The sequence below is a fragment of the Paenibacillus albidus genome (assembly GCF_014644435.1).
GTDB classification, from domain to species: Bacteria; Bacillota; Bacilli; order Paenibacillales; family Paenibacillaceae; genus Paenibacillus_AQ; species Paenibacillus_AQ albidus.
The window spans coordinates 1-57,351 of sequence record NZ_BMKR01000012.1 but is presented as its reverse complement, the minus strand read 5'-3'; the positions used below and the strand labels follow the sequence as shown (position 1 = coordinate 57,351).

Sequence of the window (57,351 nt, the reverse complement as noted above, 5' to 3'; positions counted from 1 at the left end):
GAAGATGAGGTGGCGGCCGATTTTTACCGTGCCTTGGGTTTTATGGTCTACAGCCTTGGCGAGAATACCGCAGGCATTGAGATGTTCCGCTGTGTATATGAAGTTGAAGAATTTGAGGATGAGGAATAAAAGCTGTGAATTTCTGCATACAATGGCAGGCTGGGTGATCTTAGAACCCGGCCTGCCTTTTGTATTTGGAGTCGGAACTTAAGAAAAGGAATCGACTTGGAAATGGATTGACTTTTTTTTATGAATAATATAGTTTTACAGTAGAACTGTTCTACACATGAACTATTATTAGGGCAAGGAGGGTCTTAAATTGAATGAAGAAGCCGCGCGCTGGATTAACCGGTATCTCGATGCATACCTGATTGTGACAAGACGGATTAACGCCCAGATCAGGGACAGCATTGCTGCCGGTTTAACCAATGACCAATATCTGATTCTGAGACTGATTAACGGGCAGGAGCTGTGCACGTCCACTTATCTGGCGGAATCCTTCGCCGTGGGCAAAAGCTCCATTACAGCCATCATCAACCGGCTCTCGGAAGCGGGATTTATAGAACGCACACGCGATGAGAGCGACCGGCGGCAAGTCTATCTGTCGATGACGGAGCTTGGCCGGAGTACGTATGAAGCGGCAGAGAAGCAGGTGATGGAGGTTGTTTCTCCTTATTTTTCCCACTTTGACGAAAAGGATATTGAGAAGTTTATTATGATGTTTGAAAGACTGGGCCATTTAATGCAGGAGCCGGGGGGGAGCAAAAATTGAATACGATATTAAAAGCAAGATGGGCGGTTATTGCAGTCTGGATCGCAGCAGCCGTTGTTCTCTTTATGACAGCGCCGGCAATGTCCGACCTGGTGCGCGAGAAGGGGCAAATTTCGGTTCCGGACGGATATACCTCCTCCAGAGCCGCTGAGATTATGAATGAGGTGGCCGAAGCGAAAGGCGGGGAAACCCTGCACCAGGTGGCGCTTGTATTCAACAATCCGCAAGGCCTCGGCACAGAAGGAACCGCAAGCATACAGCAGGGGATCAACAAGCTGGCGGAGAACAAGGAAACGTTACATATTGATTCGATTACGGAACCTTTTTCGCAAAGTGAGCTGGCTGATACGCTGATTGCCAAGGATGGCAAGACGGTTATGGTGGCTTTGATGGTCGAAGGCGGCGAAGAGGCAGTTAAGGCGCTGCCGGAGAAAATGGATGCGCTGCTGAAAGAGGTCAGTGTTGACCATTATTTGACCAGTGAAGGTTTGATTACCGAGGATACGATTGCCAGCTCGGAAGCCGGGTTAAAGAAATCGGAGTATATCACGGTTGTATTTATATTGCTCATCCTATTTGTGGTATTCCGGTCTTTTGTAGCTCCGTTTGTACCGCTGCTTACGGTGGGACTCAGTTATATTGTGGCCCAGTCACTGGTGGCGTTTTTGGTGGACCGCTTCGATTTCCCGTTGTCGACCTTCACCCAGATCTTTATGGTGGCGGTACTGTTCGGGATTGGTACGGATTACTGCATCCTGCTGATCAGCAGGTTCAAGGAAGAATTAATGAGCTCGGAGGATACCAAAAGTGCCATTATAGAGACTTACCGCAAGGCAGGCGGCACTGTATTTTATTCGGGGCTGGCTGTATTTGTGGGTTTCGTGGCGATTGGTTTCTCCCAGTTCGTATTATACCGTTCTGCCGTAGCAGTGGCGGTGGGGATTGCTGTGATGCTGCTTGCCCTGGTCACGGTTGTTCCGTTCTTTATGGCTGTTCTGGGCAAAAGGCTGTTCTGGCCTTCACGCGGCAAGCTGGAGCATAGCGAAAGCCGGATATGGGGGGCTGCAGGCTCCTTTTCTCTAAAAAGACCATGGGCTGCGCTGCTGATCGTGGCGGCAGTAGTTATTCCGTTTCTTGTTACGTATGACGGCAAGCTGTCCTTTAACAGCATGGATGAGATTGGCCCGAACTATGCTTCGGTCAAAGGGTTCAATATCATCTCCGAAAGCTTTGGTCCGGGGGAGTCAATGCCCGGCAAGATCATCATCAAAAATGATGACAAGATGGATACTGCAGAATATATGGGCCTTGCGGAGAAAATCAGCCGCGAGCTTGCGAAGGTTGACGGCGTGAAGTCAGTCCGCAGCTTGTCGCGTCCGGCAGGTGAGGAAATCAATGATTTCCTGATTCCGACCCAGGTGGCCGCTTTATCCGACGGGCTGGAACAATCGAGCGCAGGACTGACGAAGATTCAGGGCGGGTTGTCGGATGCGAGCAAGCAGCTAAGCTCCAACGCGCCGAAGCTGAACGAGGCGGTGTCCGGCAGCGCCAAACTTACCGAAGGAACCGTGAAGCTTAAGGCAGGTGTGACCGCTTTGGGCGAAGGTTTATCCAAGATTGAGCAAGGTATCCGAAGCGGTTCTGCCGGAGCCGGAGAGATTAAAGCGGGTCTCCAGCAAGCTGCTGCCAGTGCCAAGCAATTGGCGGCTGCGAATGCCGGGCTGCTGCAAGGCTACAAGCAAATCGGCAGCGGTTTGACTGCGCTGGATGGCGGACTTGGACAGATTCATCAGCAGCTGCAGGGAGTTGCGGTGGCCTTGAGCGGCCTAAATGCTTCCTTTACGGGGCTTGAAACCAGCCATCCGGATCTGCTGCAGAACGCCGATTATCAGACGATCAAAGGGACGGTTACCCAGACAGGTGCGGGCGCGACGAAGCTGGCCGCCGGTCTGGGCCAGATTACGGAGCAGCTGAAAGGTGCTGCCGCCGGGCTTAACGAAGCCAACAGTGGTTATGCCAAGGCGGTTGCCGGTCAATCGGCGCTGGCCGAAGGGCTCACGAAGCTCGCGGCCGGAATTGGCCAGCTGCAAACCGGTCTGAACCAGGCCGCCGCAGGCCAGGGTCAGATTGTGGATCAAATCCCGTCCCTTAAGGGTGGACTGGATCAATTGCAGGGCGGCCAGCAGCAGCTGGTTGACGGGTTCGGCGAACTGACAGGACAACTGGGTGAATTGACTTCGGGCTTAAGCCAAAGCGCGGAAGGTCTGAAGCAAATCAGCGGAGGTTTAAATTCAGCGCAGGACTACCTGGGCCAGATTCAAGCCGCCAAGGATGACGAGCTGAGCGGATTCCTGGTGCCGGCAGAGGCGCTGGAAGCCGAAGCCATCCAGCAGGTGTTTGACAACTACTTGTCGGATGACCGTAAAGTTATGACACTGGACGTAGTCTTCTCCTATAATCCTTACAGCTCGGAAGCGATCGACAGCATGGATGATCTTCAGGCTGCGGTAGACCGTGCGGTCAAGGATACAAAACTTGAGAATGCGGAAACAGCAATAAGCGGGGTGACCAGCACCTACAGCGATTTGCAGAAAATATCCAACGAAGACTATACACGGACAGTTGTTTTGATGCTGGGCGGCATTTTCATCATTCTGGTCCTGCTGCTCCGCTCCATAATCATGCCGGTGTATCTGATTGTCTCTCTGCTGATTACTTACTTTACAGCTTTGGGTGTGACCGAGGCGATCTTTGGGAACCTGCTGGGATATGCAGGGATTACCTGGACTACACCATTCTTCAGCTTCGTCATGCTGGTGGCGCTTGGTGTGGACTATAGTATCTTCCTGATGGCCCGCTTCAACGAGAACAAAACCTGGGATGTGCGTGAAGCCATTCTCCACGCTATGCGTAATATGGGGACTGTCATTTTGTCTGCTGTAGTTATTCTGGGCGGTACTTTTGCCTCGATGTACCCTTCCGGTGTATTGTCGATGATGCAGATCGCCACAGTTGTTCTGGTGGGGTTGGCGCTGTATGCCTTTATCTTCCTGCCATTTTTCGTGCCGGTGATGGTGCGGATGTTCGGGCGGGCGAACTGGTGGCCTTTCCCGGCCAGTGCGGGTGAAGAAAAGCCGAAAACATTTGATATGTAATGAAGGAATCATAGGCTCTATAGATAGTAATACAACCGTAAGTTCTCTTTTATGAGAGCTTGCGGTTTTTGTATTGTATAGATAACAATTGGAGCAGATATTGAGAAGTTACTGGAATATGTAACCTTTTACGTTCCTCCGGCATCTAATCTGCTGCAAAGAGAGGGGAGATAGGCCGGCATCAGCCGGGCTGGGAGGAAGGAGACGGACATTTGGATTCGCAAGAGCAGGAAACATGGGTAAAGCGGGCTCAAAAGGGGGACAAGGACGCCTTTATACATTTGGTCCAAACCTTGGAAATGCCTCTGTATAATGTGGCTAAATCGATTCTGAAAAAAGATGAGGATTGTGCTAATGCCATGCAGGAATCCGTACTGAGAGCTTACAAAGGACTGACTTCACTGGAGCACACACGTTATTTCAAGACATGGTTGTTTCGTATTCTAATCAATGAATGCAATATAATTCTGCGTAAACGAGCACGGACAGTTGCAATGGCGGAACCTCCGGCCAGTATTGGCGGTGCTGCTGAGGCGGATCACATCGATCTGCGCGATTCGATCGACCACCTGGATGAGACCTCGCGCACGATCGTGATCCTCCATTATTATCAGGATCTGCCGCTTCAGCAGATTGCCGATATTCTCGAAATGTCCGGGAGTGCTGTGAAGACAAGGCTTCACCGGGCCCGAAAGATCCTGTATCAATCCCTTGCAGATCCCGTGGAAAGGAAGCTGTACTTATGAATCAAGTTGAATTTGAGCAGAAACTGGATCGTCTGAAAGAACCGTGGATCGATAAGCTGCCGGAGAGCGTCCGTTGTCGTATGGATCAGACTTACCGGATGCTTGGTGATGTTTCGACGGAGCAGATGCAGGTTCTCAAAAAGCGGAGCTGGCTGCGTCGTGTCATGATAGTGGCGGCTTATGCTGCTGTCGGAGGGATTCTACTTATCGGCTCCGGCTTCATCTCACCCGCGATGGCCTTAACCCTGAAGCAGATCCCCCTGGTGGAGAGTGTATTTAAGCTGGCCGGGGATTTGGGACTCCAGGCAGCCAGTGAACAAGGTGTGACTACAGACGTTAATCAGAGCGTGACTCATCAAGGCTGGACCCTTCGTGTCTCGGAGCTCATGTATGATGGCAGTCGTTTGTCTGTCGTCTTAAGCCGTGAAATGGCCGAGAAGAATAAGCAGTCCTTTATGGATTGGTGGATAAAGGACAGTGTTTCGGAAGAGGGTCTGGTTGCAAATATCGATTTCTACATCAATGGAGAGCAGGTTAATACCGGTTGGGGTGTTGCTTCCGGAGGGGATCAGGCCCCGAATTCGATTATTGTGACCACATTTGAATCGCCCAATTTACAAATACCCGACGAGTTCGAATTGGGTATGGTCGTTTTCATCCCGCAACTAGAGCAGAAATTTGAGTTCCAACTGCCGGTCACTAAAAACACGCTGAACGACGTTGTACTGACACCTGAAGTCAGCAAATCCCATGATCATATCCATCTGAAATTGAATCGAATTGAACTTAGCCGGACTACGACACGTCTGGTGGCCGAGATCAAGGGTGAACAAGGTGAAGACATCCGTGACTTTATGAAGAGAATTCCAGATAAATATAAAACAGCTGGCGATTTCCTCAACATTGAATTTGAGATCATGGATGACCAGGGAAGAACCATGAAGTGGATTGGCGGCAACGGGACAGGAGATGATGAGGTGTTAAGCTATTCCGTCTCTTGGGAGCCTTTTGAGACACTGCCGAAGTCGGTGACGGTTAAAGTGCTAACTCGAGATGCTGAAGGGGAAAAAATATATATTCCTGAGCTGGAAATTACAGTACCTGTAGAATAATTCATTTCATTATATTGAAGCACACCGGAGAAAAGACAGCCGGAAAGAGCAAGGGGGCTGTCCTAAAAGTAGATTTTCCTTACGAATGAGACAGCCTTACTAATTCTAAAGCCAGTGGCTTGCTTCGACGGCTTTGGCAATTTGTCGGGAAGAATAGACACGTTGGGTGTAGACGTAAATAATGACTTTGGTGAGCATTTGAAACAACGGTCCGTTTGCGGAGCGTTCTCACCAAATACTCACGTATATCCTACTCAAAAATAAGGGCTATCCCAAGCAGCCATTTCATGGTTTATGGGACAGCCCCTTTTTGCCTTTAGTGTATGTAATCCGTTTTATCTCATTTTGGCGAAAAAACTGCGCAACGCCCAGCCGCGTTCCTGGCGTTTCTTATATTTGGGGAGAGAACGGTAGATGGCGATGGACTCGGCAAATGCGCGTTTGGCATCCTCTTCTCTGCCGAGGGCCTTGAACATGGAGCCGGCCAGGTAATAGGCCTCACTGGAAGAGGATTGAATCTCCTGGAACTCGCTTACGTACCGAAGGGCTTTGTCCCGGTCTGTGTGACGGAAGGTTTCGGCCAGGCGGAGGTACGGCTGCCCATATTGCGCCTTGCGGTTGATGTCCAGTCCCTGCAGGATTTGGGCTTCACCTTCGGCTGTCTGTCCAAGCTTCAGATTCACTTGCCCCAGTTCAACCCAATATTCAGCCGATTGTTCATAACGGTCTTCAATTTGGTGCAATATCGGCTGGGCTTCTTTATATTTCTTGCGTTCCGATAGCAGTCTGGCCAGTTCGAATTTGGAGGAGACATCATTCGGGTTCAGAGATACAGCGGTCCGTAATTTGGAGATTTGACGCATTCTGCGAAAGGGTTTGGTGATGCTGGGAAAGATTCCCACATAACGCCGGTCCAGAAGATACAATATGGCGAATAGAATGATCAGGGCCACAAAAGGATTGCCGATGATTCTCCACAAGAAAATAAACCCGAAAATTTTAAACATGATTTCCCTCCATCAATAATTTGGTTCACCTATTCCAAGTAAAATTAGCATCGAAAGGCAGGGTAATTATACCATATTCCATTAAAATCGGAAGATACACTTTTGTAGTATTAAGATTGGATACGTTTTCGGAACAACTTTTGTGATGAAAATTGCGTTCTAGTGTAATAGAAACTAAAAATACAATAATATAACAAAGAAGGGAATCAGTGCGCTTGATTCACGTCCGTTCAAAGTGTCCCCATTCTTAAGCCGGTGGCGCTGGTGATTAACGGAAAGGTCATACAGTCCGAACAATCTGCCATTTATACAGAGGGAAGCGTGATGGTTCCGCTGCGGGAGGTGGCCAAGCCCTTGGCTACACGGTGCCTGGGATGGCGTGAATACGATCCTGGGCAAGCAGGGGAAGTCGGTCATGCTTAAAGAGGGACAGTTTATACCGGACGGAGGAAAAGGCAGTATCGCAGTACGTCCGCCTGCTATTAAAGTAAGTTACACTTTGCTGGTTCCCGCAGGTGCTCTAGCTCAGGCACTGGGAATCACGGCGAAATGGGAGGGCAACCTTTACCGGCTCACACTGACTACACAAAAATAACAGTCACTTGATATATTAATTGATATTTTGCGTTACAATGGGTGAATTCATTACAGCAGGACTATATTAACAAAGTCTGGAGTGATAGGATTGGTTTCTTCGATTTGTGTGTTCGCCGGATCAAATCCCGGGCTTCATGCAGAGTATGCGGTAAAAGCACGGGAGCTTGGGCAGCAGATTGCAGCCCACGGCTGCCGTCTGGTCTATGGAGGCTCGCGCAACGGCCTGATGGGCCAGGTAGCGGATGGCGTGCTTGCCAGTGGCAGCGAAGCCGTCGGAGTAATGCCGGTAGATTTATTCAAGGAAGAAATCCGGCATTCCGGCCTGACCAGCCTGATCGAAGTCACAGGCATGCATGAACGCAAAGCGGTCATGAGCGGCATGGCCGACGCGTTTATTGCGCTGCCCGGCGGGGTCGGTACGTTCGAGGAGTTGCTCGAAATTTTATGCTGGGCGCAGATTGGCATTCACCGTAAACCTATCGGCCTGCTCAATGTGCGGGGTTATTTTGACCCGCTTGCAGAGATGATCACGCATAGTGTCGAGGAGGGTTTTGCCGCTCCATCGACTCTGGGCTTGTTGAGAATCGCATCCGAACCAGCGGAATTGCTTGAATGGATGAAGAGCTACAAGGCAAGTGATGATACTTTGGGGCAAACTTCCTTCAACCCTCTAGGGTAATTCCCTGAAAGAAGGAACGTTCCTTCCTGAATCACTTTGGGTCCAAAATTATGGGCTGAGGTGATTTTTTTTCGTTTTTATGAACATAAACTGTTTAAGAATGGAAGGAACGGGTTAAATAAGGGATAAGCAACTACGCGAGCGTGCAAAGTCTTAGAAATGATTACGGAAGGAGGTTTGAACCTTATGAATATGACAGTACATAATCTTATGGCTTTCAATCATCAATATTTTAGACCTCAGCCCGTGGTTAATTCCAAGCAAGACCAGAATGATGAGAAAACGCAAAGCTTTCAGGATATTCTGAATGAGAAGTTGAAAGCGAACAATAAAAGCAGCCAACGATAATCCCTTACGCAAAAGGGAGGCGTCTCAAAAGCGGCTTTTCTATGAATGAAACGGACAGAGCAGTGATTCTCAAGTAACGGGAGAATCGCTGCTCTGTTTTTTTGTCATTCGGCCTCAAGCATTACGCAACAAATCCGTAAAATTGGGTATGGCTGAGATTAATACCGCTCATCTAGAAGCATAATACAAGGAGCTAGCACAGACAGATTATGCCTTGGGAGGAAAAAGGATGAACTCGGGTTCTCGGATATCCAGCAATAATACCCTCAACGATGAGGATTCGGCTGTCTATCTGCATGCTCTTCAAGAGGCACTAGGGTACAGTCAGGATATCATTTTCAAAAAGCTGAGGATTGCCGGGCGTTGGCCCGCAACCCTTGTGTTTATCGAAGGTTTGGTAGACACGCAGCTGCTCTTTCAATCTGTACTGGAATCGTTGATGGCCCCAGCGTTCACCCTCCCGCACACGTTCGAGAATACAGAGGATATTATGCAGTTTCTTATCGAAGAGGTGCTTATTGCGGGGGGAACCCGAATAAGCTGTGACCCGGAATACTGGATCCACGCATTGTTGTCGGGCGAAAGTATACTGCTGCTGGAGGGGAAGGAGCAGGCACTCATCATAATGACCAGCGGAGGGGAAGAACGGGCACTTACCGAGCCCACCTCCCAAACAGTGATCCGCGGTCCGATGGACGGTTTTACAGAGGGGATTAAGACGAATCTTTCGCTGGTGCGCCGGCGGATCAAAGACCGGAATTTGCGGATCGAGTCCTTTGTCATCGGAGAGGTCACTTCAACGGATGTAAGTATTCTTTATATGAAAACACTTGTGCGGCAGGAGGTACTGGAGGAAGTGCGGAGCCGGCTGGAGTCCATTGACATTGACGGTATTCTGGAAAGCGGGTATATCGAGGAATACATCCAGGATACTGCGCTCACACCGTTCCCAACCGTATTCAACACCGACCGGCCGGATGTAGTGGCTGCGGCTTTGTTGGAGGGGCGGGTAGCCATTGTGGTTAGCGGCACTCCTTTTGTGCTGCTGGTTCCGGCCTTGTTCATGCATTTTTTTCAATCGCCGGAGGATTATTATAACCGGTCCGATATCAGTACGCTGCTTAGGATCGTCCGCTTATCCGCACTGTTTATCTCCATGCTGGTACCGGCCTTGTATATTGCACTCACCACCTACCATCAGGAGATGCTGCCGACCGGGATGCTTATCTCGCTCGCTGCGCAAAGGGAAGGCGTACCCTTCCCGGCATTTGTAGAAGCTATATTGATGGAGTTTACGTACGAGATTCTGCGGGAGGCCGGCGTGCGTATTCCCCGTAATGTCGGACAGGCCATCTCGATCGTCGGGACTCTGGTCATTGGACAGGCGGCAGTTGAGGCCGGCATTATTTCGGCAGCCATGGTTATTATTGTGTCGATTACTGCCATCTCCAGTTTTGTTATTCCTGTGGTCAGTATGTCGATTTCTATACGGATTGTGCGTTTTGCCATGATGATTCTGTCGGGAGCGTTTGGTATGGTCGGTATTTTTGTAGGGATTATAATTCTGCTGCTGCATTTGACGAGTCTGCGCTCGTTTGGTATCTCCTATCTGAGCCCCTTCTCGCCTTCACCGGCTGGTGCCTGGAAGGATTCGATCCTGAGGGTACCGTGGCCCTATATGAACAAACGCCCTTTCATTACCCAACCCGGGAACCGGAGACGGCAATCCGTGAAGAAGGGGGAGGGTCAGGTGTGAGACGCTTGAGCGGCTTACTGATCAGAATACTTATTGCTGTACTGCTTGTGATGCCGCTTTCCGGCTGCTGGGACAGACGTGAACTGGATGAACTGGGAATTGCCATGGGTCTGGGAATTGATAAAAAAGGGAAGGAATTTATATTATCAGCCCAGATTGTGGTACCGGGTGAAATCGCGGCTAACCAAAAGGGTTCAGTAGAAGCACCGGTGACTTTATATGAAGTTACCGCTCCCACCTTATTTGAGGCGCTCCGCAAAATGACTGTAATCAGCCCGCGCACCATTTTTCTCGCCCATGTGCAGGTGGCTATCTTCGGAGAGGAGCTGGCCAGAGAAGGCGTGGCCGATGTGCTGGACATTCTGCTCAGAGAATCAAAAATACGCAGAGATTATTATGTGCTGGTATCCAAAGCCAAAGAGGCGAGAGAAGTGCTGCGGATCTTGACCACACTCGACCGTATTCCGGCGAACCAGTTAAGTAACTCCTTGAAGGTATCCTCTGATTCCTACGCCTCAATTGCTGCTATCAAAATTGAGGATCTGGTTAATGGCATCGCAGCTGAAGGCGATGAGGCGGTTCTGACAGGGCTGGTAATTCAGGGGGACGAGCAAGAGGGCGAGGAATTAAACAATGTGAAAAGAATTGATGCGGCAGCCAGGCTGAGGTTAAAGGAATTAAGTGTCTTTAATAAAGACAAGCTGATGGGCTGGCTGGATGAAAAAGAATCCAAGGGCTACAACTATATAAAAAATCGGATTGGTTCCACGGTGGGCTATATTACTACGGATGGTGGAACGGTTGCTTTTGAAACGATTAATTGTTCTACGAAAATTAAAGTTCGGATCATCAATGACAAGCCCGTTTATGATATCCATGTGAAGACCTTATCCAGAATTGCAGAATCGAACAGTGAGATACCGATAACTGATCTGGAGATGATTAAGAAGCTGGAGGACATGGCGGCGGAAAAGATTGTCAAGCTGATGGAATCTGTGATTGAGGTGGAGCAGCATCGGTATAAAGTCGATTTTCTGGGCCTTGGACAGGCACTTCAACAAAAAAATGCCAAGCTGTGGAACAAGCTGAAACCAGAGTGGAACAACAAGCTGCCGGAGCTGGAAATTCATTGCCATGCCGAGGTTGATATCAAAAAAGCCGGAACCACTAATCAGTCTCTCAAAAAAAGCATGGAGGAGACCTGAGATGATTCAGAGCATGATTCTCCTGGTTGCAGCCGGGGTGGCAATGGCTTGGGAATTGCCGCGGATGGTGCGTAAACGGTATTACAGGGACATTATTGTATACTGCATTTTGTCCGCTGCAGCGCTATGGGTTTGTATTCTTTCGGTCAGCCGTGAAGATACGCCCAGTCCACTGGAAATGCTTGTGTTTCTCTATCAGCCGGTAAATCAGTGGATTACATCGTGGTTCTAACCAAAGCCCGTGAGGGGGTGGACAGGTGAATAAAATAAAGCAAAAAATCAGCACCCGGCAAGCGGCGATTCTTATTGTATACACCGTAGTAGGCGATATGATCCTGATTATACCAGGTATCCTGGCGAATTTAGCCAAACAGGATGCCTGGGTTTCGGCTCTGGCCGGAATTCCGGCCGGGATAATCTTGCTTTGGATGTTTTTCTATTTAAGTTGCCTGTTTCCCGGTCTCAGTCTGGTCGGGATTTGCCGGAGAGTATTTGGTAAATGGCTGGGTAATCTTGTGAGTGCATGGTATATGTTCTTTTTTGCATGCTCAACAGCTGTTTATATCAGGGAGATCGGCGATTTTATCACCGTACAAATTTTAAGGGACACCCCGATACGTGCTGTTCATTTGCTGTTTGTGTTTCTTTTGCTGTATGGATTCAGGAAAGGGCTGGAGCCAATAGCCCGGACGGCGGAGCTGCTTTTCTTTCTGTTTATTCTGGGACTCATCAGCATGGTCGTGCTGGGAATACAGAATATCGATTTTGCCAATTTAAAGCCGGTGCTTCAGGAAGGGCTGCTTCCGGTAATTCACGGGTCTTTATTTATGATGTTGTATCCATTCGGCGAATTATGTGTTTTTTTGATGATTTTTCCGTATGTGAGACAACAGTCCCATACCCGCAGAGACCTGCTGCTGGGCGGTCTGCTGGGCGGCTTGCTCGTCGCGTCTTATGTCGTTGACTGTCTGCTGATTCTGGGAGCTTTTTTCACCTCCTATCAGCATTTTCCCTCTTATGTCCTGGCTCAAAAGATTAACATCGGTAATTTCCTGGAGCGGATTGAAGTGGTGCTGGCCATTAACTGGATTTTGGCGGTGTTTTTGAAGGGGACTTTGTACTTTTTCGCCTTTGTTAAAGGGATGGGCGAACTTACAAAAACCCGCAGGCCGAATTCTCTGGCGGTGCCAGCTGCTTTTCTTATCTTTGGGCTTTCCTATATTATCGCTCCCAATATGATGTACTACACGGCGTTTATCCCGAAATTCTACATCTATTGGGACTTTACCAATGGTGTGCTGCTGCCGCTGCTCCTGTTACTTGTTGCCCTGATCCGCACCAAAGTAAAGCCGGAACCTCAGATCTCCTGAAGTTCCGGCTTTGCTGTTATACGGGCGGTTATCGGTCAGGGTCTGACCTCAAAGAACTGGCAGCTGCTGCGGGAGTAATACGTCAAATCACTGACACGGGATTGGATGACTACATCGGAAGCGGTAAAGCGGACAATGGTGGCTCCTTTATTCACCAGGTGGTCATCCTCGAACACACGGACAGGCAGTTTGCGGTCTACGGCTTCCTGAAAATCATTGTCCGTCAGCAAAGGGCGGTTGATGGGCATGAAAGTTACTCTCCTTAAATAATGAAGTGGTTCTACGGGAAATGGAAATAAAACCAGTATACCCGGGGAAGGGGGAGAAATCCAGTTTTCACTTCAGCCCAATTCGTAAGTATTTCCACCTCAAATCGGAAGTTTGCCTCCTCAAAAAAAGAAAGCGCCTACGTTAAACTAAATCTTGTAAAAAGAAACCTTTGAAAGGGGTACAAAGGAATGAAAAAAGCACAACATCTGGCGCTGACGCTGGCTTCGGTTCTGCTGGTGGGATCGCTTGCAGCTTGTGGAGGCGGAAACAACGTCAAGAATACGAACGAAGGCCAGGCGAATACCGGGGGCAACACCGCAACAACCGAACCCGCCAAGACGGAGGGTGGAGGCGATACCGGGGAAAAGATAGAGCTGTCCTTCTGGTCTCTCGGCAACGTCAACTACGAAGAGCTGGCGAACGAGTACACCAAACTGCATCCGAATATCACCATCAAAATGCAGAATACCGGTGACCAGACTGCCCATCACAACAATCTGACCACCGCCTTGTCGGCAGGGTCGGGCGCACCGGATATCTTCCAACTTGAGATCGGTTTCATGGAGCGTTTCATTGGTGCGCAGGATAAATTCTACAATCTGAACGATTACGGCGCGAAGGATATTCAAGCCAATTATCTGGATTGGAAATGGAAGCAGGCTTCTTCAGTGGACGGCAGCTTCCAGCTGGGCTTGCCAACGGACATTGGCCCGACTGTAGTCTACTACCGCACCGATCTGGCTGAAGCAGCCGGGTTGCCTAGTGACCCCGAAGGGTTTGGAGCGGCTATCGATACTTGGGATAAATTCGCTGCTGTAGCGAAGGCATACAAAGAGAAAACCGGCAAATATTTCTCCGACCTGACAGACTTGACCTACAACGCCCTGCGTGACCAATCCGCAGATGAAATCTACTTCAGCAAAGCTGACGGAAGCTTCATCGGCGACAAGAATCCGCAAGTGAAGAAAGCTTATGATTTCACGGTTAAAGGCATCCAGGAAGGCTGGATCAGCAATGTGATGCTGTGGTCTCCGGAGTGGGGCCAAGGCATGAGCGACGGATCTTTTGCCGTCGTAATGGGTCCGGCATGGATGGCGGGCAACCTGAAGAGCAACGCACCTGATTCCTCAGGCAAATGGAAAATTGCCCAGCTTCCCGAAGGTTCAGGCAACTGGGGCGGATCATTCTTCACGCTGCCTAAAGAAGGCAAACACCCGAAAGAAGCTTATGAATTCATCGCTTGGCTCGACAGCAAGGACAGCCAGCTGGCTTCCTTCAAAACCAAAGGTCTGATGCCGTCGATTCCGGCATTGTATGAAGATCCGGCATTCGTTGATTTCAAGGATGATTTCTTTGCCGGCCAACAAACCGCAGTTGAGTTCGGTAAAGCAGCCAACCGCGTAAAACCGGTATACTACGGACCGCTGCATGACCAGACGGATACGTTCTTCAAAAATGCGCTCAAAAACGTGCTGGAGAAAAAAGCAGATCCGGCCAAAGAGTGGGACGAAGCTGTAAAACAAGCAAAAACATTGGCTGAACGCAGCTAAGTTCGCGATTATCGAACTGGCAGGATTCAGGAGGTCCGGGTTCACAGGGAGAAGCACTCTTCTGTGAACCCGGACTTATTCCGAGCAAAATTCAGGTTGTATGATTATCCGGAGGTGTGACATGGCTGAACCCGTACTAACGAGTCCGCATGCCGAGAGCAAACGCCCTTTTTTAACTGAACAAAGACGGAGCCGCATCACAGCTTATACCTTCATTTCTCCTTTCTTTATTCTGTTCTCGATATTTGGACTATATCCGATCTTTTTTACCATCTATTTATCCTTTTTCAAATGGGACGCCCTTGGCCCCATGAAGTTTGTCGGGCTGAAGAACTACGATTTGGTAACCAGCGATCCGACGTTTTGGATCTCCTTCACCAATACGCTGATTATGGGACTTATGGGCACGGTGCCGCAGATTATTTTGGCCCTGCTGCTGGCTGTTCTGCTGCATTCCGGCATGACAAAGTTCAAAAAAACCTTCCGCATTCTTTATTTTATGCCCAATATTACTTCGATTGTTGCCGTTACTCTTGTATTCAGCACCCTGTTCGGCAATAACGGGATGATCAACTGGCTGCTGAACGGGCTTGGACTGGACAGCATGGCTTTTAACTCAGGCTGGTGGGGTGTCAAAATAGCGATCTCCACAATGGTTATGTGGCGCTGGACGGGCTACAATGCCATTATTTTCCTGTCGGGCCTGCAAAGCATCCCGGTGGATTTATACGAAGCGGCGCGGATTGACGGCGCGAACAGAAGACAGCAGCTTACGTTTATTACTTTGCCGCTGCTCAGACCGTTTATTGTATTTGTAACGCTGCTGTCCACGATTGGCGCCCTGCAGCTCTTTACAGAGCCTTACGTATTCCTGGGTCAATCCGGAACCGGCTCGACCCGTCAGGAAGGCATCACAATGGTTACCTACCTTTACAGTGAAGCATTCCGCAACGGATTCTTTGGCACAGCGGCGGCTACGGCAGTTCTGCTGTTCGTCGTTACAATTATTTTCTCGCTGCTGAATATGCTGGTTTCCAGCCGTATGGGCGGAGATACTGGAGGTGGAAAGGCGTGAGCACACTACGTGCATTCAAAAAAAATCCGGATGATCTCGGATTCATCGGCAAAATTGGCTATTATATTGTACTGATCCTTGGAGCGCTCGTTTCCGTCTTTCCATTCTATTGGATGTTTGTCGTTGCAACCAACGACAAGGGAGCTGTATTCCATGTGCCGCCGCTTCTGACGCTTGGGGATCAATTCTTTGACAACTTCAAACGGGTGCTTGAAAAAGCGGACTTCTTCCAGGCCCTCGGCAACTCCCTGTTTGTATCGTCCATGGTGACGATCTCGGTCGTGTTTTTCTGTACCCTGGCCGGTTATGCTTTTGCGAAATATGAATTCCCGTTTAAAAATATTCTTTTTTACTTCGTCATTGCCACTTTGTTCGTGCCGCAGCAGCTCGGTGTGCTGCCAACTTACGTCATCATGGCCAAACTGCACTGGATCGACAGCTTCAAGGCGCTGATTGTACCGGCGATGGTCAATGCGTTCGGTATTTTCTGGATGAGGCAATATATTTCCACTGCCGTACATACAGAGCTGATCGAAGCGGGCCGGATTGACGGCGGCGGACATTTCCGTATTTTCTGGAACATTGCTATCCCGGTCATAACTCCAGCGATGGCCACCCTCGGCATTCTTAATTTTATGACGGTATGGAATGATTTCTTCTGGCCGCTGGTTGTACTGAAGAATAAGGAACACTTCACGATCCAGATTGCCCTGCAGCAGCTGTTCACGACGCGCGACGGACTGGATTATGGCATGATCATGTCAGCCACCTTTACCGCCACGTTGCCGCTGCTGATTGTGTTCCTGCTGTTCAGCCGCTGGGTCATCGCGGGCCTTACATCCGGCGCCATCAAGAGCTGATTCTTTCATTTGGCGTGAAACAAGGGAATAGAGGCTGCCGTGAAGAATAATAAGTAGGCAGAGAGACAGCAGGAGGTAGGGAAAGAGAATGAAGCTCCGCCGTAAAATTTTGTTTGCCATTATTCTTCTTGTCTTTATTCCCGTGATCGTCATGGGCACGGTGACATATGTGAATTTCTCGGGCGCCATGGAGAAGAAATCAAGCAACTTCTACTGGATCTCACTGCTTGAGACGGACCGCAAGCTTAAGTTTGCCCTCAGTGAGATCTCTTCGATCACCAATTCGGCGATTACGCAGCCTGCGATTCAGCAGTCGCTCAAACAGCCGGATTTTGTGCTGACCTATGACCGTAAACAGGAAATCAACAATTTACTGATCAATCACCCCATGATTACTTCGTTCAGTCTATATGGCAAGGACCGGCTGCTGTATCAGTACAATGCACCGCTGTCCTTTGCCGATATGAAAGCGCAGTCCTGGTATGGCGCGATGACAAATGCCGAAGGCCGGCCTGTCTGGTCGGGGCCCGGTGAGAACGGGTCCGAGTCGTCCGGACAACCGGTCCTGATCCAGGCCCGGATCGTCAAGGATTACTATTCACTTGAGGATATCGGCTATTTGGTGGTTTACGTCAGACCGGATCTGCTGGATCAGATTTTTTGGGAAGCGGCCACGCTGAAGAAAGGGGATATTCTGCTGGTGAACAAGCAGGGGAATATCGTCTTCGGCAAATCCGGCGAGCATATCGGCCAGCGCACGGATTTTCCTTTTCTGGAGAGCCATTACAACAAGGAGCAGGACTATTACATCGACTATTATCAAGGGGAAAAATCGCTCATTACCTTCCTGCCCTCACATAATTCCGACTGGTATTTGGCGGCGATTACGCCCATGAATCTGATTTCGTCAGAGTCGGTATCCATCCGCAACATTGCGCTTATTTTGGGTACGGTATCGCTGTTGTCCGCCTTTTTGTTCGACCGTTATTTTGTCCGGAGACTAGTCCGGAGTATTAACAGTGCGGTAAACGGGATGAAACGCGTCAAGCAGGGGATCTTTATGCCAATCACCACTCCCCAGCGTGCAGATGACGAAAGCGATCAGCTGATCGACGGCTTCAACCTGATGAGCGCGCAGATCAATGAGCTGATCGAGCAGGTACAGACGGAGCAGGGGCGTAAAAAGGAAGCGGAAATGCAGGCGCTGATGGCGCAGATTAATCCGCATTTTATTTATAATTCACTGGAGTCCATCAATTCCATGGCTGTGCTGCAGGGCAATAAGGATATCAGCCGGATGGTGATTTCGCTTGGCAAGCTGCTGCGGATCAGCATCAGCCAGAACCAGGAGCTGATTCCGCTGCACATGGAGTTTGAGCATGTTCGTCATTACCTGGATATCCAGAAGTTCCGCTTCGAGGATAAATTCTCCTACGCCATCGAGATTCCGGAGATGCTCAAGACTTATATGACACAGAAGCTGATCGTGCAGCCGATTGTAGAAAACGCTTTATATCATGCCATTGAGCAAATGGAAGCTCCGGGAATCATCACGATTGAAGCCCGGGAAATGGGTCAGGATATCATTATAATTGTAAAAGACAACGGCCCCGGCTTTGATCAGGCTACGCTGTTCAGCCTATGGGATCAGGAGCACAGTAATCAGAAAAAATACAGCGACAGTGGAGTAGGGCTGAAGAATGTGCATGAACGCCTGAATATCCGTTTCGGGAGTCCCTACGGTATCCTTGTCTGCTCATCCCCCGGTTACGGCTCCACCATCCGTATCCGGATACCCAAAATACTGCCATGAGACGAAGATGCGGGATGAAGAAGGAGGCTTATGCCGTGCGTTGGCTAACCAAATGGGGCTGGATTCTGCTGTACATTGCGCTGATGGCCGGTGCGGTACTGTTCATATCAATAGAAGACCGTGAGCCGATTGAAGATAATTCCCCGGAGAAACTTACGCTCACGTTCCGCCACTTCTGGATCAAAGAGCATGACCGTCCGCTGCTGTCTATTTTTGAAGAGGTGGTGGAGGAATACCAGAAGTCGCATCCGAATGTGAAGGTGAACTTTGAGGGGCTGGACCAGACTGTGCACCGTGAACAAAAGCTGAAAAGCGAAATGGTTACCGGTACTCCGCCCGACATGTTTGTCCTGTTCGGAGGCGCAGAAATCGAACCGTACGTACGTTCCAACCGGCTGATTGATCTGACGGATTTCGTGCAGGAGAACGGGCTTGCTTATCAGTTCAAGGACTTGCATCTCTGGACGTTCGACAAGCATATCTATGGATTGCCGATCGAGGGCAACGCGGAGCCGCTGTATTATAACAAGACGATCTTCAGCAAGCTGGGAATTACAGTCCCGGCTACGGTCAAGGAGCTGGATGAAGCGATTCTCAAACTGAAGGCTGCCGGCTATATTCCGTTTGCCCTAGGCAATGAAGACCGCTGGCCGGCCGCTATCTTTGCCCATTATTTGATGGACCGTTATGCCGGACCCGAGCTGATCCAGGAGCTGGTGCTTGGCGGGAAACAGGCGGATTTTGAGAATCCGCTGTATTTGCAGGCCTTTGAGCATCTGGGCAGATGGATCGAAGAGGGAGCATTCAGCCCCGGTTCCAATAATCTGTCGACGGAAAATGCAGTCCGTCTGTTCACCGGCGGCCAAGCTGCGATGTATTTGAACGGAAACTGGGATATCAATCTGTTCTCGGGAGATCATGCTCCGGAAGGGTTTCAGAGCGAGGTCGGGGTTATGCCATTCCCTGCAAGCAAAGAGGGAACTGAGCCTTCCATTGCAGGCGGCTACACGATTGGTATCGGGCTTTCCTCCAGTCTGGAAGGGGCCAGACGGGAAGCGGCGCTGGAGCTGATGAAGGCCTTTTACACCCAAGAGGTTCAGAGCCGCATTGTCTACGAAGGCCTGCGGATTCCCTCCATGCGTATTTCCTTTGACCCGGACACCACAGGTCCTGTATTTGCACAGGTGATGCAGATGATGGAAACGAGCCATCTGAGCTTTGTGCCTTATGACAATCTGCTCTCACCCGAGGTGAAAAAGACATTCCTGAGTGTCATTGAAGAGATGATAGACGGCGGCAAGGAGCCCAAGGAAGCGCTCAGGCAGCTTGGGGCTGCCTCCAAACAATACTGGAATTTGATCCGCAGTTCTGCCGTTCAATAAACGAGGGGGGACGGATATGGTAACGCTGCATGAAAAGTACAAGGTGCTGCTGGTGGATGATGAGCCAATTATTCTGCGCAGTCTGAAGGCGGCGATTCCATGGACTGAGCTTGCGCTGGAAATTGTCGGGGAGGCCAGGAATGGAGAGCAGGCCTTGCGTCTGGTGGAAGAAACGGCTCCGCAGATCATCATCAGCGATATCCGCATGCCGGTTATTGACGGGATTAGTTTGATGAAAGAGGTTCTCTCGCAGAACGCCAAGCGGATTTTTATCTTTATCAGCGGCTACGGGGAATTTGAGTATGCCCGTGAAGCCCTGCGTCAGGGAGCTTTTGATTATTTGCTGAAGCCTATTGATCACGAGGAGCTTACCGCCATGCTGAAGAGGGCCCGTGAGAAGCTGGACCGCCAGAAGGAGAATGACCAGCTGATGCATTCCGTGCAAATGTTGTCCATGCTGGCCAGAGAGCGGATGTTCGCCGAATTCACACTGGGAAATCAGCGGCCCTTGCAGCAACTCAGCTGGCTGGAGAACAGTGAGCTGGAGGGTGAGTATTTCATGGCGGTCGTTCAGCTTGATGATTATGCCGCCTTGACCAAGCAATGGAGCCCGGAAGAGAAGCGGCTGTGGTTATTTGCGGTCCGCAATATTGTGGAAGAGTGGTCCCTGGAGCATGGCGTTCTGACTGTGTTTCCCTTTCATAATGGAGAATGGGTCCTGCTCTTCCCGGGTTCTCTCTATACGAATAAAAAACAACTGGGCGAAGATTTGGTCAGCGGAATCCGCAGGTACTCCAAACTCTCCTGCTCCGTCGGCCTCAGCCCGGTTGCCCATGGGATAGACCAGCTCAGCAGTGTGTACCCGCTGGCGGCCAGGGCACTGGTGCAACGTTTTTATGCGCATCAGGCCGGCGTCTTTACCGAGGAGGATTTCCCTGCGGACGGACGTCAGGAGATCAAATATCCCAAAGAGCTGGAAGCCGCCCTTATTGAGAGCATCCGTACGCTCGATATGGAGCGTATGCTGCATCTATTGGATGAATTGGGCCTTACGATTGAAGCGTTGGCTCTGCCTAAGGAATCAGCCGAACGTCTGATCATGGAGATGCTCGTGGTGCTGTACCGGCAATTCGAGCATTTGAACCTGAGTTCCGAAGGCTCACACGGGCGCTTGCTGAGCAGGCTGCATACCTTTGGCACCCTGAACGAAATGCTCGCCTCCTTAAAGGAAGAATTCCGGGAGTGGATGGCCCACAGCAGCAAACCTGTGACCCGGGAAGACGGACGCAGTGTGGTGGAGAAGGCGAAGCGCTATATCGAGAGCAACTATCACAAGGATCTTAGTATTGAGGAGGTTGCAGAGATGGCTGACCTGAGCATCAGCCATTTCTGCACCTTGTTCAAGCAGATTTCGGGCTATACCTTTCTGGAATATGTCACTTATTGCCGGATGGAGAAGGCCAAATACATTTTGCAGAACAGCAATGTAAAAGTGTATCAGGTGGCGCCGCTGGTAGGTTATCAGGACCCCCGTTATTTCACGCAGGTCTTCAAGAAAGCCAGCGGAAAGACACCCACGGAGTATCGTGAGGCCAATGCCAAACAGACTCATTAACCATACCCTTTATAACGAGTTATGCAGCTTCATGCGGCTAGCTCGGGATAAAGGGTTTTTGGTGTGCGGAAAAATAAACATTTTAGATATATGTCTAATTAAATATAGACAAAATAAGTAATTGTTTGTATTATAATAAACGTAACGTTACTTTGTTTATTATTTTCGAGTAAAGGAGCATTTTTGTGTTTAAAAATCAATATGTGCGTACCATTATCTTGTCGAGCATGCTGCTGCAGCTTGGGATTTGGGTGCGGAACTTCGCTATCCTGCTGTATGTGACGGAATTAACGAACAATGATCCGTTTTATGTCTCTTTGATCTCTGTGGTAGAATTTGCGCCGATCTTCCTGTTTGCCATCATCGGAGGAACCATGGCCGACCGCTGGCGTCCCAAACGGACCATGATCCTCAGCGACTTTCTGTCTGCCATCTCGATGTTTGCGGTACTTGTCGCAGTCATGCAGGGCTCATGGCACTCCCTGCTGGCGGCGACTTTTATATCGGCTGTCTTGTCGCAGTTCTCCCAGCCTTCGGCCATGAAGCTCTTCAAGCAGCATGTTCTGGAGGAACAGCTGCAGGGGGTCATGGCGGTATTCCAATCGCTGTCTGCATTCTTCATGGTCATCGGGCCGATAGCCGGCGCTTATGTATACGGGCAATTCGGAATTGAAATTTCCCTGGCTGTAATGGGAGTGATGTTCATCGCCTCAGGACTGGTCCTGACAAGGCTGCCTGCGGATGCTCAGGAGAATAAGGAACAGCTCCAGGGCAGCATCGGCGCAGAAATGAAAGCCGGACTGAATTATGTTAAATCGAATGCGGTGCTGCGTAATCTGGGAGCGACTTTTGCCTTCGCCGGGATGGCTGCAGGTCTGATTCAGCCGCTGGCGGTTTTTGTCATCATTGAGAATCTGGGCCGGGAGAAGGAATTTCTGCAATGGATGCTGATGGCGAACGGGGGAGCGATGCTGCTCGGCGGGGCCGTGATTATGGGTGTGGCCCGTAAATTGCAGCCGCAGCTCCTGCTCGCCGCAGGTCTGCTGGTCAGCGCAGTCTGTACAGTCCTTGTCGGCTGGTCGCATTCTACACCGCTGACGCTTGCGCTGCAGATCGTTTCGGGTTTCATTTATCCATGTATCCATGTCGGGATCAACACACTTATTCTGCGCAACACGCAAGCTGCGTATATGGGCCGTGTCGGCGGGATTATGGGGCCGCTGTTTATGGGGATGATGGTCGTGGGCATGACGGTTACCGGCTATCTTAAAGGAGCTTTCTCCCTGTTTGCCGTATATGCGGCCAGCGGCTGTTTTTTCCTGATCGGCATGCTGCTGCTGGTTCCTCTTCTCAAAAAAGCGCCTGCCGCACAGGAAGCTTCACGGGCATAACTATGACATTTGTCATACTCGTGACTTGATGTTTATGACTTATAGGATGACACTTATCTACTTATACTAAAGGTAGATGAATGTTTCCGTAACAGGAACATCAAGGAGGAAACGATTATGATGAATAAAGAGCAGACATCCCAGCTTTCCAACCTAAAAAAAAGTGTAGCACCCTACGAAAAAAATGACCGCAAAGCAAGTATAAGACAGCTAATAAACACACTTGGGCCACTCGTGTTGTTGTGGAGCGCCGGCTATTTCAGTCTATCCGTATCCTACTGGCTCACGCTGGTATTTGCGATACCGGCAGCCGGATTCGTGATCCGCACCTTTATCATTTTTCATGACTGTACGCATGGCTCCTTCTTCAAAAACCGCCGGGCCAACGATATCATCGGTACGATCACCGGCGTGCTGACCCTGGTTCCTTATCAGCAGTGGAAAAAAAGCCACTCCATCCACCATGCCAGCAGCAGCAACCTTGACAAGCGGGGCATCGGCGACATCTGGATCATGACCGTGGACGAATATATTGCCGCTTCTCCAATGAAGCGTCTGTATTACCGGATCTACCGTAATCCGCTGGTGATGTTCGGCATCGGTCCCATTGCCGTGTTCCTCATTCAATACCGTTTCAATGTCAAAGGGGCAAGACGCAAAGAACGGATGAACACCTACCTTACCAATGTTTCGATTGTCGGGCTGTACGCACTGATCGTATGGGCTATCGGCTGGCCGGCTTTCCTGATGGTACAGCTGCCTATCGTATTTGTCTCCGGCTTTCTGGGGATCTGGTTGTTCTATGTACAGCATCAATTCGAGGATTCTTACTTCGAGAACGAAGAAGAGTGGAGTTATGTCATGGCTGCGGTCGAAGGAAGCTCCTATTATAAGCTGCCTAAGCTGCTGCAATGGATTACCGGCAATATCGGCTTCCACCATGTCCACCATTTAAGCCCGAAAGTACCTAACTACAACCTGGAAAAAGCACACAACAACACACCGCCGCTGCAAAAAGCAACGACGATTACGATTGGCACCAGCCTGAAGGCCATTCATTTCCGCCTGTGGGATGAAGAGCATAAAGGGTTCGTCAGCTTTAAGGAAATCAAAGCCAGACTGCGGAATCCAAAGGCGTCTTCCAAACCTTTGAAAGTATCATAAGCAAATACGGAGAGGAAGCTTGGGACCCGGTTATGTCTGGGGGCTCCAATCTTCCTCTCCTTTCATGCAGAGCTGCCGGTTTGCAGCAGATCTATGCTAGAATATAGAGACAATAATCTAGGCAAAAAGGATGGCTGGCATGCAAAAGTGGTATTCGATCTTTCATAAAAGTACAGGCCTCAGCCCTTATGTGTGGGTCGTTTTTTACATTCTTCCCTTCTATTTCATTTTCCGTTCCTCCTCCACGCTCCAAATGGTCTGGGGAATTCTGATGATCCTGTTGTTTTTTGTATGTTATGTCCTGTCTTTTGTCTCCAAAGGCTGGCTGGTCTACTTCTGGACCAGTGTGATGATCATTGTGTCCATTTCCATGACGCTTTTGTTTGGATATATGTACTTTGCCTTGTTTTTAGCGTTTTTTATCGGGAATATCCAGAACCGCATCGGGTTCTTCACCCTGTATTCCATCCATTTGCTCAGTACCATTATTACGATCAACTATATGCTGCTCTCGCGCAATCCGGTGTTTATTACCCAGCTTCCCTTTGTGCTGGTCAGCATGATTGCCGTTGTCCTGCTTCCTGTGACAACCTACAACCGTAATAATCAGGATAAGCTGCAAGGACAGCTGGAGGATGCGAACAAAAAGATCTCGGGACTGTATAAGCTGGAGGAACGCCAGCGAATCGCCCGTGACCTCCATGATACCCTGGGGCAAAAGCTGTCCTTGATTGGCCTGAAAAGCGATCTGGCCGGCAAGCTGGTGCATAAAAATCCCGATAAGGCCATCGCCGAGATGAATGATGTCCGGCAGACGGCGCGCACCGCTTTGAAGGAAGTGCGGGAATTAGTGACCCAGATGAAGGGCATCCGGCTGGAAGAAGAGGTGCTGCGGATCGGTCAATACCTGAAGGCGGCGGAAATTGAGTTTGTGCTGGAGGGAAATCCCAAGCTGACCAATACCTCGCTGATTACCGAAAATGTGCTCAGCATGTGTATCAAGGAAGCTGTTACCAATATCGTTAAGCACAGCAATGCCAAGTCCTGCCGGATTTCGATCGAACCTGCACGCAACGATCTGAGCATTATGGTAAAGGATGACGGCGTGGGTATTCCCGGCAGCAATGTGTATTCTAAAGGCCATGGGCTTCAGGGAATGAGGGAGAGGCTGGAATTTGTCAACGGCTCGATGGATATTGTCAGAGAGGGGGGAACCACGATTGTATTCAAGGTTCCCAATACCTTTGTACCGCCGGAAGAGGAGGAGAAGTTATGATTAAAATTGTAATTGCAGAAGACCAGCGGATGCTGCTGGGCGCATTAGCCTCACTGCTCGATTTGGAAGAGGATATGAAAGTAGTGGGCCGCGCGAGCAACGGGGAAGAAGCTGTAATGCTGGTTCAGCTGCATAAGCCGGATATCTGCATTATGGATATAGAAATGCCTGCGATGAGCGGACTGGAAGCTGCCGAAGCGCTTAAGAATACAGATTGCAAAACGATGATACTGACTACTTTTGCCCGTGCAGGTTATTTTGAACGTGCGGTTAAGGCCGGAGTGCATGCTTACCTGCTTAAGGACAGTCCAAGCGAGGAATTGGCGACTTCGATCCGCAGTGTCATGGCCGGCAGACGGATGTACGCGCCGGAACTAATGGATGAAGCCTACAGCGGGGAATCCAATCCGCTGACCGAACGGGAAAAGGAAGTGCTGGGCCTGATCGCAGACGGCAAAAATACCAAAGAAATTGCCAGCCAGCTATACATTACCACCGGTACAGTCCGCAATTATATCTCAGTGATTCTTGACAAGCTGGGGGTAGGCAATCGAATCGAGGCCATTACCCGCTTTAAGGAAAAAGGCTGGTTTAAATAAAAGGGCTGTTTGCCCTCTACAGATCCCCGAAGCGTTGCTGCAGCTGAGTGAAGTTCGTGGCCAGCCAATCCATCTCGCGGGCAAACCGCAGGGGCTGGGGCCGGTCACCCTCCATCTCGGCTTTAATCCACCAGACACTTTCAAGACTCCACAATAAATAAAGGGCGCGGCTCAGCGTACCTTCAGGCAAATCCCGCTCAGTGCGGTAGCCTTCCAAAAATGCGGCGGCGGTATCCCTGTCCAGATCTTCGGTATTGAAGGCGCCGGACATCACCGCTCTGGCGATGTCCAGTTCCGGATAGTCATAGGCAAACCGGTCAAAATCAAGGACAGCGGCCAATTCATTGCCGTTGAACAGGAGATTGTCGGTCCACAGATCCCGGTGCGCCCAACCTTGCACACAGTCCTTGATAAGACTATCCTCCCATTGGCAGGCAGCCGTAAGTTGGCGGTTAACCAGCTGCAGAATGTGAGTCTGCCGGGCCTTATCCAGCAGTGATTTCCAGTACCCGATCCGCTCGCTGCGGCTGGAGATTTGGGTGGCTGCAGGACCACTTTGCACATAATGGCCATCGTTGGCCACATTATGAATGCGGGCGCAGGTTCTCCCAAGATTGTACATCTGCTGCCCGTTCAGAGTGCCAGCCTGTACATGTTCCCCCGCGATATATTCCATCACTACGAACCTTTCGCCGCCGGAGGAGTAATGCATCACCTCTCCTTCATGTGCAAGCAGACGGGCACAAGGGATTCCTGCTTTGTATTGCCGCTGCTGTTCCTCAAGTGCTGTTTTTTGCTCGGAGTGTACTTTGTCCGCATCATATCCGCTATAACGCTCCTTGCTGAATTGCTTCAGTACCCACTGCCCCTCCTTGGACTCCACCCGCCATTTCAAATTCAGCCAGCCCAACGACAACGGCCGGGGATTCGAAAACTCCAGATTGAACAGCTTTGTGCAAGATTCCTGCAAATCCTCATAAATTTCCCGGGACGTTTTTACTAGTTTTTCCATAGGACTTTCCTCCAGGATTGGATGTTGGATAGGTTTTTGTTAAGATTAAATGCAAACATGTGATCTTATCTGTGTAGGATGGGTAATAACAGACTATATAGATTGAACTGAAAAATACAATAACAAGGAGAAAGTAACGGAGGGGAATTTTGGAACTGGAGTAGCGGTAGCGTCCGCCTTTGTCCCCGGATTTCCACTGCGAATAGCGGTAAATCAAGAAATCTGGGGACAACAGCGGCCGGAAGTCCAAACATTCACCGTAGTTACGATCATTGCCTCCATTTGAAAAACTCAGTTCAATCTATATATCTTACTTGAATCTATCAACTTTTGACAGGGAGGAATCTGACTTTGCTTGAACTAACTTCATCGTACGTAGATTCACTCGCCCCAAATGCGGCTGCGATCAAAAACGGCCTGGGCCTGGTGAAAAAGAAAAGCTTTGTGCAGCTGAACTGTTCCGAGACCGGGGATTTAATCTTTGGCGAGTGTTCAGGCAGCGGCAAGTCCAACTATGAATGCTCTGTTGATTTTATCGTGCCTGACAAGCCGGTAGCCCGGTGTACCTGTCCCAGCCGCCAATTCCCGTGCAAGCATGCGCTTGGTCTGATGTATGCCTATGCCGAAGGACAGGGGTTCACGATTGCTCCGGTACCGGAGGACATCATCGTCAAGCGGGGTAAAGCCGAGAAGCGGGAAGAGAACAAAACCCAGCAAGAGGCTGAAGGAACAGCGCCGAAGCCGAAGAAAGTGAACAAATCGGCGCTCAAGAAGAAAATTACAGCCCAGCTCGAAGGCTTGGATGTGCTGGAGAAACTGATCCTGTCCCTCATCCGCGGCGGATTGGCCACCATTGACAAAAAAACGCTCAAGACGGTTCAGGAGCATGTGAAGCAAATGGGCAACTATTATCTTTCGGGAGCCCAGACGGAGTTGCGCCGCTTTGCACTGCTGCTGTCCAGTGATGCAGAACGCGAGGACAGTTATACATATGCCGTTGATCAACTGGCACGGCTGCATGCTTTTATCAAAAAAGGCCGTGCTTATTTAACCGCCAAGCAGGAAGACCCCGAACTTGCTCTGGATCATGAATCCACGATGGAGGAGTGGCTGGGACATGCCTGGCAGTTGACCGAACTGAAAGAGGCGGGCCTGGTAACGGAGAATGTAGAGCTGCTGCAGCTTACATTTTACAGCTATGATGATACTGCCCGCCAGGAGTATGTAGACGTAGGGTACTGGCTGGAGACAACGGGCGGTGAGATACACCGGACCGTGCAATATCGTCCTTATAAGGCTGCCAAACATTTAAGGGAGGATGACAGCTTTTTTGAGGTGGCCCGGGTTCCACAGCTGTACCGTTATCCCGGCGATTTGAATGCGAGAGTGCGTTTTGAAGGAATGGCTCCCCGTCCTGTAGAGAAAGCAGACCTGGCGGCAGTGACAGGTACAGCACGTCGTTCGATTGCTGAAGCCGTCAAGGTGGTAAAAAACCAATTGAAGAACCCGTTAGGCGATAAATCACCGGTTATGCTGTTGCATGCCTCAAGACTGGGCCAAACCGACAGCGGCCAGTTCGTGCTTACCGATGAAAGCGGAAAGCACCTGGTACTGGAGGATATCCCATCGCTTCCGCAGGGAACCTTGGCGCTGCTTCCCTATCTGAACGAAGACCAGATTGAGGAGATTTCCGTGCTTGTCATGTTTGAGCACCGCATGGATCAAGGGCGGCTGGTGGCCCAGCCGCTTACACTGATAACTGATGAGACGGTTACCCGGCTTTTATACTAGATCTTATTTCAATCATAGGAGGACCATTATGAGCACAGCATTATTGCAGGAGCTTCATCAGGAAGTAAGACGGCTCTACATTGCCGGCAGTGATCTGGCCCCGGGAGATTTTCGTTTGAAACGTCTTTTGCCGCAGTTTCAGCAGCTTGGAGAGCGGGCGGCGGTCTTCAAAAGACTGGGGGAAGGAATCAGCGCCTTGGTAGAGCCCGGCAGCGGGCAAGGCGATTCACCGGCTGTACAGCTTCAGGAACTGGCCACACTGCTTAGTTCGGTTCTCTACACGCAAGGCTCAACCGATGCGGACGGAGAGCCCGGAGCCTTGAAGACTGAAGCAGTACGCTTGTCCACCACCTATACTTATCGTAAGCTGGCGGAGGTACAGACCGCGCTCAGCACTACCGGCAGCGGACGATATGAAATTGTCACCGATGCTTACAAGGCTGGCCTCTTCCAGGATTTGCGTCTCTTTCCATACGCCTTGAAGGCACTGAGTGATCCATACGTAGAGATTGCCGACTATGCTACAGAGCATATTTTGCCGGCTTACGGGGCGCCCGTAGCTGTTCAATTAATCAAAAGCTTTAATCCTGCGGGCGGCAAAACCGAATCCCGCAAGCTGCGGGTCATGGCAGCTGTGCACCCGGAGGCTGGCGGGAGTATCATTCTGGATGCAGCTCAGAACGGCTCGGATGAAGTCCGGGTTACGGCCATTGAGCTGTTAAGCGGTTATGAAGAGCATGAAGACCTGCTGCTGGATTTATCGAAGGATAAGAGAAAAACGATTCGTGAAGCGGCTTATAAAGCACTTGCGAACGGCGGCTCAGCCCAAGCGGCGGAAAGGCTTTATGAAGCTTTTGAAGGCAAGGACAGAGAAATCGTGGCTTACGCGTTAAGCGGGGCATCCATCACCGGCCTGCATGAGCGTATTATCGAAAGGTTCGCCCTGGAACTGGTGCATGCAGCAGAAATCGGGAGTGATAAGGCGAAAAAAGAAGAGCTGATGGCCCGTCTCAATCATTACCGGACAGCGTTGTACGGTATAAGCAGTGAGGCTTTGACCGCGCTGTATACGGATGTTATTGCGAAGTATGGATTGTATTTGTCCCTCGGGCTGGTGGATCTTGTCAACTGGGCGGTGAGTTATATGAAGCATTCGGATTCCCCCGAGGTGCTGGCACTGCTTCAAGCGCTGGAGAAGCGGCATAACCGGTATTTGCCGGAAGCCTTTGAGGTGGCGGGGCGCATCTTGTCTCCGTCAGAGTTATTCGATCAGTATGCCGGCTCCATTATAAAAAGCGGAAGCCAGCAGGACATCAAGGAAGCCAGGCTGCGGGAGCAGAAACTTCTGCAGACCATTGGTGGCAAGGTAATTTCCCGTACCTACACTAATTATGAAAAAGTATGGTCCCCCGGCCATTATCAGTACACATATTCTCATATTGAGATGATCTCCCCCGAAGAGGCGGCAAAATGGGATTCCCGCTGGCTGAACTGGTTCCTGGATCGGGGAGATCTGGAGCTGGTCAGTGTTTTTGCCAGACCGGATGAACCCGCTGCCAAACAATTCTTGTTGGATAAACTTCAGGATAACCCGGAATTCCGCAATAAATTCGCCACCTTGCTGCTGATGGGGTTGGAACGGGCTGAAGCGGCGCCGGAAGTGCGGCATGAGGCGCTAATGACCGCGCTGGAAGACAAGCGGAATACGCGCTGCTATAATTTTGATCTCTATGTCTTTGAACAGCTCTGCAAGCTGCCTTCGTACTATAAGGAGCGTCTGGAGGCTGTCCGGAGCTTCTACAATCATGATGCCGGAGAACAGCTGGATTATGTGCTTAAGATGATCAGCCAAAGAGGAGAGATATAAATGACAACTGAACAGGAGCAACTTCAGGATTACATGCGTCTGCCCGCCGAAGTGTTATACCGCGAGGAGCTGGATGCACTCATTAAAGCGGACAAGGGCAAGATTCCGGCAGGGTGGCAGATGTCGCCCCGCTCGGTCCTTACCTTCATCACAGGGGGCAAAGCCGGCTCCATGCTGATTACCCCTAAATACATTGGCAATCCCCGCCTGATTGAAATGGCGATCGCCACGCTGGTCACCGACCGGGCGCTGCTGCTGATCGGCGAGCCGGGTACGGCCAAGTCCTGGCTGTCCGAGAATCTGGCTGCCGCGATTTATGGCAATTCGGGACTGGTGGTGCAGGGTACGGCAGGAACGAGTGAAGAGCAGGTCCGTTATTCGTGGAACTACGCCATGCTGCTGGCTGGCGGACCTACGCCGGAAGCGCTGGTCAAAAGCCCGATTATGCGGGCGATGGAGGACGGCGGAATCGCCCGGTTTGAGGAAATCTCCCGCTGTGCGTCGGAAGTGCAGGATGCGCTCATCTCCATACTGTCCGAGAAGACGATTTCCGTTCCGGAGCTGGGCAAGGAAGCGGGTGCCCGCAAAGGATTCTCCATTATTGCTACAGCGAACACGAGAGACCGCGGTGTCAACGAAATGTCGGCTGCCCTCAAGAGACGTTTCAACATTATTGTACTGCCTGCCCCGTCAGATCTGGCCACAGAGCTTGAAATCGTCAAGAAACGTGTAGAGGAAATTGCTTCTTCCTATGAATTGCAAGCCTCCGTGCCTGCGGATGAAGCGCTGCTTAAGGTAGTGACCATCTTCCGGGAGCTGCGGAGCGGCATGACTCTGGACAAAAAGGAGAAATTAAAGTCTCCCGCGGGTGTAATCTCTACGGCCGAAGCCATTTCACTGCTGACGAACAGCATGGCGCTGGCGGCCAGCTTTGGGAACGGGGAGCTTACGGATGACGACCTGGCGGCGGGGCTGCAGGGAGCGATTGTTAAGGATGATGACAAGGATAAGCTGGTCTGGAAAGAATACCTTGACAATGTTATGAAGAAAAGAGGGGCAGACTGGCGGGGGCTCTATAATGCCTGTAAGGAGATGAACGCGTGAAGTCGACTGCTGAAGCGGCGGTACATATCTTTGGGGTGCGGCACCTTTCCCCTGGCGGCGCGAAGCATGTGCTGGACTACCTGAACGAGCTTCAGCCGACAGCGGTATTAATTGAAGGGCCGGCGGACGCCACACCGGAAATTCCCCATTTGGTCAATCCGGCAACCAAACCTCCTATCGCGGTGCTGGCCTTTACGGATGATCTGCCTGTACGGACAGTGTTATGGCCCTTTGCCGTCTATTCCCCCGAATATCAGGGTCTGAAATGGGCTCAGGAGAACGGTGCGGAGTGCGCATTTATAGATCTTCCATCGTCAGTGACGCTGGCGATGAAAGACGCGCTGTTGCCAAAGGCGCGGGTTGTGGCGGAATCTCAGCCGGAACTTCCTCCAGGCTCCCCTGATCCGGAAAAAACCGAGGTAGACCTTGCTCCGGCAGAGAGTTCGGTCTATACTCGCATAGCGGAAATTGCCGGTGAATATGACTACGATATGTATTGGGAACGCAATTATGAGCATAATGCCAGCGTGGGCGCATACCGGGAGGCGATACTTGCGTTATCCGCCGAGATGAGAGAGCTGTCAGAGGCCGCAGAACAACGGGAGCAGCCCGCTGAGCATGCTTATAATTATGTGCGGGAAGCCTACATGCGCAGACAGATCCAAGCCACGATTGCGGCCGGACACGATCCGGGCAGAATTGTTGTCATTTGTGGTGCCTATCATGCGGCAGCGCTTGCGGAGCTGAAAGAGGTTATGTCGGACAGCGAGCTTGCGGTCCTTCCTTCGCGCAGTACCAAGCTAACGCTGATGCCTTATTCCTATTACAAGCTTTCCACAATGTCCGGCTACGGGGCGGGCAACGGAGCGCCCCATTATTTTGAACTCATGTGGAATGCGTTGAAGACTGGCAAGCAGCAGGAGCTGCCCCATACCTATCTGTCCACCGTAGCCAGGCTGCTGCGGGATAATGGGACCCACCGCTCCACCGCGGAAGTTATTGAAGCCGTCCGGCTCGCCGAATCGCTGGCTGCACTGCACGGAGGCAGTGCTCCAACCCATCGCGATTTACGGGATGCGGCCCAGACCCTGCTGGGCCACGGTGATCTTGCCGTGGTGGCCGAAGCCCTGGCCCGCATTGATGTGGGCACCTCGATTGGCAGCCTGGCGGAAGGTGTCAGCCAGACGCCGATTCAAGATGACCTCAATCGGCTGTTCAAGAAGCTGAAGCTAACGAAATACAAAACGGCAGTGGCGGACACACTGGACCTTGATCTCCGCGAGAACCGCAGAGTCTCCTCCGAGGAGGCGGCTTATCTGGATTTGAACCGGTCGCTGCTATTCCACCGGCTGAGCTTGCTTGGCGTGGCCTTTGCCAAGAAACAGCAAAGCGGGCAAAATGCCGCGACCTGGGCCGAAAGCTGGGTGATCCAGTGGACGCCGGAGGTAGAGATTCAGGTGGTGGAATCGACGCTGCTTGGAGAGACCGTGGAGGTTGCCTGTGCGTACGTGCTGCGCGAGAAGCTCGGAGACTGCCGCTCGATTGCAGAGGCTTCAGCACTGATCCGCGTAGCTTGTGAATGCGGCATGACCTCCCAGATGGAGGAAGGCCGCCAGACCCTGCAAAGACTGGCTGCGGACAGCCGGGATGTGGTGCAGATCGCGGCGGCTGCACGTGAATTGTCCACCATTATCAGCTTTGGAGACATCCGCCGGGTGGATACGGTGCCGCTCGTTCCCCTGCTGGAGCAGCTGTTTCTGCGCGGCTGTCTGTTCCTGCTGGATGCCAGCAACTGCAATGATGAAGCGGCAGACGGGATGGTTACGGCCATGAACGAGCTGAACCGGATCGGGCTGGACCACAGCGACACTGTTGATGAAGCATTGTGGCTTCAGGAGCTGATGTTTCTATCAGAGCGGGATGACCGCAATCCCCGCTTGTCCGGCTTCGCTTGTGCGATTCTGATGGAACGTAATGCGATTACAGCCGAACAATGTGCCGCCGAGGTCTCGCGGCGTTTGTCGCCCGGGATTCCGGCCGATCTGGGTGCCGGCTGGTTTGAAGGGCTGTCCATGCGCAACCGTTACGGGCTTTTGTCCCGTATGAGCCTGTGGGAACAACTTAATGAATATATTACTTCGTTGCAAGACGCGGAGTTTACCCGGGCCCTTGTCTTTTTGCGCAGAGCCTTCAGTGCCTTCTCTCCCCGTGAAAAAACAATGGTCGCGGAGCTGCTTGGTGAATTATGGGGTGTAAATGTGGAACAGGCGGCGGAAATTCTGACGGGTGAACTTAAGGAGGAAGAGACGAAAATGCTGGATGATCTGAATGATTTTGATTTTGAGGACTTTTGACCATGGAGAACAGCAGAGAGGCAAGTCCGGTTACCCGTTGGCGGCTGATTCTGGGCCAGGAGGCGGAAGCGCAATTAGCCGGTTATTGTGATGATGGAAGAGTAGGCCTGACCGATGAAGAACGGATTATGGATGCGGCACTTGCCGCCATTTATGACAATACCTCGGCAGATAGCGGCGGGAACAGAGCTTCGGGCAGCGGCAAGGGCAAAGGGGCAGGTAGCGGACAAGGGGCAGTTCACCTGTCCAAGTGGCTCGGGGATGTGCGTACTTTTTTCCCGGAGGACGTAGTTTCCATTATTCAGAATGACGCGATGGAGCGGAAGGGCTGGAAGCAGCTGTTGTTTGAGCCGGAGCTGCTGGCCACCGTGAAGCCTGATATCCAGCTGGTCGGTACTTTATTGTCCTTGAAGGGCAAAATTCCGGAGAAAACCAAAGATACGGCGCGATTGCTCGTCAAGGCTGTAGTGGACGAATTGGTCAAGCTGCTCGAGAACGATATCCGGCGGGCGGTAACGGGAGCGCTGAACAAGCGGCAGCATTCCCCGCTGCCTTCTCTGAGCGGCCTGGACTGGAAACGGACCATTCAGCGCAATCTCAAGCATTATGATACCGAGCGGCGGCTGATTATCCCGGAACGGTTCTATTATTTTGACCGCGCACAGCGAAGCAAGGAATGGACGGTGATTGTGGACATTGACCAAAGCGGTTCCATGGCCGATTCGATTATTTGGGCCTCGGTCATCGGGTCTATTTTTGCCAGCATCCCTGCGCTCAGCACCCGTGTTGTGGTGTTCGATACTGAAGTTGTGGATTTGACGGAACAATGTGCCAACGACCCGGTAGATATGCTGTTCGGCATTCAGCTCGGCGGGGGCACCGACATTCATAAATCGGTCAAATATTGCGAGCAGTTTATTGAAGAGCCCAAAAAGACACTGTTCATCATGGTCTCGGATTTGTATGAAGGCGGCAACCAATCCGGTTTGGTCCGGCGGATGCGGGAAATGCGTGAGTCCGGTGTACGCACGATGTGCCTGCTGGCCTTATCGGACCAGGGTAAGCCCTTTTACGACGAGCAGCTGGCGAGGCAGCTGTCCCGTGACGGTACCCCTTGTTTTGCTTGCACTCCGGCATTATTGCCGGGGCTGGTGGAAGGAGCTCTGCAGGGGGCTGACCTTGGCGAGCTATCCAAACGGCTGGGTGCCGTGCAAGGCTAAGTGAGGTTGTCCTTTCCAGGATTTGGACGTAAACCGGCGGCGGAATGGCATGAATCTTCCATCAAGGGTCATTTTTTATAAAAAATTTACGTTTAACACTCGCATATTTCAGCGGCACCGTATATCATTAATTATCGGCCTATCCCTAGGAATAGGAAAGTTACTTAAAAGGAAGTGTAATTTTCATGTCAAGAAAGCTAAAAGCAGGTATCGTCGGCGGCACAGGAATGGTGGGGCAGCGCTTCATCGCTCTTCTTGAGAATCATCCCTGGTTTGAGGTCACAGCCATTGCGGCCAGTGCCAACTCCGCAGGCAAAACGTATGAAGAATCGACATCCGGCAGATGGAAGCTTTCGACTCCAATGCCCGAGAACGTCAAGAATATTATGGTTCAAGATGCGTCTAAGGTCGAGGAAGTTGCCGCAGATGTAGATTTGATTTTTTGTGCAGTCGATATGAAAAAGGACGAGATCAAAGCGCTTGAAGAAGCCTATGCCCGTACCGGAACCCCGGTAATCTCCAACAATTCGGCGCACCGCTGGACGCCGGACGTACCGATGGTCATTCCTGAGATTAATCCGCAGCATCTTGAGGTTATCGCACAGCAGAGAAAACGCCTGGGCACGGAAACCGGCTTTATTGCGGTGAAACCGAACTGTTCCATCCAGAGCTATATGCCTGCGCTGCATGCCTTGAAAGAGTTCAATCCCGAGAAGGTTGTAGTCACGACGTACCAGGCTATTTCCGGAGCCGGCAAGACTTTTGGCGACTGGCCGGAGATGCTGGACAACGTCATTCCATATATCGGCGGAGAAGAAGAGAAAAGCGAGCAGGAGCCGCTGCGCATCTGGGGTGACATTTCGGAGGAAGGCATTGTGAAAAGCGAACTGCCTGTCATCACCTCCCAATGCATCCGTGTCCCTGTGGCAGACGGACACATGGCAGCTGTATTTGTATCCTTCAAAAGCAAACCTTCCCAGGAAGAAATTCTGGACCTCTGGAAAAGCTTCAAAGGACGCCCGCAGGAGCTTGGCCTGCCAAGTGCTCCGCAGCAGTTCATCACCTACTTTGAAGAAGAAAACCGTCCGCAGACCAAGCTGGACCGGGATATCGAAAAAGGGATGGGTGTTTCGACGGGACGGCTTCGTGAAGATAATCTGTATGACTACAAATTCGTCAGCTTATCCCACAATACCCTTCGCGGTGCTGCCGGAGGCGCGGTGTTAATTGCCGAGCTGCTTAAAGCGGAAGGTTATATTCAGCCCAAAGCCTAATCCAAGCCAAGCTTTGGTCCTACCTATAGAGGACACATCAGACAAACAGTGCAGAGACTCGCTGTTTGTCTTTTTTTATATTTTCAGAATGGGGGCTTCGTGCCTCCGGAACACCTGCGGACCCTACAGCCCTTATTTTCTTCATAAGGCGTATTTAGCCGGGCTAACGGACCCCAGTGCTTCTAATTCCTCTCCACTAGGCAGATATGGAGTGGATTATCGTGAATAGGTGCAATGGAGTCCGTAAGCATAGGGGAATTGTGTTTTTTTTGAAAATAAGCGCACCTCGGTCCTTTTACTGCCACTTTGACATATCTGCTGCTAATCAAAGGGGGATGAACTTCATGTTTCAATTTGACCTGATTTCAGATGTCCATTTGGACTTTTGGGTAGACAACTCAGGCAATCAGCTGAAGCTGAGTAAACGCCTGGATCAGTTCGTGGCCGGTCTTGTTCCTGAATTTCCTGCGGAGACTCTGATTATTGCCGGAGATCTGGGCCATTATAATAAACAGAACCTTATGCTGCTCACCAAGCTAAAGACGTATTACAGCCGAATATTGCTGGTGGCGGGGAATCATGATGATTATCTGATCACTAAACCGCTAAAAAACAAATATAAACAGAGTGAACGCACAGTCCTGACGGCTTAGGCCACGGTGATCCCGTGAATATGGTAAGATAGGTGAAGTGTACAGCAGATTTCAGACTGAAGACTATCGGAGTGATAAAATGGGTGCAAAAAGCAAAGGCGGCGGTACCGGCCGTGGAACAGGCAGCAAAGGGTGGACACGCTGGAACAAAACAGCGAAACCCAAAGCAGTGAAAGGCAGCACGCCCACAGGGCAAGGGCCCAAAGGAACGGGCGTTGCCAAAGGAACGGGCGTTGTCAAAAAGACTGGCGGAAATAAGGGCGCAAGCAGCAAATAAGATGAGAATCAACAAATATTTGAATGACAAGCGTTTTTGCTCACGCAGGGAAACGAACCGCCTGATAGCCGCAGGCCGAATAACCGTAAACGGGGTGGCTGTGGACGGGAGCCGGATGGTAGAGCGGGAGGATGTTGTGCTATTGGACGGGGCCCCGCTTCCCGAGAACAGGGATAAGCCAGTGTATCTGGCCCTGAACAAACCGGCGGGCATAACCTGTACGGCGGCGAAGCAGGTGGAAGGCAATATTATTGACTATGTGAATTATCCTGCACGGATTTTTGCCGTAGGCCGGCTCGACAAGGCTTCCGAAGGGTTGATTTTGTTGACCAATGACGGCCAAATTGTGAATCAGATGATGCGTTCAGAGCATGAGCATGAGAAGGAATACGTCGTGACGGTTGACAAGCCGCTAACCGCCGAATTTCTGGCTGCCATGTCTGGCGGGGTAGAGATTCTGGGCGTAAGGTCGAAACCTTGCGAGGTCTATGGGATGGAGAAAGAGGTTTTTCGGATCATCCTGACCCAAGGCCTGAATCTCCAGATCCGCCGGATGTGCAAGGCGCTGGGGTACCGGGTGCTCAGGCTGGAACGTATCCGCATTATGAATATTACACTGGACGGGCTGGAACGCGGGCAGTGGAGGCAATTGGGCGGAGAGGAGCTAAGACTTCTTTTGGCCCGGCTGTCGTAATTCAGCGGTTCCGCTGATGCAGTCCTGTCAGCCCGGGTCATGACGTACAAAAGGTGCCTTTACCGCTGCTGCCCTGAGCAGGCTGGTAAAGGCACCTTTTGTCTGACTGGAATTATCCGGGGAGATGTCAGTCTGTCACCTGTGCAAGCTCCCGCGCTGCCGCGCGGGCATCGGCTGCTGCAGCCATGGCTGAAATCACGGAGATGCCGTCCGCTCCCGCTTGAATCACTGGGAATGCATTGGCAGCCGTGATGCCGCCAATGCCCACCAGAGGATGGGCAATCCCGTGTGCACGCAGCTCCTCAATTACTGCTGTACCGCGTACAGCTTGGGCATCGTCCTTGGAGATTGTGGGGTACACCGGGCCGACGCCCAGATAATCTGCGCCATCGGCTATCGCCCGGCGGGCTTCCGCCAGGGAATGGGCGGAGACGCCGATAATTTTGCCGCTGCCGAAACGCTGCCGGATCTCCAGGGCTGGCGCGTCATCCTGGCCTACATGGATACCATCCGCATCCAGGGTTAGCGCGAGCTCTAGATCATCGTTCACAATGAAGGGAACACCTCCGCGCTGACAAATTTGTTGCAGCTCTCTGGCAAGCTCTACCCGTGCCGTTCCGGTGAGCGCTCCCGGTCCCTTTTCACGAAATTGAAAGAGGGTAATGCCCCCGGCAATGGCTTCACGCAGGACAGCAGACGGCGGCCTGCTGCAATTCATGCTGCCCATAATGAAATAGACCTTGAGCAGGGCCCGCAATTCCTCACTGATCATTCTGGTCATGTCCAAACCTCCTTAGCCGGTTCATATAAGCAAAATGATTCGTTGGCCCATGACCCCCGCCAATATTCAGCCCGTCCTCAATCGCTGCCTGAATAAAAGCTTTGGCCGTTTCCACAGCCGTCGTGACGGATTTCCCCTTGGCCAGCTCGGCCGCCAGAGCTGCCGAATAGGTACAGCCTGTCCCATGCGTATGCCGGGTCTTTATTCGTGTACTCTCGAGATAAATAAATTCGTGCCCGTCGTACAACAGATCCACTACATTTTCGGTCAGAGGATCATGTCCGCCTTTTAACACCACATAACGGGAGCCCATGGCATGGAGGATGCGGGCGGCTTCTTCACGTTCCTTAAGACTTTGGATGTGTAGTCCGGTCAGGATTTCCGCCTCCGGGAGGTTTGGCGTGGTTACAAGCGCGAGGGGCAGCAGGTGGGCCGTCATGGACTTCACAGCTTCCTCCTGCAGAAGAGGCGAACCCCCTTTGGCGACCATAACCGGGTCGACGACCAGATTGGACCACTCATATTGCTTAACCTTCTCGGCCACAATTCGAATGATATCCCCGCTGAACAGCATGCCCGTCTTTACAGCATCCGGCGGCAGATCGGTGCCAATAGCGTCTAGCTGGCCGGCCACAGCCTCGGGGTCCAGCGGATAAACCCCTTGAACTCCGAGTGTGTTCTGTGCCGTCACGGCAGTAATTGCCGACATGCCGTACACACTAAGCTCCTGGAAGGTTTTCAGGTCGGCCTGAATGCCGGCTCCGCCCCCGCTGTCTGAACCGGCTATCGTTAAGGCTTTGAATACTTTCATCCTTTGATCTCCTTGATCTTGGAATGCTCCAGGAAAAGTTCCGGCGTGACCAAGGCCAGCTGGTTCAGGAACCCGATCTGGAAGCTGCCCGGTAAGGGCCGGGAACTCTGCTCCGCAGCGGCTTCAGCGGCGACGCCATAGAATGAGACGGCATCTGCCGCAGCTTCCAGCAGCGAATCCCCGCTCACGGCCAGAAATGCTCCGACGACCGAACTGAGCAAGCAGCCTGCTCCGGTGAGCCGGGTCAGCAGCGGATGTCCGTTGCTAACTACATAGGTCCTGCTGCCGTCCGAAATGACATCCTCCTTGCCGGTAATCACAACAACACATTCCAGCTTTTTGGCTGCCGTCCGGGCCAGGGCGATGACATCGCCGCTGCCTTCCCCGGCATCCACCCCTTTGATGGCCCAGCTCTCGCCAATCACGTTGGCCACTTCAGCCACATTTCCGCGCAGAGCGGCCAGCTTGACCTTGTGGATGATCCGCTGTACGGCTTGCGTACGGTAGTCTGTCGCTCCGGCTCCTACCGGGTCTAACACCACCGGCACGTTATGGGCGTTGGCTGACAATCCGGCCAGGAGTATGGACTCTACCACCCGTTCATCCAGTGTTCCGATATTAAGCACTACCGCACCGGCCATTTTGGCGACATCGGCGGCTTCCTCCGGTGCATGGGCCATAAATGGAGAAGCACCCAAGGCCAGCAATCCATTCGCAGTGAAATTGGTGACAACCATATTGGTAATGTTATGGATCAAAGGGTTATTATCGCGGACTTGTTGCAAGTAACTCATATTTCATTCCTCCAGATTGTTCGATTCTGAGCGATCGCCGGCAAGATTGGCATATGCCGCTTGCGTCTTTACTTCATTGGATAGAAGATTATTGTCCGTCAGCCACTGATGCACCTTGTCCCAGGATTCAGGGGACTGATAACCAAAGGGCTGATCGCCCGCATCCATCAGAGGCAGCAGGATTTGCAGGCTTTTTTGCTCAATATTCTTGTCGAGCGGTGACGTTTCATTCTCATGCTCAAGCAGCAGGGCAAGCGCGTCTTCGGGATGCTCCGCCACATACTGCTGGCCCTTGGCGGCGGCCTTCAGGAATTTCCTGAAATCGGCCTCCGACTTCAGCAGACCCTGATCGCTGGTAGCAAGCACCAATTCATAATAATCGGGCACACCATAATCGGTAGGGTTCAGCGAAGTGACAGGATGGCCTTCCTGTTCCAGAATCAGCTGTTCATGATTAATGAAGCCGCCCATAATGCCTTCCACCTGACCGGTAGAGATGGCTGGCACGAGGTCAAACCCTACATCAATCAGTTTTACGGAATTGGCGTCACCTCCGTCACTTGTCACCATCGTGCGCAGCATGGCTTCATAGAGCGGAATGGAGGAGTAACCTACAGCTTTGCCGGCTAAATCCTTGGGGCTCTGAATGCCGCTGCCCTCTGCAACCATGAGATGATTCAGCGGATGCCTGACGATGGCGCCAATGGAGACCACAGGAATATTCTCTCCTCGTGCCATCAGAACTTGAGGCTGATAGGTAAGGGCAAGATCAATCTTGTCCGCAGCTACAAGCTTCAAGGCATCATTGCTGTCCGAAGGCATCTGAATCTCCACTTCCAGCCCTTCTTCGGCAAAATACCCGTTTTTCTCGGCGGCATACAAAAAGGAATGTACAGCATTAGGATACCAGTCGAGCATGATGGTCAGCTTGTGAGGAGCTTCAGTGCCGGCTCCTGCGGGTGTGTCAGCTGTGCGCTCAGCTTCACCCTGATTGCCACATGCGCTGAGCATCAGCATAACTGCCAGCAACAATGCAGGGAGGATAGGGATATTGCGGAATACGTTTTTCATCGAAAAAAGCCTCTTTTCTTCATCATAATTTGTTCAAGCAGGCGAATGACCAGGAATAAAGCAATCCCCAAAGCAGACAGCAGGAATACCGCAGCGAACATTTCTGCACTTTGCAGATTCCCGGCCATCCGGCGGCTGAAATAACCCAGTCCTTGGCTGCCTCCCAGCCATTCCCCAATCGTAGCTCCTATTACACAATAGACCACGGACAACCTCAGGCCGGAAAAAAAGGAGGGGATGGCCAGCGGGATTTCGATTTTGCCCAGCACCTGCCAGCGGTTTGCTCCCATCGTCAGCAGCAGCTCATGGTAAGCCCGCCCTTTGGAACGGAGCCCGTCGTAAGTGCTGACTACAACCGGAAAAAATGCAGTCAAAAACACCACGGCCACCTTGCTCCAGAGTGTATATCCGAACCACAGGATAAAGATGGGCGAGAGAGCGATCAGCGGAATAGTCTGGCTGATGATAAGGAAAGGATACAGTGCTTTTTCCAGCGGACGGAACATGTGCATACCCATGCCCAGCAAGGAGCCGAACACCACAGACAGGACAAATCCCAGCATTACTTCTTGCAGCGTTGCGATCAGATGAGTCCCCAGCAGCAGCTTGTGGTGTTCCGCCAAAGCCAGAATAATGGCGGAGGGGGCAGGCAGAATAAAAGCAGGGACCAACCCTGTCTGTACTGCCGACTCCCAGCCTGTCAGCAGCAGCAGGACCAGCAGGGTAAACGGTCCGTATTGCCGTATTGCCAGCTTACAAGAGGTGAGATTCATGCAGCCTCCGTTCCAGCTCCTCCCGCAGCGCTATAAACTGCGGATCATAGTTTATCCGGTAGCTTCTAGGTCGCGGCAGCTTTACCACCAGCTCCTGAAGCCCGGGCTGGGAGCCTCCGTTCATAAGATAAATCCGGTCGCTCAGGAGCAGGGCTTCCTCCAGATCATGTGTGATGAACAGAACGGTCTTGCCTAGCCCGCCCCACAGCTCCAGGAGCCAGCGGTGCATTCCGCGTTTGGTCAGCGCGTCTAGTGCCCCAAATGGCTCATCCAGCAGCATTAGGTTACCGCCGCTTACCAGTGTGCGCAGGAAGGCCACCCGCTGCTTCATTCCGCCTGACAGCTCCGGCGGATAGGCCATCTCCAGCTCGGAGAGACCAAAGCGGTTCAGCAGGCCGCGGATACGCTGAACGGCTTCCTCTTTACCGGTCTCCCGTCTAAGCTCCCAAGGGAGCAGACAGTTGTCCAGCACGGTTCTCCAAGGCAGCAGAAGATCCTGCTGCGGCATATACGCGATGTGACCCAAGCGGCTCGCAGCAGATGACTGCCCTCTGAGAATGACCTGTCCGCCGGACGGTTTCAGCAGCCCGGCAATGATTTTGAACAGGGTGCTTTTGCCACAGCCGCTGCTGCCGATGACCGAGACGAATTCCCCCTCGCGGATATCCATGGATAGTCCCGTGAATACGGGAGTGCGGGAGGAGGGGAACGCATAATTCAGCTGTTGAATGGACAGTATTGTCGTAACCTTGATAACCTCCTTGTACACAAATAAAGACCCATTCATTCCCGGAGGGAATGAATGAGCCTCACAATATCCGTATGTACGCCAAAGGCGCGTACTGCTTCACGAGTGCTGCTCCACTTCCCTCCGCTGGTATGATCCAGATCAGGTTCCAAGGGTCCGGAGCGTGCAAGCTCCGTCTCAGTCAGACGACTCCCCTAGTGAAATTAACATTAATATATCATATCCATTTCAATTTGCACAGATTTTGCCGATTGGGGCATGATAATACAGCTGATAAAAGGCAGCAGAAACAGTGGAAATATATTACTATATAATTCCGATGATTATTATCGGAAAAACTATTGACGGACTTGCTGTGACAGTGTACTATTCAAATGGCCGGGAAATGACTCGGCCTATATAGACATAAGTGAGAGGGGATTTTGGAGATGAAAAAACTTAGTGTATTGTTTCTAATGGTATTAACAGTGGTGCTTACAGCCGCTTGCGGCAATAATGGAGCAAAGAATACATCAGCGGAGCCTACCGCTGCAGCAAATGAGGGTACAGCGGCCACGGCGGCACCGGCGGCCCAGAACAGCCTGGAAGCGGTCAAAGCCAGCGGCAAGCTGCGGATCGGTACGGAAGGTACATACGCACCTTTTACTTTCCATGATCCCTCAGGCAAACTTACCGGATTCGACGTAGAGATTGCAGAGGAAATATCCAAACGGCTGGGTGTGGAGCCGGAATTTATTGAGACGCAATGGGACGGGATTTTTGCCGGGATGGACGCCAAACGGTTTGATGTCATCTTCAACCAAGTGTCGATTACCGATGAGCGTAAAGTGAAATATGATTTCTCTGATCCCTATATTGTCTCCAAAGCTGTTCTGATTGTAGGCGAGGGTAATGAAGATATCAAGGCATTTGCGGACCTGAAAGGCAAAAAAGCCGGACAGTCCCTGACCAGCAACCTGTCGGACATTGCCCGTGAGAACGGGGCGGAGATTGTGGCCACTGACGGCTTTAACCAGGCGATTGATCTTCTGACGTCAGGCCGGATTGATGCCACTGTGAATGATGGCTTGTCTTATCTGGATCTAAAGAAGCAGAAACCTGATGTAAAAATCAAAGTGGTAGACGAAATCGCCCAAGGATCGGAAAGTGCGGCCACCTTTCTCAAAGGCAATGATGAGCTGATTCAGGCCGTCAATGAGGCTCTGGCCGGAATGAAAAGCGACGGAACCTACCTGAAGATCTCCGAGAAATACTTCGGAGCCGATGTCTCCAAATAAATAGATGGACCCTGGCGGACGTAGCCTTCCGCCTGGAGGTCCGAGAAGGATGTCTGAACGATGGATGACCGCAAAATACAAATTATCCTGGATTCCTTGCTGCCCCTGCTCAAAGCCGGGGTGGCTTTTACCATTCCTTTGGCACTTGTTTCCTTTGCCCTGGGACTTCTGCTCGCCGTGCTTACAGCACTTGCCCGGATTTCACCCTGGACCCTTCCAAAGCTGATCGCCCGCTTTTATGTCTGGGTCATCCGTGGGACTCCGCTGCTGGTACAGCTCTTTATTATATTCTACGGATTACCTGCGGTTGGAATTGTCCTGGACCCCTTCATCGCCGGGGTAATCGGATTTACCTTGAGTGTGGGCGCCTATTCTTCCGAGATTGTGCGCGCAGCCATTTTATCCATTCATAAAGGCCAGTGGGAAGCTGCGTTTTCGGTAGGAATGACCCGGGGACAGGCCCTGCGCCGGGTCATTCTGCCTCAGGCAGCCCGGGTTTCGGTGCCGCCGCTTTCGAACTCTTTTATCAGTCTGGTCAAGGATACTTCTCTGGCCGCGATCATTACCTACACGGAAATGTTCAGAACTGCGCAGCAGATTGCTTCTACAACCTATGAACCCCTGCTGGTCTACACTGAAGCAGCCGTATGTTATCTGTTGTTCTGCACCGTGCTTTCGTGGCTGCAAAGCTACCTGGAGAAACGGCTGGACCGTTACACTGCGACCTAAAGGAGAGATACCCTTGATTGAAATTCTCGATTTGCATAAATCTTTCGGTCCGCTGGAGGTCCTGAAAGGCATTGACCTTCGCCTGGAGCATGGTAAGGTTCTGGTCATCATCGGCCCATCCGGCTCGGGCAAAACGACTTTGCTGCGCTGCTTTAATTTGCTGGAGACTCCCGATCAGGGCAGCCTCGTTCTGGCAGATGTAAAGATGGATTTCACAGCAGCCCGGAAAATTCCCCAGAAGAGTATCCTCGCCCTCCGGAAAAAGACAGGGATGGTCTTTCAATCGTACAACCTGTTCCCGCATATGACAGCGCTTGGCAATGTCATGGAGGGGCAGGTAACCGTGCAAAAGCGGTCCAAGGCTGAGGCCCGGAAGCGGGCACTGGAGCTGCTTAGCAAGGTAGGGCTTGCGGACAAGGCGGAATCTTATCCGCACCAGCTCTCGGGCGGTCAGCAGCAGCGGGTGGCTATCGCCCGGGCCATGGCCGTGGAGCCTGAGGTGCTGCTGTTCGATGAACCCACCTCTGCACTGGACCCTGAGCTTGTCGGAGAGGTGCTGAAAGTCATCAAAGCGCTGGCGACCGAAGGCATGACGATGATCATCGTGACCCATGAGATGAAATTCGCAGCCGATGTGGCGGACACGATTATTCTGATGGATGAGGGGCGTATTCTGGAGCAGGGCACTCCGCAGGAAGTGCTGGAGCAGCCGAAGAGTGCCCGGGCACGGCAGTTTCTGAACCGCCTGAGCGGGGAAGAAGAATAGAAGAGAAGCGCAAAAGGCAGCCCAAGCGAAACTTGTGGGCTGCCTTTTGCATCAAACGATCTATAAGGCTAGAATTCAAATGAGGGCAAGGGGAGGTAGAGCCGTTATTCCGTAACTTCTTCTACGGGAAGGAAATTATCTCCCTGACTTTTCAGGAATTCCAGCGCATTGAACAGCATGACCGCTGCCTCGGCGCGGGTAATTTCTTGTTTCGGATTAAAGTTACCCTTGGCATCCAGCGTGTTGATCTTGTATTTGAGCGAGCGCTGAATAATCCCCTGATACGAGGGATTCATCTTGGCTTCATCCGTAATCTTGGCCGGTACGAGGTTGATCAGCGGCAGGTTGCCGAGCTTCTCCACCCCCTGGACCAGCAGATTCGTATACAATTCTTTGGTCATAGGCTTGGACGGGTCGATATTCTTGTCTATCTTGATGTCATTATAATGCGCATTAATAAAAGCTTCGGCATACCAGGCTTTGTCCTTTACGTTAGTGAACAAGCTGCTCGCCTGCGGCGCTTTGGTGAAATCAATGGCAGCAAGACTAAGCTGAAGTCCGCCGGATATAAACTGAATGCCTTGGGCTACCGTCACTTTGGAGGCGGGAAGAAACTGTGTGTCCGAGACCCCTTTGATTAAGCCTTGCTCTTTGAGGGCATTGATTTTTTCTTTGCCGCTTACCTTATCCAGATCCTTGAAGGTATCACCTGCCGCGAACATTTGACCTCCCAGTGTAAAAGAGAGTATAGAAAGGGTTGTTATTGCAGCAATGGCGCTTTTTTTGATCGTCATTTTCATTCCACCTCGGGTTTAGGGTTCGGCCGCTTGGCCGCTGTCTACAACCCTTAACGCAGAAAAATGTGGAAAGGTTGCAGGGGGCGTTTACTTTTTATTAAACTATCCTGCGGTATTGAATCTGGAGTCCTGAAAGATTCGGATATGAGGTTACCGGTGAACGTCCCTGATCAGCAAATTCCGGTAAGGATAACTGCTGAACCGGGTCTTGAAGAGCAGAACCACACCCGCATTTTCGATACGGATGCTCTTTAAGGAACGGGTGCGAACCAGCCTGCGCACCATACGTGTAAGAAGGGCTGTGTCCTGCCGGCGGATTGCCCCGGCAAAAGACCAGGCAAACGCACCGCCCACCGCCAGCTTGCGGTACAGCGGCAATACAGACCTGGCGATGCTGCGGTGCACTTTCGTATTAAAGGTAAACTGCACCAGACCCGGTGGAATGGTCGTGCCATTGGTGTAGTAGAGGGAGCGCTTTGGCAAGGGGAAAGAAATGAAATAACCAATAGCGTTGGTCCCGTAATCCTCGTTGTTTGCAAGGGAAGGAATCGTCGACAGGAGTCTCCCCATCCGGCCGAGATCGGCTTTCACTACGGCACTGCTCCATTGCTTCGCAAATTCCCGGCTGCAAGCAATTTTCTTATAGAACGGCAGCATGGATTGTGCCACTTTACGCAGATCATTGGCTGTTCCCGGCCTGCGGGTCCGCCTGTTTGATATTTGAGCCATCCGGTCCATCTCCTTTTGCGTGGTAAATACCAGTTTTTATAGGGTATGGGAACCGGGCATCTATCTGATTGGGCGAATGTTTAGTCTACAGGAATATATATTTTTACTCTTTGATCATTAGGAAAAGTGGAGCGCAGCACATCCGTTATCTCAAAGTCCGGTCCTTCCCGCCGCTCATAGTTGGACTCAGGCAGCCAGGTGCCATAAATATAATCCCTGGTCTGCTGCACAAGCTCAGTCCCGCCAAAAGCCTTAAATTCGGCGTAATTTCCTTCCGGGATCTCAAAACGCACATACCCCTCGCCCGGAGTTGCATTCTCATCTACCTGTTCGCCAATAATGAAAGAAAAGTCGCCATTCTCCTGGAAGCGGCAGGCAATTCCATAGGACATTCCCGGTGCTGTCTTGCCATCAATATGCATAAAACGCCCGTTCCTGCCAAAATCGTCGTAGAACCCCGGAATCTCCTGATAATGTGTATCCTGATTCAGATTTGTGGGGTATTCCCAGCCGATAATAGACGTACGATTCAGCTGAACCATTACTGGAAGATTCATATGCAGCGCTCCTTTGGATTGGGACTTTAAATGAAGGAAATCCATTCGTGACTGGCCGGTGAAATCAGTGATGGTGTGGCGGAATTTGCCAGGTGTGAGTCCGGTGTAGCTCTGGAAAGCCCGGGTAAAGGCTTCCTGGGATTGATACTGAAAGGACAGTGACACCTGCAGCACACTGTCATTGCTGTGCCGCAGCTGATCAGCCGCTTCGGTCAAGCGGCGTTTGCGGATATACTCGTGCACTGAGAACCCCGAGATAGCCAGGAACAGCCGCTGAAAATGAAAAGGTGAAAAATGGGCTTGTGCGGCAATATCCCGGATGTTCAGAGCGTCGTGTAAATGCTGCTCTATGTAGTTCAGTGCCAGCTGTATCCGGTTATAGTAATCCATCTGCTTCATTCCTTTGCTGAAGTTATAATTTCATTTTTATTATCCCAGGCAGACGGTGAAGCGTCTTGATAATTTGTGCGGACTTCTGCCGCCGCAGGGCCTTTTCATTTGTGGGTTATTTTGTTATGCTTATATCGTAACTATTACTAATTATAGTGGGTTTAGAATAGTTCATGGAAGGTGGGAGGCAATGTGAATCCAATTGAACAGATCAGCCAGCAGTTCACGGCGCAAAAATATAAACTGACGCCTCAGCGTGCTGCCATAGTCAAGGTGTTGCTGGATAATGAAAAAGATCACCTCAGTGTCGAGGAAGTATACATGCTTGTCAAAAACACATACCCGCATCTGGGGCTCGCCACAGTCTACCGGACGCTGGAGCTGCTGAGTGAACTTCATATTGTGGAAAAAATGAATTTCGGGGACGGTGTGGCCCGTTATGATTTGCGTGATGACAACCACGCCCATATGCATCACCATCTGATCTGCCACGTGTGCGGGAAACTGGAAGAGATTAAGGATGACTGGCTGCTTGAGCTGGAGAAACGGGTAGAGCGCGAATACGGCTTCACCGTCACGGATCACCGGCTGGACTTCAAGGGTACTTATAATACCTGCCAGAGAACGGGCTGCAAGAAAGACAAAGCCTGCAAAGCCGTATCCTAAAGGATAACCCAAAAGACGCAGTGCTGAAATTCAGCCTGCGTCTTTTGGTTTAAGCATGCCCCGGCTGCTGCTTCCCAAGATCAAAGGGGCTTATTCTGAGGTTCCTTGGCGGTCTTGGGCCATAGGGTGTAGCTGAAGCTGATGAGAAAATCAATGCCGAGTATAATCGCCCAATAACGGATCGTATTGGAGAGAGAGGCGGTTCTGGCGGCGTCGTCCACAAAGAGGATCATGCCGTACAGTACAGCTGCCCCAATAATATAGGCTAGCAAATGCTTCAGCCAGCCAATTCGTTCATTCCTGGCATGGGCCGCACCATTCTTGGGTTTGGGGGCAGGCTTGGGCCCGCCGGCAAAACGGTGGGCGAAACGGACATCGGCCCAATTGATCATACTATGCCCAAAAGCAATGGATGCCCCGATATAAATGGCCGAGAGACTGTGCGCAAAATTAGCTGGTGTTCCTGCTCTCAGATCCAGTACGGTCGCCACAATCAGGGCCAAGTCCACAACTGGTGTGCTATACAGCAGGACCGCTCCAATTCTCGGCTGCTTCAGAATATAACGGAAAGTCAGTCCCGCCAGTACAAACACCCAAAAAGCAACCTCACAACCAATAATAAATGCAGTAATAATCCTGTCCACCCCTTTATATAATACAAATGTGCTAAATAATGCTTTGATTTTAACATAATTTGCTGGGAAATATAAGACCTTTCTGCCTCATAATCTCTATAGGCCGAATCTTTTTTTTCTAATTTCAGTTATGCTATAATTGCCTTATGCCAAAAATAGTGAATCATGATGATCGACGAAAGCAGTTGGCGGAAGCCGCCTGGCGGATTATCCGCCGTGAAGGCCTGGAAGCCGTGTCTGTTCGGAATGTTGCCAAGGAAGCGGGCATGTCTCTGGGTTCGCTGCGGCATTATTTTGCCAGCCAGGCAGATTTGCTGGTGTTTTCCATGAAGCTGGTGTCCGAACGCTCTTATAGCCGTACTCTATCCTTTGAAGAAACCGGCGATCCCCGCAAAGATGTGGAACTTCTGATCAGTGAGCTGATGCCGCTGGATGAAGAGCGCAGGGCGGAGGGTGAGGTCTGGCTGGCTTTTGTAGGCAATGCCGTTATCGATCCGGAGATGCAGGCGCTGAAGTATGAAGTACATAACCGATTGCATGAAGCCTTCCGTGGGATGCTGGAGTATCTGGCAGCACATCATTTGCTGAAGGAGGGTCTGGATCTCGCCGTAGAATCGAAACGTCTTCATGCCTTGGTGGATGGCCTCGTTGTGCATAATATCATATACCCGGAGCTGATGACGCCTGAGGAAATGGTACAGCAAGTGACAGTTCATCTGGATAGTTTAAAAAAGTAGCTCCAGGAACAGGGGTGCTCCAGCAGCGGTAATTCGCTTTTTGGAGCCACCCCTTTGCATATCCGGGAATGCTGTAGTGACCGTCCGCTAACTAGCCTCTGGTCGGCACAAAGGATTTGATCCAGGTCCCGAAGCTGCCGGGGTTGCGGGTCTGCACCAGCACTACGCCTTCACCGCGGAACCGGCAGACCAGGGCTTCTCCGCTTGTCAAGCTGTTCAGCCAGCCGGAAGCCGCCTTTTCAATTTTATAGTCCATATAGTCGGGCCAGGCTACAAGATGGCCGTTATCAATAACCATTTCCTGCCCCGGCTCCAGGTTAATGGCATGGATCGCTCCGAAGGAGGAGAGAAATACGGTCCCCCTGCCGCTGATCTCGACAATAAAGAAACCTTCTCCGGAGAAAAGCCCCCGTGCCAGATTCTGCATTTTGGTATTGACCTGAATACCTTGTGTACCGGCGAGAAATCCGTCCTTTTGCACAAACAGCTTGTATGAACCGTCCAGTTCAATAGCCTGTACATCTCCAATAGCACCGGGCGAGAGGAGCACTTCGCTTTGGCCGCGGGTAGCGGTCAGCTCCTGAAAGAAAAATTTCTCGCCGCTCAGCATTCTCCCCAGACCACGCATCAGTCCGCCATCGACGGTTCCTCTTAACTCTACATTGGGCGACATGGCGACCATGGCTCCCATCTCTGCTTTGACACTTTCGCCGGGGTTCAAATACACTTTAAGCATCGCAAACGCACCTTCATAAAGAACTTCATATTTCATCCTTGTGTTCCTCCAAATCTGTTATGAAATGTTATCATCAAGCGGAGCAGAGCGTATATTAACAAGTGTCAGAATGCCTTCTGCCGGGAAGCCGGTCGTTTAGCCGGCAGCGATACAGGTTATAAAGAGAATATCAATTCTTATTTACACAGAGCTCTCCATATGCCATACAAAGAGGTGTAGCAGCTATGAACAGAAACCATGATTTCTTTGGCACCAAAAGAACGAAAAAACGTCGTATGATGATTCTGCTGCTTCTGTCGGCTATATTGCTTGTTCCTTACGGGCATGAAGCTATAGCCAGCGAAAGTCAGTCCGGAAGCCGTGCTGCAGAAGCGCAAACGGCAGCGGCATTGGAAAAAACGCCTTTGAAGAAAAAAACGGCCTCTGGTGAATATCAAGGTCTCGCTGACGGCCACACCGTGGAGATTTCGGTGTATGGCGAGCCTTTGACCCTGCAGTTTGGCGAGAAGCTGGAGTCTTCTCTTGCTGACTTGGAGATCGGAGACACTGTCGTGCTTACTTATACCGAGCAGAAGTTTGTGCATGATCCGTTGGTCTTAATCTGCCATTTGATTTCCATTCGCGAGCCGGGTGCCGGGGAAGAAACTCATAATGTCCAAAGCAAAAGCAAAAGCAGCTTAAAGCCTGAATGAGCCCGGGGCGGTAATCTGCCGGATGCGGATACAGCACCCTTATGTTAGAATAAGGCTATATCGGCACAAACATCGCTTTGTGGTGATCATCTATACGAAAGAGGAGAGTGTTGCCGGCATGGCACGCACAAAGACCCAAAAGGCATTACTGAAAGCAGAGCGGGCAGGAACCTGGTGCGCCGCAAATAACCGGAGAGCGAATGGCGATTATGGCGCAATCTCACAGCATGTCCGGCTGACACCGGGCAAACGGCAGAAATTGAATAAGGTCAAACACAAGGAGCGGATCTTCCATGATGGCGCTCCTTTTGTATGGAAACTTCAGGATATCCCGTTCAGACCTGTTCTCGGCTATGTACACGGAACTGCTTGGGCGACATGCCGAAGCGGTTGCGGAAGACCCGGTGGAAATAGGTATAGTTCGCAAAACCGCAAGTCTCGGCTACATGCTCCAGCGGCATCGGGCTGAAGGTAATCCGCTCTCGGGCCATATCGAGCCTCACATCATTTACATATTTTACAATGCTGGTGCCGAAGGCTTCCTTAAATAAATGTACGGCACGCGAGACGGAGATGTCGACGTGGGCGGCTACATCTTCCAGTCTGAAAGAAAAAGCGGCATGTTCCTCCACGTATTGCTTCATCCGGTAAGCCAGATAACCTTTCGGTGTAACGGCAGGCTGCTCGCTCATCAGCCGGTCGATTTCCATACAGAGAATCTGCAGATAGCAGGCCGAAATTTCCGGGGAGAAATTGGACAGCCTCCGCTGTTCAAGGACAAGCTGACGGAAGAGGCCGAGAAAGGCATCACTCTGCGGCAGCGTGAGACGGGCCGGCCGCCGGCTGCGGTTCCACCATTCCTCTATCCAGACCCCTCCGCAAAAGACATGATAATCCCCGCTTTCGATCCGCGGTTTGCCCACCGGATAATTCTCTTTGTCAATAATCAGATAATAGGGATCATTAGGGGCGAACAGCATCAGATCGCCGCTCTCCACCGGTGACATTACCCCATCGATCAGAGCCCGGCTCCGCCCTTCCGTCTGAAGACGGATGAGGTAGTATTGCAGGCCTTCACTCTGGGAGACGTGAAAAGGTTTGCGGTGAAACGAGAAGCCTGCGGACAAAACATGGCAGGCGGCAGCATGTGTCATAATTCCTCCTGTTGATTGAAATGATAATCAGATTGTTCATGTTTTAATCATATTATTCATTTTATTATATACGCTTTCATATTACCATGTACCTTAGTTGCAAAGATACTAAATCTCAGGGACTTGATTTAGGTCATGCTTTGCTTCAACGTTTTTGTTCAGGTATGTGAAGAACCCGCTAATCAAACCTATACTATTGGAGTGAGCAGAGAATGCTGAAGATTGGCTTGCAGCTGTACACGCTGAGAGAAGAACTGGAAGGCGATTTTGAAGGAACCTTGCGCAAGGTAGCGGAACTGGGCTATCGCGGTGTGGAATTCTACGATTATTTTGGCCGCCCGGCGGAGGAAGTAAAGGCTTTGCTGGATGAGCTGGGACTGACGGTGATCGGAGCGCACCGCCCTTATGAGGTGCTGCTGAACGATACCGAGCAGGAGCTTGAATATAACTTGAAGATTGGCAACCGTAATCTGATTATTCCTTATATGGCTGAGGAGAAACGCGACTGGAAGGAAGTTGCCGCCAATCTGCGTATCATCGGGGAGAAGTGCAAAACCGCAGGAGCTGTTTTGTACTATCACAATCATGATTTTGAACTTACGGAGCAAGTGGAAGGCCGTCCTGCTTTTGACTATTTGTTCGGGCAAGTGCCTGCAGAGCTGCTGCAGGTTGAGATGGACACATGCTGGGTTTATTATGGTGGATATGACCCGGTGGATTATATTAACCGCTACTCCGGACGACTGCCGATCATTCACCTGAAGGATCTCAAGAAACGTGAAGACGGTTCGCCTGAGACGGTCGTGCTGGGTGAAGGTGAAGTGTTGCTTGAGGCCATTCTGGAAGCCGCCGTGCAGGCTGGCACGGAATGGGCGGTAGTGGAGCAGGATTATTGCAGCCGTCCGGCACTCGAAAGTATTGCCGACAGTATGAAATGGGTACAAGCATATGCCAAACAAGGAGGAAAAGTTCATGTCTAACAAATTGAAGATTGCTATTATCGGGTGCGGAGGTATCGCCACAGGGAAACATATGCCTAGTCTGTCACGCCAAAAGGACGCGGAAATGGTGGCCTTTTGTGATATTATAGAGGAACGCGCGCAAGATGCGGCTGAGAAATACGGAGCAGAAGGTGCAAAGGTCTATACCGATTTCCGCAAGCTGCTGGAAGACGGAGGATTTGATATTGTCCATGTCTGCACTCCGAATGACAGCCACTCCGAGATTACGGTTGCCTCGCTTGAAGCCGGCAATCACGTAATGTGCGAGAAACCTATGGCCAAGACTACGGCACAAGCCCGGGAAATGCTGGATGCGGCCCGCCGTACCGGCAAAAAGCTGTCGATTGCTTACCAGAACCGTTTCCGTTCAGACAGTGAATATCTGAAGGCTGTATGCGAAAAAGGCGAGCTGGGGGATATTTATTATGCCAAGGCCATCGCACTTCGCCGCCGCGCCGTCCCTACATGGGGAGTATTCCTGGATGAAGAGAAACAAGGCGGCGGTCCGCTGATCGATATCGGAACCCATGCGCTGGATCTGACGCTTTGGATGATGGACAACTATAAGCCGCGCAGTGTAGTGGGTTCCGTCTTCCACAAGCTGGCTCATAACGGTAATTCAGGCAATGCCTTCGGTCCGTGGGACCCTGAAGAATTCAAAGTGGAGGATTCCGCTTTTGGTTTTGTTACCATGGAGAACGGGGCAACGATCTCCGTAGAAGCCAGCTGGGCACTGAATGTCGCCGAATTTGGCGAAGCCAAAACGCTGCTGGCCGGAACGGAAGGCGGAGCGGATATGACGGACGGACTTCGTCTAAACGGCGATCATGGCGGACGGCTGTATGAGACCAAAGTGGACCTCTCCTCCGGCGGAGTTGCTTTCTTCAGCGGCGGCCAGGAAGATGCAGCCGACCGGGAAGCGCGTTTGTGGCTTGAAGCCATCAGAGAAGACAAGGAACCGGTTGTTAAACCGGAGCAGGCCCTGGTGGTTACGCAGATTTTGGAAGCTATCTATGAATCGGCCCGCACCGGACGCGCTGTTTATTTTGACGGATCATCTGACCTTTAATCTAATCTAAACCCGTCGTTACATTCGGACAAACAGGAGTGGAATCCATGAGCACAACACAACATTCCATCGTCATTGTGGGCTTTGGAGGCATGGGAAGTTATCACGGACAATTAATTAATGAGAATTCCCGCCTGAAAGTGGCTGGCACCTATGATTTGCTGGAAGAGCGCCGCAGTGCTTCGGCCGAAGCCGGTTATAAAGCCTATAGCAGCCTGGAAGAAGTACTGACAGATTCAGAGGTTGAAGCTATTCTGATTGCAACACCCAATGATGTGCACAAAGAGATTGCAATTCAGGCTTTGAGAGCAGGCAAACATGTGATCTGCGAGAAGCCGGTGGCCTTGTCTAAGGAAGAGTTTGAAGACATGCTGGCTGCTGCGGACGAAGCCGGGCGCGTGTTGATGGTGAATCAGAACAGACGCTGGGATGAGGATTTCCTTATCATCAGAGAAATGTACAATAAGGAAACCATCGGAACCTTGTTCCAGCTTGAATCGCGTGTACATGGGGCAAACGGCATCCCCGGCGACTGGCGTCATTTGCAGGCACAGGGCGGAGGAATGCTGCTTGACTGGGGTGTGCATCTGCTGGATCAGCTGCTGTTCCTGATTGACAGCAAGGTGACCAGTGTCAGTGCCAGCCTGAGCTTTATTTTGGGCAATGAGGTCGATGACGGCTTTGAAGCTGTTCTGCAATTCGAAAATGGGGTAAAGGCGGTTGTTGAGGTAGGCACCACCAATTTCATCACGCTGCCAAGATGGTATGTCAAGGGAATCGAAGGGACTGCAATTATTGAGGATTGGTCGATGACCGGCAGAATGGTGACCAGAAATCAGGAGTCCGAAAAAATCGAACCGAAGCCGATCCGCGCAGGGGTAGGTCTAACGAAGACCATGGCTCCTCCTTCGGAAGGTGCAACCATTACCGAGGCGCTTCCTGCTCCATCCCAGTTGCCGTCGGGTTTCTATGACAACTTCGCAGCGGTTATCGAAGGCACGGCTGAACCGATTGTGAAGAACAGCGAAGTGCTGCGGGTACTTAATTTAATCGAAGCCATCTTCGCCTCTGCGGGTACCAATCAGGTGATTAAGGATTTCGACATTTACGCTAAATGATTAATATTCCAGGTAAACAGAAAGGCGGCATACAATGAAACTCGGAGTATTTATGGTTCTGTTCGGCGGACGCAAGCTGGAGGATGCGCTTGACTATGTGGCAGCCAAGGGCTTGAAGGCAGTAGAGATCGGTACCGGTGGCAATCCCGGCAACAGCCACTGTGATCCGAAGCTGCTCTTGGAGAATGAGACCGCCCTCAAGGAATTCAAGCATGCAGTGGAATCCCGCGGCCTGATGATTAGCGCGTTAAGCTGCCACGGCAATCCGCTTCATCCGCAGAAACAGCTGGCGGGCAAGGATCATGAGGATTTCGTCAACTCGGTCAAATTGGCGCAAAAGCTGGGTGTCCCGGTTGTTAATACATTTTCCGGTTGTCCCGGAGACCATGAGAATGCCAAATATCCGAACTGGCCAGTGGCCCCATGGCCGAATGATTATCAGGAAATTCTGGCCTGGCAGTGGGAGAACAAGGTGATCCCTTACTGGAAAGAGTGGGGCGCATTTGCTGCGCAGCACGATGTGAAGGTGGGACTTGAACTGCACGGCGGATTCTCCGTACACACTCCGGCTACGCTGTTGCGGCTGAGAGAAGCGGCGGGCGAGGTCATCGGTGCGAACCTTGATCCAAGCCATATGTGGTGGCAGGGAATCGATCCGGTCCAAGCTATCCATATTCTGGGACGTCAAGGCGCGATTCATCACTTCCATGCCAAGGATACCGTGATTGATCCGGTCAATGTGAATATGCATGGACTGACTGACATGCAATCGTATGAGAAAATGCTGGACCGCGCTTGGCAGTTCCGTTCGGTGGGCTTTGGTCATGATGTAAAGACCTGGGCGGATATTATGAGTGCCCTTCGTTTGGTCGGCTACGATTATGTGGTCAGCATTGAGCATGAGGATGGACTTATGTCCATTGAAGAAGGATTCTCCAAAGCCGTGGATAACCTTCGCCAGGTGCTGATCGAAGAACCGGTTGCCGATATGTGGTGGGTGTAAACAGTAACCGGCAAGCATAAACTGCAATACCGCAGGAAGCCGCCAGAATCATTGGCGGCTCTTGTTGTACTTAATTGTAAAAATATATTTATTGAAAATGTGGACTAAGCGGCAAGGCGATTACCTTTCAGCGTTTGGTCCAATCGATCCAAGGTTAATTTACAAGTCGTGCTTATACAGTTGACCTCAAAATAAGCTGTTACACAGACTTCACGGACCGGAGGAACGTTATTTCGCGAAATCAGCTCATTTTTCTGGTCAAACGGACTCAGTGATTTAGACTAAGAGGTGGACACGGAAAGTACAACTCATGGATAATAGAATCAAAC

General features: G+C 51.3%; 57 protein-coding genes, 1 pseudogene and 1 riboswitch (1 of these 59 only partly in view). Of the genes and pseudogenes, 43 read left to right on the top strand and 15 right to left on the bottom strand.

Going from position 1 to position 57,351, the window contains the following annotated elements; genetic code table 11:
* The 5 genes from IEY53_RS15855 to IEY53_RS15835 form a co-directional block, all read left to right on the top strand.
* A protein-coding gene (locus tag IEY53_RS15855) for a GNAT family N-acetyltransferase (protein ID WP_189026556.1) crosses the window boundary here: on the top strand, positions 1 to 129 show its final stretch. 312 nt of this gene lie to the left of the window's left edge; only the last 129 of its 441 coding nucleotides appear in the window; the start codon falls outside the window, past its left edge; it ends in the stop codon at positions 127 to 129.
* Positions 130 to 319: 190 nt separating this feature from the next.
* Positions 320 to 772, top strand: a complete 453-nt coding sequence (locus IEY53_RS15850; protein WP_189026553.1) for a MarR family winged helix-turn-helix transcriptional regulator — start codon at positions 320 to 322, stop codon at positions 770 to 772.
* Positions 769 to 3,927 (top strand): MMPL family transporter, encoded by a 3,159-nt coding sequence (locus IEY53_RS15845; protein WP_189026551.1) that lies wholly within the window; start codon positions 769 to 771, stop codon positions 3,925 to 3,927. Before IEY53_RS15850 ends, IEY53_RS15845 begins: the two co-directional genes overlap by 4 nt.
* 212 nt (positions 3,928 to 4,139) lie before the next feature.
* Positions 4,140 to 4,673 (top strand): sigma-70 family RNA polymerase sigma factor, encoded by a 534-nt coding sequence (locus tag IEY53_RS15840; RefSeq protein WP_189026549.1) that lies wholly within the window; start codon positions 4,140 to 4,142, stop codon positions 4,671 to 4,673.
* Positions 4,670 to 5,785 carry a DUF4179 domain-containing protein gene (locus tag IEY53_RS15835; RefSeq protein ID WP_189026547.1) on the top strand — a complete coding sequence of 372 codons (1,116 nt, stop codon included), beginning with the start codon at positions 4,670 to 4,672 and terminating at the stop codon, positions 5,783 to 5,785. Before IEY53_RS15840 ends, IEY53_RS15835 begins: the two co-directional genes overlap by 4 nt.
* Positions 5,786 to 6,120: 335 nt before the next feature.
* Here IEY53_RS15835 and IEY53_RS15830 read toward each other — a convergent pair whose 3' ends face one another.
* Positions 6,121 to 6,792 (bottom strand): tetratricopeptide repeat protein, encoded by a 672-nt coding sequence (locus tag IEY53_RS15830; protein ID WP_189026545.1) that lies wholly within the window; start codon positions 6,790 to 6,792, stop codon positions 6,121 to 6,123.
* 264 nt (positions 6,793 to 7,056) lie between these two features.
* Here IEY53_RS15830 and IEY53_RS15825 point away from each other — a divergent pair, with 264 nt between their 5' ends.
* The 8 genes from IEY53_RS15825 to IEY53_RS15790 all read left to right on the top strand — a co-directional run bounded on the left by IEY53_RS15825 (position 7,057) and on the right by IEY53_RS15790 (position 12,747).
* The gene (locus IEY53_RS15825) at positions 7,057 to 7,215 is read left to right on the top strand and encodes a hypothetical protein (RefSeq protein WP_189026543.1); all 159 of its coding nucleotides are present in this window, start codon (positions 7,057 to 7,059) and stop codon (positions 7,213 to 7,215) included.
* Positions 7,208 to 7,387 (top strand): stalk domain-containing protein, encoded by a 180-nt coding sequence (locus IEY53_RS15820; RefSeq protein WP_189026541.1) that lies wholly within the window; start codon positions 7,208 to 7,210, stop codon positions 7,385 to 7,387. Before IEY53_RS15825 ends, IEY53_RS15820 begins: the two co-directional genes overlap by 8 nt.
* Positions 7,388 to 7,468: 81 nt before the next feature.
* Positions 7,469 to 8,068, top strand: coding sequence for an LOG family protein (locus IEY53_RS15815; protein ID WP_229696183.1), 600 nt, complete (start codon positions 7,469 to 7,471; stop codon positions 8,066 to 8,068).
* 186 nt (positions 8,069 to 8,254) lie between these two features.
* Positions 8,255 to 8,416, top strand: coding sequence for a hypothetical protein (locus IEY53_RS15810; protein ID WP_189026813.1), 162 nt, complete (start codon positions 8,255 to 8,257; stop codon positions 8,414 to 8,416).
* A 229-nt stretch (positions 8,417 to 8,645) separates the two neighbouring features.
* A complete protein-coding gene (locus IEY53_RS15805; protein WP_189026539.1) occupies positions 8,646 to 10,172 on the top strand; it encodes a spore germination protein in 1,527 nt (508 codons plus the stop codon).
* Positions 10,169 to 11,377: a Ger(x)C family spore germination protein gene (locus IEY53_RS15800; RefSeq protein ID WP_189026537.1), complete on the top strand. Its 1,209-nt coding sequence runs from the start codon at positions 10,169 to 10,171 to the stop codon at positions 11,375 to 11,377. Before IEY53_RS15805 ends, IEY53_RS15800 begins: the two co-directional genes overlap by 4 nt.
* Before the next feature lies 1 nt (position 11,378).
* Complete coding sequence (locus IEY53_RS15795; RefSeq protein WP_189026535.1) at positions 11,379 to 11,609, top strand: hypothetical protein; 231 nt, start codon at positions 11,379 to 11,381, stop codon at positions 11,607 to 11,609.
* 25 nt (positions 11,610 to 11,634) lie between these two features.
* Positions 11,635 to 12,747, top strand: a complete 1,113-nt coding sequence (locus IEY53_RS15790) for a GerAB/ArcD/ProY family transporter (protein WP_189026533.1) — start codon at positions 11,635 to 11,637, stop codon at positions 12,745 to 12,747.
* 35 nt (positions 12,748 to 12,782) lie between these two features.
* Here the strand turns inward: IEY53_RS15790 and IEY53_RS15785 are convergent, their stop codons facing one another.
* On the bottom strand, positions 12,783 to 12,995 hold the full coding sequence (locus tag IEY53_RS15785) for a hypothetical protein (RefSeq protein WP_189026532.1): 213 nt from the start codon (positions 12,993 to 12,995) through the stop codon (positions 12,783 to 12,785).
* A 210-nt stretch (positions 12,996 to 13,205) separates the two neighbouring features.
* Between IEY53_RS15785 and IEY53_RS15780 the strand changes: the two genes are divergently transcribed.
* From IEY53_RS15780 to IEY53_RS15735, 10 genes are all read left to right on the top strand, one after another.
* A complete protein-coding gene (locus IEY53_RS15780; RefSeq protein ID WP_189026530.1) occupies positions 13,206 to 14,567 on the top strand; it encodes an ABC transporter substrate-binding protein in 1,362 nt (453 codons plus the stop codon).
* Between the two features lie 121 nt (positions 14,568 to 14,688).
* On the top strand, positions 14,689 to 15,642 hold the full coding sequence (locus IEY53_RS15775) for a carbohydrate ABC transporter permease (protein WP_189026528.1): 954 nt from the start codon (positions 14,689 to 14,691) through the stop codon (positions 15,640 to 15,642).
* The gene (locus tag IEY53_RS15770; RefSeq protein WP_189026526.1) at positions 15,639 to 16,502 is read left to right on the top strand and encodes a carbohydrate ABC transporter permease; all 864 of its coding nucleotides are present in this window, start codon (positions 15,639 to 15,641) and stop codon (positions 16,500 to 16,502) included. The genes IEY53_RS15775 and IEY53_RS15770 overlap by 4 nt, the downstream gene beginning before the upstream one ends.
* Before the next feature lie 88 nt (positions 16,503 to 16,590).
* Positions 16,591 to 18,315: a cache domain-containing sensor histidine kinase gene (locus IEY53_RS15765; protein ID WP_189026524.1), complete on the top strand. Its 1,725-nt coding sequence runs from the start codon at positions 16,591 to 16,593 to the stop codon at positions 18,313 to 18,315.
* 14 nt (positions 18,316 to 18,329) lie between these two features.
* Positions 18,330 to 19,697: an ABC transporter substrate-binding protein gene (locus IEY53_RS15760; RefSeq protein WP_189026522.1), complete on the top strand. Its 1,368-nt coding sequence runs from the start codon at positions 18,330 to 18,332 to the stop codon at positions 19,695 to 19,697.
* Positions 19,698 to 19,713: 16 nt separating this feature from the next.
* Complete coding sequence (locus IEY53_RS15755) at positions 19,714 to 21,312, top strand: response regulator (RefSeq protein WP_189026520.1); 1,599 nt, start codon at positions 19,714 to 19,716, stop codon at positions 21,310 to 21,312.
* Positions 21,313 to 21,497: 185 nt separating this feature from the next.
* Positions 21,498 to 22,703, top strand: a complete 1,206-nt coding sequence (locus IEY53_RS15750) for an MFS transporter (RefSeq protein ID WP_189026518.1) — start codon at positions 21,498 to 21,500, stop codon at positions 22,701 to 22,703.
* A gap of 120 nt (positions 22,704 to 22,823) precedes the next feature.
* The gene (gene desA / locus IEY53_RS15745; RefSeq protein ID WP_189026798.1) at positions 22,824 to 23,867 is read left to right on the top strand and encodes a Delta(5) desaturase DesA; all 1,044 of its coding nucleotides are present in this window, start codon (positions 22,824 to 22,826) and stop codon (positions 23,865 to 23,867) included.
* A 139-nt stretch (positions 23,868 to 24,006) separates the two neighbouring features.
* Positions 24,007 to 25,143 (top strand): sensor histidine kinase, encoded by a 1,137-nt coding sequence (locus IEY53_RS15740; protein WP_189026516.1) that lies wholly within the window; start codon positions 24,007 to 24,009, stop codon positions 25,141 to 25,143.
* Positions 25,140 to 25,742: a response regulator transcription factor gene (locus IEY53_RS15735; protein ID WP_189026514.1), complete on the top strand. Its 603-nt coding sequence runs from the start codon at positions 25,140 to 25,142 to the stop codon at positions 25,740 to 25,742. The genes IEY53_RS15740 and IEY53_RS15735 overlap by 4 nt, the downstream gene beginning before the upstream one ends.
* Positions 25,743 to 25,758: 16 nt before the next feature.
* On the opposite strand, the gene IEY53_RS15730 is transcribed toward IEY53_RS15735, so the two are convergent.
* A complete protein-coding gene (locus IEY53_RS15730; protein ID WP_189026513.1) occupies positions 25,759 to 26,754 on the bottom strand; it encodes a phosphotransferase enzyme family protein in 996 nt (331 codons plus the stop codon).
* Between the two features lie 351 nt (positions 26,755 to 27,105).
* Here IEY53_RS15730 and IEY53_RS15725 point away from each other — a divergent pair, with 351 nt between their 5' ends.
* From IEY53_RS15725 to IEY53_RS15685, 9 genes are all read left to right on the top strand, one after another.
* On the top strand, positions 27,106 to 28,545 hold the full coding sequence (locus IEY53_RS15725; protein ID WP_189026511.1) for an SWIM zinc finger family protein: 1,440 nt from the start codon (positions 27,106 to 27,108) through the stop codon (positions 28,543 to 28,545).
* Between the two features lie 28 nt (positions 28,546 to 28,573).
* Positions 28,574 to 30,412 (top strand): HEAT repeat domain-containing protein, encoded by a 1,839-nt coding sequence (locus IEY53_RS15720; RefSeq protein WP_189026509.1) that lies wholly within the window; start codon positions 28,574 to 28,576, stop codon positions 30,410 to 30,412.
* A complete protein-coding gene (locus tag IEY53_RS15715; protein WP_189026507.1) occupies positions 30,413 to 31,516 on the top strand; it encodes an AAA family ATPase in 1,104 nt (367 codons plus the stop codon).
* Positions 31,513 to 33,870: a DUF5682 family protein gene (locus IEY53_RS15710; protein ID WP_189026505.1), complete on the top strand. Its 2,358-nt coding sequence runs from the start codon at positions 31,513 to 31,515 to the stop codon at positions 33,868 to 33,870. Before IEY53_RS15715 ends, IEY53_RS15710 begins: the two co-directional genes overlap by 4 nt.
* Before the next feature lie 2 nt (positions 33,871 to 33,872).
* Positions 33,873 to 35,090 carry a VWA domain-containing protein gene (locus IEY53_RS15705; RefSeq protein WP_189026503.1) on the top strand — a complete coding sequence of 406 codons (1,218 nt, stop codon included), beginning with the start codon at positions 33,873 to 33,875 and terminating at the stop codon, positions 35,088 to 35,090.
* 185 nt (positions 35,091 to 35,275) lie between these two features.
* A complete protein-coding gene (asd, locus tag IEY53_RS15700; protein ID WP_189026501.1) occupies positions 35,276 to 36,364 on the top strand; it encodes an aspartate-semialdehyde dehydrogenase in 1,089 nt (362 codons plus the stop codon).
* Between the two features lie 344 nt (positions 36,365 to 36,708).
* Positions 36,709 to 37,017: a metallophosphoesterase gene (locus IEY53_RS15695; protein WP_189026499.1), complete on the top strand. Its 309-nt coding sequence runs from the start codon at positions 36,709 to 36,711 to the stop codon at positions 37,015 to 37,017.
* 79 nt (positions 37,018 to 37,096) lie between these two features.
* Positions 37,097 to 37,294: a DUF3934 family protein gene (locus IEY53_RS15690; protein WP_189026497.1), complete on the top strand. Its 198-nt coding sequence runs from the start codon at positions 37,097 to 37,099 to the stop codon at positions 37,292 to 37,294.
* A 1-nt stretch (position 37,295) separates the two neighbouring features.
* Positions 37,296 to 37,988: a pseudouridine synthase gene (locus IEY53_RS15685; protein WP_189026495.1), complete on the top strand. Its 693-nt coding sequence runs from the start codon at positions 37,296 to 37,298 to the stop codon at positions 37,986 to 37,988.
* A gap of 127 nt (positions 37,989 to 38,115) precedes the next feature.
* Here IEY53_RS15685 and thiE read toward each other — a convergent pair whose 3' ends face one another.
* From thiE to IEY53_RS15655, 6 genes are read right to left on the bottom strand one after another with little or no spacing between them, the layout of a single operon-like run.
* The gene (gene thiE, locus IEY53_RS15680; RefSeq protein ID WP_189026494.1) at positions 38,116 to 38,769 is read right to left on the bottom strand and encodes a thiamine phosphate synthase; all 654 of its coding nucleotides are present in this window, start codon (positions 38,767 to 38,769) and stop codon (positions 38,116 to 38,118) included.
* Positions 38,750 to 39,580 (bottom strand): bifunctional hydroxymethylpyrimidine kinase/phosphomethylpyrimidine kinase, encoded by an 831-nt coding sequence (thiD, locus tag IEY53_RS15675; protein ID WP_189026492.1) that lies wholly within the window; start codon positions 39,578 to 39,580, stop codon positions 38,750 to 38,752. The genes thiE and thiD overlap by 20 nt, the downstream gene beginning before the upstream one ends.
* Positions 39,577 to 40,374, bottom strand: a complete 798-nt coding sequence (gene thiM, locus IEY53_RS15670) for a hydroxyethylthiazole kinase (RefSeq protein ID WP_189026490.1) — start codon at positions 40,372 to 40,374, stop codon at positions 39,577 to 39,579. Before thiM ends, thiD begins: the two co-directional genes overlap by 4 nt.
* Before the next feature lie 3 nt (positions 40,375 to 40,377).
* Positions 40,378 to 41,445: an ABC transporter substrate-binding protein gene (locus IEY53_RS15665; protein WP_229696181.1), complete on the bottom strand. Its 1,068-nt coding sequence runs from the start codon at positions 41,443 to 41,445 to the stop codon at positions 40,378 to 40,380.
* Positions 41,442 to 42,218 carry an ABC transporter permease gene (locus tag IEY53_RS15660; RefSeq protein WP_189026488.1) on the bottom strand — a complete coding sequence of 259 codons (777 nt, stop codon included), beginning with the start codon at positions 42,216 to 42,218 and terminating at the stop codon, positions 41,442 to 41,444. Before IEY53_RS15660 ends, IEY53_RS15665 begins: the two co-directional genes overlap by 4 nt.
* On the bottom strand, positions 42,199 to 43,005 hold the full coding sequence (locus IEY53_RS15655) for an ABC transporter ATP-binding protein (protein WP_189026486.1): 807 nt from the start codon (positions 43,003 to 43,005) through the stop codon (positions 42,199 to 42,201). Before IEY53_RS15655 ends, IEY53_RS15660 begins: the two co-directional genes overlap by 20 nt.
* A 62-nt stretch (positions 43,006 to 43,067) precedes the next feature.
* Positions 43,068 to 43,172, bottom strand: a riboswitch (TPP riboswitch).
* A gap of 222 nt (positions 43,173 to 43,394) precedes the next feature.
* On the opposite strand from IEY53_RS15655, the gene IEY53_RS15650 reads away from it, so the two are divergent.
* Genes IEY53_RS15650 through IEY53_RS15640 form a run of 3 tightly spaced genes read left to right on the top strand, consistent with a single transcriptional unit; the run spans position 43,395 to position 45,738 of the window.
* Entirely contained in the window at positions 43,395 to 44,243 is an 849-nt protein-coding gene (locus IEY53_RS15650) for an amino acid ABC transporter substrate-binding protein (RefSeq protein WP_189026484.1), read from the top strand.
* Positions 44,244 to 44,303: 60 nt separating this feature from the next.
* Positions 44,304 to 44,972, top strand: a complete 669-nt coding sequence (locus IEY53_RS15645; RefSeq protein ID WP_189026482.1) for an amino acid ABC transporter permease — start codon at positions 44,304 to 44,306, stop codon at positions 44,970 to 44,972.
* 13 nt (positions 44,973 to 44,985) lie between these two features.
* Entirely contained in the window at positions 44,986 to 45,738 is a 753-nt protein-coding gene (locus tag IEY53_RS15640) for an amino acid ABC transporter ATP-binding protein (RefSeq protein ID WP_189026480.1), read from the top strand.
* 104 nt (positions 45,739 to 45,842) lie between these two features.
* On the opposite strand, the gene IEY53_RS15635 is transcribed toward IEY53_RS15640, so the two are convergent.
* The 3 genes from IEY53_RS15635 to IEY53_RS15625 all read right to left on the bottom strand — a co-directional run bounded on the left by IEY53_RS15635 (position 45,843) and on the right by IEY53_RS15625 (position 48,211).
* Positions 45,843 to 46,532, bottom strand: coding sequence for an S-layer homology domain-containing protein (locus IEY53_RS15635; RefSeq protein ID WP_189026478.1), 690 nt, complete (start codon positions 46,530 to 46,532; stop codon positions 45,843 to 45,845).
* Between the two features lie 153 nt (positions 46,533 to 46,685).
* Positions 46,686 to 47,264 (bottom strand): hypothetical protein, encoded by a 579-nt coding sequence (locus IEY53_RS15630; protein ID WP_189026476.1) that lies wholly within the window; start codon positions 47,262 to 47,264, stop codon positions 46,686 to 46,688.
* Positions 47,265 to 47,344: 80 nt separating this feature from the next.
* Positions 47,345 to 48,211 carry an AraC family transcriptional regulator gene (locus tag IEY53_RS15625; RefSeq protein ID WP_189026794.1) on the bottom strand — a complete coding sequence of 289 codons (867 nt, stop codon included), beginning with the start codon at positions 48,209 to 48,211 and terminating at the stop codon, positions 47,345 to 47,347.
* Positions 48,212 to 48,403: 192 nt separating this feature from the next.
* On the opposite strand from IEY53_RS15625, the gene fur reads away from it, so the two are divergent.
* Positions 48,404 to 48,877: a ferric iron uptake transcriptional regulator gene (fur, locus tag IEY53_RS15620; protein ID WP_189026474.1), complete on the top strand. Its 474-nt coding sequence runs from the start codon at positions 48,404 to 48,406 to the stop codon at positions 48,875 to 48,877.
* Positions 48,878 to 48,957: 80 nt separating this feature from the next.
* Here fur and IEY53_RS15615 read toward each other — a convergent pair whose 3' ends face one another.
* Positions 48,958 to 49,512: a hypothetical protein gene (locus tag IEY53_RS15615; RefSeq protein WP_189026792.1), complete on the bottom strand. Its 555-nt coding sequence runs from the start codon at positions 49,510 to 49,512 to the stop codon at positions 48,958 to 48,960.
* A 158-nt stretch (positions 49,513 to 49,670) separates the two neighbouring features.
* Here IEY53_RS15615 and IEY53_RS15610 point away from each other — a divergent pair, with 158 nt between their 5' ends.
* On the top strand, positions 49,671 to 50,249 hold the full coding sequence (locus IEY53_RS15610) for a TetR/AcrR family transcriptional regulator (protein WP_229696180.1): 579 nt from the start codon (positions 49,671 to 49,673) through the stop codon (positions 50,247 to 50,249).
* Between the two features lie 91 nt (positions 50,250 to 50,340).
* Here IEY53_RS15610 and IEY53_RS15605 read toward each other — a convergent pair whose 3' ends face one another.
* Positions 50,341 to 51,021, bottom strand: a complete 681-nt coding sequence (locus IEY53_RS15605) for a TIGR00266 family protein (protein WP_189026470.1) — start codon at positions 51,019 to 51,021, stop codon at positions 50,341 to 50,343.
* A 188-nt stretch (positions 51,022 to 51,209) separates the two neighbouring features.
* Between IEY53_RS15605 and IEY53_RS15600 the strand changes: the two genes are divergently transcribed.
* Together IEY53_RS15600 and brfA are read left to right on the top strand one after the other, a co-directional pair.
* A complete protein-coding gene (locus IEY53_RS15600) occupies positions 51,210 to 51,677 on the top strand; it encodes a LytA/YqiH family protein (protein ID WP_189026468.1) in 468 nt (155 codons plus the stop codon).
* A 22-nt stretch (positions 51,678 to 51,699) separates the two neighbouring features.
* Positions 51,700 to 51,978, top strand: a pseudogene (gene brfA / locus IEY53_RS36375) (ribosome rescue factor BrfA); the annotation flags it as partial.
* A 34-nt stretch (positions 51,979 to 52,012) separates the two neighbouring features.
* Here brfA and IEY53_RS15595 read toward each other — a convergent pair.
* Positions 52,013 to 52,831 carry a helix-turn-helix domain-containing protein gene (locus IEY53_RS15595; protein WP_189026466.1) on the bottom strand — a complete coding sequence of 273 codons (819 nt, stop codon included), beginning with the start codon at positions 52,829 to 52,831 and terminating at the stop codon, positions 52,013 to 52,015.
* Between the two features lie 212 nt (positions 52,832 to 53,043).
* Between IEY53_RS15595 and IEY53_RS15590 the strand changes: the two genes are divergently transcribed.
* The 4 genes from IEY53_RS15590 to IEY53_RS15575 are packed head-to-tail and all read left to right on the top strand — an operon-like array spanning position 53,044 to position 57,022.
* Entirely contained in the window at positions 53,044 to 53,811 is a 768-nt protein-coding gene (locus IEY53_RS15590; RefSeq protein WP_189026464.1) for a sugar phosphate isomerase/epimerase family protein, read from the top strand.
* Complete coding sequence (locus tag IEY53_RS15585; RefSeq protein ID WP_189026462.1) at positions 53,804 to 54,901, top strand: Gfo/Idh/MocA family protein; 1,098 nt, start codon at positions 53,804 to 53,806, stop codon at positions 54,899 to 54,901. Before IEY53_RS15590 ends, IEY53_RS15585 begins: the two co-directional genes overlap by 8 nt.
* A 47-nt stretch (positions 54,902 to 54,948) precedes the next feature.
* Entirely contained in the window at positions 54,949 to 56,019 is a 1,071-nt protein-coding gene (locus tag IEY53_RS15580) for a Gfo/Idh/MocA family oxidoreductase (protein WP_189026460.1), read from the top strand.
* A gap of 34 nt (positions 56,020 to 56,053) precedes the next feature.
* Complete coding sequence (locus tag IEY53_RS15575) at positions 56,054 to 57,022, top strand: sugar phosphate isomerase/epimerase family protein (protein ID WP_189026458.1); 969 nt, start codon at positions 56,054 to 56,056, stop codon at positions 57,020 to 57,022.
* Positions 57,023 to 57,351 lie beyond the last annotated feature (329 nt).

Excerpts from the sequence above, each read along its gene's own strand:
- IEY53_RS15835 (WP_189026547.1), top strand. The coding sequence starts at position 4,670 with ATGAATCAAGTTGAATTTGAGCAGAAACTGGATCGTCTGAAAGAACCG.
- IEY53_RS15830 (WP_189026545.1), bottom strand. The coding sequence starts at position 6,792 with ATGTTTAAAATTTTCGGGTTTATTTTCTTGTGGAGAATCATCGGCAAT.
- IEY53_RS15820 (WP_189026541.1), top strand. The coding sequence starts at position 7,208 with ATGCTTAAAGAGGGACAGTTTATACCGGACGGAGGAAAAGGCAGTATC.
- IEY53_RS15810 (WP_189026813.1), top strand. The coding sequence starts at position 8,255 with ATGAATATGACAGTACATAATCTTATGGCTTTCAATCATCAATATTTT.
- IEY53_RS15805 (WP_189026539.1), top strand. The coding sequence starts at position 8,646 with ATGAACTCGGGTTCTCGGATATCCAGCAATAATACCCTCAACGATGAG.
- IEY53_RS15795 (WP_189026535.1), top strand. The coding sequence starts at position 11,379 with ATGATTCAGAGCATGATTCTCCTGGTTGCAGCCGGGGTGGCAATGGCT.
- IEY53_RS15785 (WP_189026532.1), bottom strand. The coding sequence starts at position 12,995 with ATGCCCATCAACCGCCCTTTGCTGACGGACAATGATTTTCAGGAAGCC.
- IEY53_RS15780 (WP_189026530.1), top strand. The coding sequence starts at position 13,206 with ATGAAAAAAGCACAACATCTGGCGCTGACGCTGGCTTCGGTTCTGCTG.
- IEY53_RS15775 (WP_189026528.1), top strand. The coding sequence starts at position 14,689 with ATGGCTGAACCCGTACTAACGAGTCCGCATGCCGAGAGCAAACGCCCT.
- IEY53_RS15765 (WP_189026524.1), top strand. The coding sequence starts at position 16,591 with ATGAAGCTCCGCCGTAAAATTTTGTTTGCCATTATTCTTCTTGTCTTT.
- IEY53_RS15760 (WP_189026522.1), top strand. The coding sequence starts at position 18,330 with ATGAAGAAGGAGGCTTATGCCGTGCGTTGGCTAACCAAATGGGGCTGG.
- IEY53_RS15755 (WP_189026520.1), top strand. The coding sequence starts at position 19,714 with ATGGTAACGCTGCATGAAAAGTACAAGGTGCTGCTGGTGGATGATGAG.
- desA (WP_189026798.1), top strand. The coding sequence starts at position 22,824 with ATGAATAAAGAGCAGACATCCCAGCTTTCCAACCTAAAAAAAAGTGTA.
- IEY53_RS15740 (WP_189026516.1), top strand. The coding sequence starts at position 24,007 with ATGCAAAAGTGGTATTCGATCTTTCATAAAAGTACAGGCCTCAGCCCT.
- IEY53_RS15735 (WP_189026514.1), top strand. The coding sequence starts at position 25,140 with ATGATTAAAATTGTAATTGCAGAAGACCAGCGGATGCTGCTGGGCGCA.
- IEY53_RS15730 (WP_189026513.1), bottom strand. The coding sequence starts at position 26,754 with ATGGAAAAACTAGTAAAAACGTCCCGGGAAATTTATGAGGATTTGCAG.
- IEY53_RS15720 (WP_189026509.1), top strand. The coding sequence starts at position 28,574 with ATGAGCACAGCATTATTGCAGGAGCTTCATCAGGAAGTAAGACGGCTC.
- IEY53_RS15715 (WP_189026507.1), top strand. The coding sequence starts at position 30,413 with ATGACAACTGAACAGGAGCAACTTCAGGATTACATGCGTCTGCCCGCC.
- IEY53_RS15705 (WP_189026503.1), top strand. The coding sequence starts at position 33,873 with ATGGAGAACAGCAGAGAGGCAAGTCCGGTTACCCGTTGGCGGCTGATT.
- asd (WP_189026501.1), top strand. The coding sequence starts at position 35,276 with ATGTCAAGAAAGCTAAAAGCAGGTATCGTCGGCGGCACAGGAATGGTG.
- IEY53_RS15695 (WP_189026499.1), top strand. The coding sequence starts at position 36,709 with ATGTTTCAATTTGACCTGATTTCAGATGTCCATTTGGACTTTTGGGTA.
- IEY53_RS15690 (WP_189026497.1), top strand. The coding sequence starts at position 37,097 with ATGGGTGCAAAAAGCAAAGGCGGCGGTACCGGCCGTGGAACAGGCAGC.
- IEY53_RS15685 (WP_189026495.1), top strand. The coding sequence starts at position 37,296 with ATGAGAATCAACAAATATTTGAATGACAAGCGTTTTTGCTCACGCAGG.
- thiE (WP_189026494.1), bottom strand. The coding sequence starts at position 38,769 with ATGACCAGAATGATCAGTGAGGAATTGCGGGCCCTGCTCAAGGTCTAT.
- thiD (WP_189026492.1), bottom strand. The coding sequence starts at position 39,580 with ATGAAAGTATTCAAAGCCTTAACGATAGCCGGTTCAGACAGCGGGGGC.
- thiM (WP_189026490.1), bottom strand. The coding sequence starts at position 40,374 with ATGAGTTACTTGCAACAAGTCCGCGATAATAACCCTTTGATCCATAAC.
- IEY53_RS15665 (WP_229696181.1), bottom strand. The coding sequence starts at position 41,445 with ATGAAAAACGTATTCCGCAATATCCCTATCCTCCCTGCATTGTTGCTG.
- IEY53_RS15660 (WP_189026488.1), bottom strand. The coding sequence starts at position 42,218 with ATGAATCTCACCTCTTGTAAGCTGGCAATACGGCAATACGGACCGTTT.
- IEY53_RS15655 (WP_189026486.1), bottom strand. The coding sequence starts at position 43,005 with ATGAATGGGTCTTTATTTGTGTACAAGGAGGTTATCAAGGTTACGACA.
- IEY53_RS15650 (WP_189026484.1), top strand. The coding sequence starts at position 43,395 with ATGAAAAAACTTAGTGTATTGTTTCTAATGGTATTAACAGTGGTGCTT.
- IEY53_RS15645 (WP_189026482.1), top strand. The coding sequence starts at position 44,304 with ATGGATGACCGCAAAATACAAATTATCCTGGATTCCTTGCTGCCCCTG.
- IEY53_RS15635 (WP_189026478.1), bottom strand. The coding sequence starts at position 46,532 with ATGACGATCAAAAAAAGCGCCATTGCTGCAATAACAACCCTTTCTATA.
- IEY53_RS15630 (WP_189026476.1), bottom strand. The coding sequence starts at position 47,264 with ATGGCTCAAATATCAAACAGGCGGACCCGCAGGCCGGGAACAGCCAAT.
- IEY53_RS15625 (WP_189026794.1), bottom strand. The coding sequence starts at position 48,211 with ATGGATTACTATAACCGGATACAGCTGGCACTGAACTACATAGAGCAG.
- IEY53_RS15605 (WP_189026470.1), bottom strand. The coding sequence starts at position 51,021 with ATGAAATATGAAGTTCTTTATGAAGGTGCGTTTGCGATGCTTAAAGTG.
- IEY53_RS15600 (WP_189026468.1), top strand. The coding sequence starts at position 51,210 with ATGAACAGAAACCATGATTTCTTTGGCACCAAAAGAACGAAAAAACGT.
- IEY53_RS15595 (WP_189026466.1), bottom strand. The coding sequence starts at position 52,831 with ATGACACATGCTGCCGCCTGCCATGTTTTGTCCGCAGGCTTCTCGTTT.
- IEY53_RS15590 (WP_189026464.1), top strand. The coding sequence starts at position 53,044 with ATGCTGAAGATTGGCTTGCAGCTGTACACGCTGAGAGAAGAACTGGAA.
- IEY53_RS15585 (WP_189026462.1), top strand. The coding sequence starts at position 53,804 with ATGTCTAACAAATTGAAGATTGCTATTATCGGGTGCGGAGGTATCGCC.
- IEY53_RS15580 (WP_189026460.1), top strand. The coding sequence starts at position 54,949 with ATGAGCACAACACAACATTCCATCGTCATTGTGGGCTTTGGAGGCATG.
- IEY53_RS15575 (WP_189026458.1), top strand. The coding sequence starts at position 56,054 with ATGAAACTCGGAGTATTTATGGTTCTGTTCGGCGGACGCAAGCTGGAG.